Source organism: Brevibacterium sp. Z349TD_9 (genome assembly GCF_056173565.1).
In genome coordinates this window covers 2,911,582-2,968,545 of the sequence record NZ_CM149680.1, presented here as the reverse complement: position 1 = coordinate 2,968,545, position 56,964 = coordinate 2,911,582, and the positions used below count along the sequence as shown (strand labels likewise).

At 70.0% G+C, this 56,964-nt stretch carries 51 protein-coding genes (2 of these 51 cut by a window edge); 32 read left to right on the top strand and 19 right to left on the bottom strand.

The genetic code is table 11. The features are described 5' to 3' along the window. From truA to AC0VYB_RS13835, 3 genes are all read left to right on the top strand, one after another. Positions 1-235, top strand: partial view of a tRNA pseudouridine(38-40) synthase TruA gene (gene truA, locus AC0VYB_RS13845; RefSeq protein WP_190247016.1) — the end only. 620 nt of this gene lie to the left of the window's left edge; the window shows 235 of its 855 coding nt (coding positions 621-855); its start codon lies off the left edge, out of view; the stop codon is at positions 233-235. Between the two features lie 186 nt (positions 236-421). Beyond that, positions 422-1,015, top strand: coding sequence for a DUF1269 domain-containing protein (locus AC0VYB_RS13840; protein WP_009376141.1), 594 nt, complete (start codon positions 422-424; stop codon positions 1,013-1,015). A 265-nt stretch (positions 1,016-1,280) separates the two neighbouring features. Further along, positions 1,281-3,842: a bifunctional metallophosphatase/5'-nucleotidase gene (locus AC0VYB_RS13835; RefSeq protein WP_415711686.1), complete on the top strand. Its 2,562-nt coding sequence runs from the start codon at positions 1,281-1,283 to the stop codon at positions 3,840-3,842. 92 nt (positions 3,843-3,934) lie between these two features. Here the strand turns inward: AC0VYB_RS13835 and AC0VYB_RS13830 are convergent, their stop codons facing one another. Together AC0VYB_RS13830 and AC0VYB_RS13825 are read right to left on the bottom strand one after the other, a co-directional pair. Further along, complete coding sequence (locus tag AC0VYB_RS13830; protein WP_063249354.1) at positions 3,935-6,355, bottom strand: hypothetical protein; 2,421 nt, start codon at positions 6,353-6,355, stop codon at positions 3,935-3,937. Beyond that, a complete protein-coding gene (locus AC0VYB_RS13825; RefSeq protein ID WP_223289932.1) occupies positions 6,352-8,931 on the bottom strand; it encodes an alkaline phosphatase family protein in 2,580 nt (859 codons plus the stop codon). Before AC0VYB_RS13825 ends, AC0VYB_RS13830 begins: the two co-directional genes overlap by 4 nt. Positions 8,932-9,202: 271 nt before the next feature. Between AC0VYB_RS13825 and rplM the strand changes: the two genes are divergently transcribed. From rplM to glmM, 3 genes are all read left to right on the top strand, one after another. Continuing rightward, positions 9,203-9,646, top strand: coding sequence for a 50S ribosomal protein L13 (rplM, locus tag AC0VYB_RS13820; protein ID WP_009376130.1), 444 nt, complete (start codon positions 9,203-9,205; stop codon positions 9,644-9,646). A 33-nt stretch (positions 9,647-9,679) separates the two neighbouring features. Beyond that, entirely contained in the window at positions 9,680-10,183 is a 504-nt protein-coding gene (gene rpsI / locus AC0VYB_RS13815) for a 30S ribosomal protein S9 (RefSeq protein WP_009376128.1), read from the top strand. Positions 10,184-10,375: 192 nt separating this feature from the next. Then, complete coding sequence (gene glmM, locus AC0VYB_RS13810) at positions 10,376-11,728, top strand: phosphoglucosamine mutase (RefSeq protein WP_009376126.1); 1,353 nt, start codon at positions 10,376-10,378, stop codon at positions 11,726-11,728. A gap of 132 nt (positions 11,729-11,860) precedes the next feature. Here glmM and phnE read toward each other — a convergent pair whose 3' ends face one another. From phnE to AC0VYB_RS13790, 4 genes are all read right to left on the bottom strand, one after another. Beyond that, on the bottom strand, positions 11,861-12,718 hold the full coding sequence (phnE, locus tag AC0VYB_RS13805) for a phosphonate ABC transporter, permease protein PhnE (RefSeq protein ID WP_009376124.1): 858 nt from the start codon (positions 12,716-12,718) through the stop codon (positions 11,861-11,863). Then, positions 12,715-13,530: a phosphonate ABC transporter ATP-binding protein gene (locus AC0VYB_RS13800; RefSeq protein WP_009376123.1), complete on the bottom strand. Its 816-nt coding sequence runs from the start codon at positions 13,528-13,530 to the stop codon at positions 12,715-12,717. The genes phnE and AC0VYB_RS13800 overlap by 4 nt, the downstream gene beginning before the upstream one ends. Next, entirely contained in the window at positions 13,530-14,435 is a 906-nt protein-coding gene (locus AC0VYB_RS13795) for a phosphate/phosphite/phosphonate ABC transporter substrate-binding protein (protein WP_259800907.1), read from the bottom strand. Before AC0VYB_RS13795 ends, AC0VYB_RS13800 begins: the two co-directional genes overlap by 1 nt. An 89-nt stretch (positions 14,436-14,524) precedes the next feature. Continuing rightward, on the bottom strand, positions 14,525-15,673 hold the full coding sequence (locus tag AC0VYB_RS13790) for a TIGR03364 family FAD-dependent oxidoreductase (RefSeq protein ID WP_259800906.1): 1,149 nt from the start codon (positions 15,671-15,673) through the stop codon (positions 14,525-14,527). A 189-nt stretch (positions 15,674-15,862) separates the two neighbouring features. Here AC0VYB_RS13790 and AC0VYB_RS13785 point away from each other — a divergent pair, with 189 nt between their 5' ends. Both AC0VYB_RS13785 and AC0VYB_RS13780 read left to right on the top strand, forming a co-directional pair. Further along, positions 15,863-16,615: a GntR family transcriptional regulator gene (locus AC0VYB_RS13785; protein WP_176472490.1), complete on the top strand. Its 753-nt coding sequence runs from the start codon at positions 15,863-15,865 to the stop codon at positions 16,613-16,615. A gap of 87 nt (positions 16,616-16,702) precedes the next feature. Then, positions 16,703-17,395, top strand: coding sequence for a phosphonatase-like hydrolase (locus tag AC0VYB_RS13780; RefSeq protein WP_095376433.1), 693 nt, complete (start codon positions 16,703-16,705; stop codon positions 17,393-17,395). A gap of 10 nt (positions 17,396-17,405) precedes the next feature. Here AC0VYB_RS13780 and AC0VYB_RS13775 read toward each other — a convergent pair whose 3' ends face one another. After that, positions 17,406-19,268: an ABC transporter ATP-binding protein gene (locus AC0VYB_RS13775; protein ID WP_475384749.1), complete on the bottom strand. Its 1,863-nt coding sequence runs from the start codon at positions 19,266-19,268 to the stop codon at positions 17,406-17,408. Between the two features lie 204 nt (positions 19,269-19,472). Then, a complete protein-coding gene (coaA, locus tag AC0VYB_RS13770; protein ID WP_009376109.1) occupies positions 19,473-20,510 on the bottom strand; it encodes a type I pantothenate kinase in 1,038 nt (345 codons plus the stop codon). A 183-nt stretch (positions 20,511-20,693) separates the two neighbouring features. Here coaA and glmS point away from each other — a divergent pair, with 183 nt between their 5' ends. From glmS to AC0VYB_RS13730, 8 genes are all read left to right on the top strand, one after another. Next, a complete protein-coding gene (gene glmS / locus AC0VYB_RS13765; RefSeq protein WP_095376435.1) occupies positions 20,694-22,568 on the top strand; it encodes a glutamine--fructose-6-phosphate transaminase (isomerizing) in 1,875 nt (624 codons plus the stop codon). An 84-nt stretch (positions 22,569-22,652) separates the two neighbouring features. After that, positions 22,653-23,075 carry a holo-ACP synthase gene (locus tag AC0VYB_RS13760; RefSeq protein WP_009376107.1) on the top strand — a complete coding sequence of 141 codons (423 nt, stop codon included), beginning with the start codon at positions 22,653-22,655 and terminating at the stop codon, positions 23,073-23,075. 29 nt (positions 23,076-23,104) lie between these two features. Then, a complete protein-coding gene (locus AC0VYB_RS13755; RefSeq protein ID WP_095376436.1) occupies positions 23,105-24,331 on the top strand; it encodes a M20 metallopeptidase family protein in 1,227 nt (408 codons plus the stop codon). Between the two features lie 69 nt (positions 24,332-24,400). Next, positions 24,401-25,969, top strand: coding sequence for a bifunctional ADP-dependent NAD(P)H-hydrate dehydratase/NAD(P)H-hydrate epimerase (locus AC0VYB_RS13750; protein WP_095376437.1), 1,569 nt, complete (start codon positions 24,401-24,403; stop codon positions 25,967-25,969). After that, on the top strand, positions 25,966-27,186 hold the full coding sequence (gene alr / locus AC0VYB_RS13745; RefSeq protein ID WP_095376438.1) for an alanine racemase: 1,221 nt from the start codon (positions 25,966-25,968) through the stop codon (positions 27,184-27,186). The genes AC0VYB_RS13750 and alr overlap by 4 nt, the downstream gene beginning before the upstream one ends. Continuing rightward, complete coding sequence (gene tsaE / locus AC0VYB_RS13740) at positions 27,183-27,740, top strand: tRNA (adenosine(37)-N6)-threonylcarbamoyltransferase complex ATPase subunit type 1 TsaE (protein WP_095376439.1); 558 nt, start codon at positions 27,183-27,185, stop codon at positions 27,738-27,740. Before alr ends, tsaE begins: the two co-directional genes overlap by 4 nt. Further along, complete coding sequence (gene tsaB / locus AC0VYB_RS13735; RefSeq protein WP_095376440.1) at positions 27,737-28,450, top strand: tRNA (adenosine(37)-N6)-threonylcarbamoyltransferase complex dimerization subunit type 1 TsaB; 714 nt, start codon at positions 27,737-27,739, stop codon at positions 28,448-28,450. Before tsaE ends, tsaB begins: the two co-directional genes overlap by 4 nt. A 10-nt stretch (positions 28,451-28,460) precedes the next feature. Continuing rightward, positions 28,461-28,907, top strand: coding sequence for a GNAT family N-acetyltransferase (locus AC0VYB_RS13730; RefSeq protein WP_095376441.1), 447 nt, complete (start codon positions 28,461-28,463; stop codon positions 28,905-28,907). A 25-nt stretch (positions 28,908-28,932) separates the two neighbouring features. On the opposite strand, the gene AC0VYB_RS13725 is transcribed toward AC0VYB_RS13730, so the two are convergent. Then, entirely contained in the window at positions 28,933-29,565 is a 633-nt protein-coding gene (locus AC0VYB_RS13725) for a biliverdin-producing heme oxygenase (protein WP_063249334.1), read from the bottom strand. Between the two features lie 58 nt (positions 29,566-29,623). Between AC0VYB_RS13725 and AC0VYB_RS13720 the strand changes: the two genes are divergently transcribed. Genes AC0VYB_RS13720 through AC0VYB_RS13705 form a run of 4 tightly spaced genes read left to right on the top strand, consistent with a single transcriptional unit; the run spans position 29,624 to position 32,775 of the window. Continuing rightward, positions 29,624-30,571: an aldo/keto reductase gene (locus AC0VYB_RS13720; RefSeq protein ID WP_227007012.1), complete on the top strand. Its 948-nt coding sequence runs from the start codon at positions 29,624-29,626 to the stop codon at positions 30,569-30,571. Continuing rightward, entirely contained in the window at positions 30,568-31,182 is a 615-nt protein-coding gene (locus AC0VYB_RS13715) for an SRPBCC family protein (protein WP_095376443.1), read from the top strand. Before AC0VYB_RS13720 ends, AC0VYB_RS13715 begins: the two co-directional genes overlap by 4 nt. Then, the gene (tsaD, locus tag AC0VYB_RS13710) at positions 31,179-32,258 is read left to right on the top strand and encodes a tRNA (adenosine(37)-N6)-threonylcarbamoyltransferase complex transferase subunit TsaD (RefSeq protein ID WP_095376444.1); all 1,080 of its coding nucleotides are present in this window, start codon (positions 31,179-31,181) and stop codon (positions 32,256-32,258) included. Before AC0VYB_RS13715 ends, tsaD begins: the two co-directional genes overlap by 4 nt. After that, positions 32,245-32,775 (top strand): NUDIX domain-containing protein, encoded by a 531-nt coding sequence (locus AC0VYB_RS13705; RefSeq protein ID WP_095376445.1) that lies wholly within the window; start codon positions 32,245-32,247, stop codon positions 32,773-32,775. The genes tsaD and AC0VYB_RS13705 overlap by 14 nt, the downstream gene beginning before the upstream one ends. 3 nt (positions 32,776-32,778) lie before the next feature. On the opposite strand, the gene AC0VYB_RS13700 is transcribed toward AC0VYB_RS13705, so the two are convergent. Continuing rightward, positions 32,779-33,906 (bottom strand): glutamate--cysteine ligase, encoded by a 1,128-nt coding sequence (locus tag AC0VYB_RS13700; protein ID WP_101624650.1) that lies wholly within the window; start codon positions 33,904-33,906, stop codon positions 32,779-32,781. 83 nt (positions 33,907-33,989) lie between these two features. On the opposite strand from AC0VYB_RS13700, the gene AC0VYB_RS13695 reads away from it, so the two are divergent. Further along, on the top strand, positions 33,990-35,597 hold the full coding sequence (locus tag AC0VYB_RS13695; RefSeq protein WP_227007011.1) for a glycoside hydrolase family 3 N-terminal domain-containing protein: 1,608 nt from the start codon (positions 33,990-33,992) through the stop codon (positions 35,595-35,597). 83 nt (positions 35,598-35,680) lie between these two features. Here the strand turns inward: AC0VYB_RS13695 and AC0VYB_RS13690 are convergent, their stop codons facing one another. After that, the gene (locus AC0VYB_RS13690; protein WP_063249325.1) at positions 35,681-36,169 is read right to left on the bottom strand and encodes a M15 family metallopeptidase; all 489 of its coding nucleotides are present in this window, start codon (positions 36,167-36,169) and stop codon (positions 35,681-35,683) included. 86 nt (positions 36,170-36,255) lie between these two features. Here AC0VYB_RS13690 and AC0VYB_RS13685 point away from each other — a divergent pair, with 86 nt between their 5' ends. Next, entirely contained in the window at positions 36,256-36,930 is a 675-nt protein-coding gene (locus tag AC0VYB_RS13685; RefSeq protein WP_063249324.1) for a response regulator transcription factor, read from the top strand. Further along, a complete protein-coding gene (locus tag AC0VYB_RS13680; RefSeq protein ID WP_425322158.1) occupies positions 36,923-38,020 on the top strand; it encodes a sensor histidine kinase in 1,098 nt (365 codons plus the stop codon). The genes AC0VYB_RS13685 and AC0VYB_RS13680 overlap by 8 nt, the downstream gene beginning before the upstream one ends. A 31-nt stretch (positions 38,021-38,051) precedes the next feature. Here AC0VYB_RS13680 and AC0VYB_RS13675 read toward each other — a convergent pair whose 3' ends face one another. Together AC0VYB_RS13675 and AC0VYB_RS13670 are read right to left on the bottom strand one after the other, a co-directional pair. Then, entirely contained in the window at positions 38,052-38,885 is an 834-nt protein-coding gene (locus AC0VYB_RS13675) for a sulfurtransferase (protein WP_063249322.1), read from the bottom strand. Between the two features lie 31 nt (positions 38,886-38,916). Continuing rightward, positions 38,917-40,137 carry a class I SAM-dependent methyltransferase gene (locus AC0VYB_RS13670; protein WP_063249320.1) on the bottom strand — a complete coding sequence of 407 codons (1,221 nt, stop codon included), beginning with the start codon at positions 40,135-40,137 and terminating at the stop codon, positions 38,917-38,919. A gap of 123 nt (positions 40,138-40,260) precedes the next feature. Here AC0VYB_RS13670 and rsmA point away from each other — a divergent pair, with 123 nt between their 5' ends. From rsmA to AC0VYB_RS13655, 3 genes are read left to right on the top strand one after another with little or no spacing between them, the layout of a single operon-like run. Next, positions 40,261-41,106: a 16S rRNA (adenine(1518)-N(6)/adenine(1519)-N(6))-dimethyltransferase RsmA gene (gene rsmA / locus AC0VYB_RS13665; RefSeq protein ID WP_095376454.1), complete on the top strand. Its 846-nt coding sequence runs from the start codon at positions 40,261-40,263 to the stop codon at positions 41,104-41,106. Beyond that, the gene (locus AC0VYB_RS13660; protein ID WP_475384748.1) at positions 41,103-42,053 is read left to right on the top strand and encodes a 4-(cytidine 5'-diphospho)-2-C-methyl-D-erythritol kinase; all 951 of its coding nucleotides are present in this window, start codon (positions 41,103-41,105) and stop codon (positions 42,051-42,053) included. Before rsmA ends, AC0VYB_RS13660 begins: the two co-directional genes overlap by 4 nt. Continuing rightward, complete coding sequence (locus AC0VYB_RS13655; protein WP_009376072.1) at positions 42,046-42,777, top strand: FadR/GntR family transcriptional regulator; 732 nt, start codon at positions 42,046-42,048, stop codon at positions 42,775-42,777. Before AC0VYB_RS13660 ends, AC0VYB_RS13655 begins: the two co-directional genes overlap by 8 nt. Before the next feature lie 15 nt (positions 42,778-42,792). Here AC0VYB_RS13655 and AC0VYB_RS13650 read toward each other — a convergent pair whose 3' ends face one another. Together AC0VYB_RS13650 and AC0VYB_RS13645 are read right to left on the bottom strand one after the other, a co-directional pair. After that, on the bottom strand, positions 42,793-44,193 hold the full coding sequence (locus AC0VYB_RS13650) for a GntP family permease (RefSeq protein ID WP_009376070.1): 1,401 nt from the start codon (positions 44,191-44,193) through the stop codon (positions 42,793-42,795). Beyond that, the gene (locus AC0VYB_RS13645; protein WP_040341214.1) at positions 44,190-44,744 is read right to left on the bottom strand and encodes a gluconokinase; all 555 of its coding nucleotides are present in this window, start codon (positions 44,742-44,744) and stop codon (positions 44,190-44,192) included. The genes AC0VYB_RS13650 and AC0VYB_RS13645 overlap by 4 nt, the downstream gene beginning before the upstream one ends. Before the next feature lie 135 nt (positions 44,745-44,879). Between AC0VYB_RS13645 and gndA the strand changes: the two genes are divergently transcribed. Continuing rightward, on the top strand, positions 44,880-46,406 hold the full coding sequence (gene gndA, locus AC0VYB_RS13640) for an NADP-dependent phosphogluconate dehydrogenase (protein WP_100227382.1): 1,527 nt from the start codon (positions 44,880-44,882) through the stop codon (positions 46,404-46,406). 52 nt (positions 46,407-46,458) lie between these two features. Then, positions 46,459-47,601: an aminotransferase class V-fold PLP-dependent enzyme gene (locus AC0VYB_RS13635; protein ID WP_119296713.1), complete on the top strand. Its 1,143-nt coding sequence runs from the start codon at positions 46,459-46,461 to the stop codon at positions 47,599-47,601. Positions 47,602-47,745: 144 nt separating this feature from the next. Here AC0VYB_RS13635 and AC0VYB_RS13630 read toward each other — a convergent pair whose 3' ends face one another. From AC0VYB_RS13630 to AC0VYB_RS13615, 4 genes are all read right to left on the bottom strand, one after another. Continuing rightward, on the bottom strand, positions 47,746-48,795 hold the full coding sequence (locus AC0VYB_RS13630) for a homocysteine S-methyltransferase family protein (RefSeq protein ID WP_063249315.1): 1,050 nt from the start codon (positions 48,793-48,795) through the stop codon (positions 47,746-47,748). 186 nt (positions 48,796-48,981) lie between these two features. Then, positions 48,982-49,278 carry a hypothetical protein gene (locus tag AC0VYB_RS13625; RefSeq protein ID WP_119296712.1) on the bottom strand — a complete coding sequence of 99 codons (297 nt, stop codon included), beginning with the start codon at positions 49,276-49,278 and terminating at the stop codon, positions 48,982-48,984. Continuing rightward, a complete protein-coding gene (locus AC0VYB_RS13620; RefSeq protein ID WP_119296711.1) occupies positions 49,275-49,637 on the bottom strand; it encodes a TraR/DksA family transcriptional regulator in 363 nt (120 codons plus the stop codon). Before AC0VYB_RS13620 ends, AC0VYB_RS13625 begins: the two co-directional genes overlap by 4 nt. Before the next feature lie 49 nt (positions 49,638-49,686). Then, complete coding sequence (locus AC0VYB_RS13615; protein WP_259800900.1) at positions 49,687-51,510, bottom strand: ABC-F family ATP-binding cassette domain-containing protein; 1,824 nt, start codon at positions 51,508-51,510, stop codon at positions 49,687-49,689. A 222-nt stretch (positions 51,511-51,732) separates the two neighbouring features. Between AC0VYB_RS13615 and AC0VYB_RS13610 the strand changes: the two genes are divergently transcribed. The 4 genes from AC0VYB_RS13610 to AC0VYB_RS13595 form a co-directional block, all read left to right on the top strand. After that, positions 51,733-52,800, top strand: coding sequence for a BMP family lipoprotein (locus tag AC0VYB_RS13610; protein WP_223289936.1), 1,068 nt, complete (start codon positions 51,733-51,735; stop codon positions 52,798-52,800). A 73-nt stretch (positions 52,801-52,873) separates the two neighbouring features. Further along, positions 52,874-54,469, top strand: coding sequence for an ABC transporter ATP-binding protein (locus tag AC0VYB_RS13605; protein WP_119297041.1), 1,596 nt, complete (start codon positions 52,874-52,876; stop codon positions 54,467-54,469). After that, positions 54,466-55,698 carry an ABC transporter permease gene (locus tag AC0VYB_RS13600; protein ID WP_009376054.1) on the top strand — a complete coding sequence of 411 codons (1,233 nt, stop codon included), beginning with the start codon at positions 54,466-54,468 and terminating at the stop codon, positions 55,696-55,698. Before AC0VYB_RS13605 ends, AC0VYB_RS13600 begins: the two co-directional genes overlap by 4 nt. A 1-nt stretch (position 55,699) precedes the next feature. Beyond that, a protein-coding gene (locus tag AC0VYB_RS13595; protein ID WP_009376052.1) for an ABC transporter permease crosses the window boundary here: on the top strand, positions 55,700-56,964 show its 5' portion. The gene runs 22 nt beyond the window's last position; only the first 1,265 of its 1,287 coding nucleotides appear in the window; the start codon lies at positions 55,700-55,702; the stop codon falls past the right edge of the window.

Sequence of the window (56,964 nt, the reverse complement as noted above, 5' to 3'; positions counted from 1 at the left end):
CTGCCATCACATGGTCAGGGCGCTCGTCGGCGGGCTCATCCGGGTCGGGTCGGGAGCGTGGCCGGTCACCGGTCCCGCCGAACTCCTCGCCGAGGCGGATGCCGGGATCGCCCCCGAGGGGCCGATGTTCGTCACCCCCGCCCACGGACTCGTCCTCACCGGGGTCGGCTACCCGGCACCTGAGGACTACGCGGCACGCGCGGCCCAGACGATGGCCCGCCGCGACCTCGACTGACCGCCGCCCTCGACCTCCCACGCGGCCTCGGTCGATCGTCCGCTCGGATCTGAGGGAGTCCTGTGAAAACGATCGTGCTCTTGACCCCTCATCGCAGGGGTGGTTGTCTGGGTGACCCGGCACCGGCGAGCCGAGCCTTCCCCGACCGCCATCCCCACCCATCCGCCATCTGCGAAGGGAAGCGCCATGTCAGAAACCAACATCGTCCTCCTCACCTGGGACAACTCGAGCACCGCCTATGAGGCCTTCAGCAAGTTCCGCGACCTCGACTCCGCAGCGATCACGATCGTCGCCTCCGCCGTCGTCGAACGCAACGATCGCGGTCAGTTGCGTGTCACCGACGGGCAGGACAACGACCTCGGACTCTCCACTCTCGGGGGAGGCGGCATCGGGGCGCTCATCGGCATCCTCGGCGGCCCCCTCGGCGTCCTCCTCGGATTCGCCACCGGTGCCCTCATCGGCTCGACCGTCGACGCCGAGCGCACGTTCGACGCTGACGACGCCCTCACCGTGTTCAGCAGCGCCCTGCCCGCCGGCAGGACCGGCGTCATCGCCGAAGTCGAGGAGACCGATCCCGCCGTTCTCGACGACTTCGCGAAGTCGACGGGTGCCGAGCTCCTGCGTCGGCCCGAGGACGAGGTCCTCGACGAGGTCGCCGCCGCCGAGGACGCGGCGATCGCCGCCGCCGACGCCGCCCGCGAGAAGGCGAAGGAGGCGAAGAAGGCCGAACGCAAGGAGAAGCGCGAGGAGCGCATCGCCAAGATCAAGGCGAAGCTCTGAGCGCACCGCCTCACCGCGATATCAGCACGTCGACGGCGGCGCACGACCCGATCCCCGGGACGTGCGCCGCCGACGCATTCCGGACGCCTGCCTTGTCGTCATTCTCTGGGAGTTTGAGAGGGAACCTCTTCCCAGGTGTGAGATTCCTGTGTAGATTCACGTGTACGTCACTCGTCGTTCGCTTCCCTGCGACACGATGAGTTCGCTCGATCCTCTTCTCAGCCCGCCGTCCGCGGCGGACGTCATGACCAAAGGATGCGAATCTATGTCGACACTCGTCACCAAGGCGCTCGCCGCCGGCGCAGCCGTCACGCTGCTCACCCTGCCCGGCATCGCGCCGACCCATGCGGCACCGCTGGGCAACCCGTCCGAGGAGTCCTCGGCGTCGCAGGGGAACCCGGACCGGGAGTCCTCGATCGGCGCGCCGACGAGCCCCGCCGAGGCGGCCCCGGAGTCGCCGGCCCCCGCTGAGTCCGCCGCCCCCACCGATGCTCCGAGCGCTGACCCCAACGCCGCTCCTGCCGGGACCAAGGTCCAGCTGCTCGGCATCACCGACTTCCACGGACGCATCGTCGAGGCCGGATCTCAGGTCGCCTCGGTCGTCGAGGAGGAGAGGGCGAAGTTCGCCGACGTTCCCGGTGCCGCCGGAACGGCCTTCCTCTCCGCCGGCGACAGCATCGGCGCCTCGACCTACGTCTCCTCCTCACAGAACGACTCGCCGACGATCGACGTGCTCAACGCCATCGGACTCCAGGGCTCGGCGACCGGCAACCACGAATACGACAAGGGCATCGACGACCTCACCGGACGGGTGTCCGCCGAAGCCGACTTCCCCTACCTCGCCGCGAACGTCTACGACAAGGGCACGACGAACGTCGTCGACGGGCTCGACGCCTACACGACGCTCGACGTCGGAGGCGTCAAGGTCGCCGTCATCGGCGTCGTCACGCAGGACACGACCTCGCTCGTCTCACCTGACGGCATCGCCGACGTCGACTTCGGTGACCCCACCGACGCGGTCAACCGGGTCGCCGACGAACTCGAGGCGCTGCCGGAGGAGGAGAAGCCGGACATGACGGTCGTCGAGGCCCACCTCGGCGCCTCGTCGACGGAGAGCCTCGAGGCGGCAGAGGCCTCGAACGCCGAGTTCAAGAAGCTCGTCACCGAGGCCGACCCCTCGGTCGACGCGATGCTCACCGGCCACACCCATCTGCCGTCGTCCTTCGACGCCCCGGTGCCGGGTGATCCCGAGCGCACGCGCCCGGTCATCCAGGCCGGCAACTACGGATCGGTCGTCGGTCAGCTCCAGCTCGAATCCCTGGGCAACGGCGACTGGACGACCGCGACCTCGGAGCTCCTCTCCACCGAGGACAAGGACTACGCGTCCCCGGTCGTCGACGAGGTCAAGCAGATCATCGCCGACGCCGACGAGAAGGCCAAGGGACCGGGATCCGTCGTCGCGGGCACGATCACCGAGGACATCACGCGCGCCTTCAAGGACGATTCGGAGGACCGCGGTGCCGAGAGCACGCTCGGCAACCTCGTCGCCGATGCGCTCAAGGACGGCGTCGGGGACTCCCAGCTCGCGCCCGCGGACTTCGGCATCACGAACCCCGGGGGTCTGCGCACGGACCTCAAGTGCGATGACATCTACAACACGGAGAAGCGCTGCGAGGTCACCGCTGCCGAACTCAACGCGGTCCTCCCGTTCGCCAACGACCACGGCGTCGTGACGATGAAGGGCGCGGATGTCATCGGTCTCTTCGAGGAGCAGTGGCAGCCCGCAGGCGCCTCGCGGCCGTTCCTCCACCTCGGCATCTCGAAGGAGCTCGACGTCGTCTACGATTCGAGCGCCGAGGCCGGGAAGCGCGTGAAGTCGGTCAAGGTCAACGGCGAGGAGATCGACCCGAACCGGGACTACCGGGTCGCGACCCTGAGCTTCCTCGCCGCAGGCGGCGACAACTTCTCCTCGTTCGCGAAGGGGACGTTCGAACAGTCCGGACTCACCGACTTCGAGACGTGGACGAAGTACTTCAACGACAACTCGCCGGTCGCCCCCGACAAGACCGAGCGGCAGGCCGACGCCGCGAAGGACGTCATCGCGAACGGCGAACTCAATGTCGACTTCACGGCTCCTGCCGACGGCATCGCTGCGGGAGGCTCGGGTGAATTCCTCCTCACCACCGACGCGAAGGCCGAGGTGCCCGGTCCAGTCGACGTCACCGTCGACGTGCCCGAGGGCTTCACCGTCGAGGCGGGGAAGGCGCAGTCGGCAACGGCGCCCGCGGCGACCGTGAAGCAGGAGGCCGGTCAGGCGACGATCACCCTCGAGTCGATCCCGGCCGGCCAGTCAGAGGTGCCCATCACGGTCAGCGCCCCCGAAGACGCCTCCGGGGAGGTCACGGCCACCGCGACGCTCCTCGCCGGTGAGGCCGAATGGTGGGATGACAACCCGCTGCCGCTGCCGCACGCGTTCGAGGCGACCGCGGACGTCACCGCCGGTGCCGGCGCCGATGCGGGTGCCGACGGAGGTGGCGCTGATGCGGGTGCCGACGGGGGTGCGGGCGCCGACGGCGGCTCGGGCGATGCCTCGGGTGGCGCGAAGGGCTCTGACGGCGGCTCGAACGCCGGCGGATCGTCGTCGGCGGGCGGATCGGCCTCGTCGGCCGGCGGCGGCTCGGAGGCCTCCGCGGGCAAGGACGGGGGAGACCTACCGCGCACCGGCTTCGAAGCGATGAACCTCGTTGCCGCGGCGCTCGCCCTCATCATCGCCGGCGGCGCCGTCGTCACCGCGATCCGCAGGAAGAAGGCCGACGCCGAGGTGTGACCTGGCGTTGTGTGAGAGTTCGGACGGGCCGGGGAGGCGACTCCCCGGCCCGTCCGCGTGTCCGGTCCCGGGACCGGAGTGTCCTCGGGTCCTCAGGAGGGTGCGCCGCCTCGGCGCTCGTGTGACCGGTCGCTGAGCCGGCGCGGGTCGGTCGGGGACACACCGTCACGGGCGGTCCGGTCTGCGGTGGTCGATCGTGAGGCCGCGGGCCCGGAATCCGGGGCACTCTCGGCACCGGACGGATTCTCGGCATCGGCCGCAGCCGTGGCACCGGCCGCATCCTCGGCATCGGCCGGGGGCGGACCCGCGGGGGAGGTGAGACGGGTGGCGGCGGTCGCCTCGGCGGGGGAGGACGGGGTGCGGAACGTCTCGAGATGGGCGAGGACGGGCACGAGGAAGAGGATGCCGACGGCGGGGACGACGATGCCGGAGTCGTTGATGATCGTGCCCACGCCGAGGAGGATCGCGAGGCTGATCATCCCGGCCCGCAGCAGCGGGATCCGGGCGTAGGCGTCGACGAGCCCGCGCAGGCCGAACCGCTGCGGCATGAGCGCGGCCCAGAAGACGGCGATGATGACGAGCGGAAGGATGACCGTCATCCACGACTGGGTGAGGATGTCGATGTTCATGTCGATCTTGCGCGCGAGCACGCCGAGCGCCTCACCGCTGATGAGGGAGTCGAAGAAGCGGCCGAAGTGGGTGCGCTGGTTCGCCGGTCGCAGCCAGTCGAGGAAGAGGACGAGGAGCATGACGAACCCGGCGATGCCGACGGTGAGGCCGAGCCGTTTGAGCGAGAAGCGGATCCCCGCCGAGGCGAGGGCGAGGTAGGCGACGCCGATGATGAGCGTGGGCACGGACCCGAACTTCGTCCCGAGGCCGGGGGCGGCGAGCAGTGCGCACGAGACGAGCACGGGGATGAGGACGATCGACAGGCGCGCCATCGGCCGTTTCGTCATTGAGGCGAAGCCCGCGACGGCGAGCAGCAGGGCGCAGCAGTAGAGTGCGAGCGCGGAGTTGCCGATCCCGTAGAAGCGGGAGGCGATGAGCAGCGGTTCGCCGAGCAGCGTCGACATCTGCAGCTGCGAACCGGTGACGACGTCGTAGCCGAGGACGGTCACGGTGACGACGCAGACGAAGAGGACCGGACCGAGACGGTGTCTGCTCCACGGTCCGAGGAGGGCGAGGGCCCCGAGGACGAGTGCCCATCCGACGAGGGCGCCGAGCATCGCGATGTCGGGGTTCGTCGCCCGTTCCCACGGCACCGTGTTGACGAGGTACGTCGAGACGGGCATCGCCGCGAAGACGATGCCGAGCCGATACGCCCCGGAGCGGACGAGTTCCGCGTGCCGCCGGCGGAGGAACCACGCGAGGACGAGGAGGACGACCATGAGGGTGGCGACGACGGGGAAGAACCACGTCGAGATCTCGTTCTGCGTCTTCACCGCGACCTGCCGGTCGAGCACCGACTGGTAGCGCGACTCCCACGACCCGCCGGGGGTCGAGCTCATCGGAGCACCGGCGACGTTGCCCATCGGCTCCCCGCCGGAGAGCTGGACGAGCGTCGGCGCGATGTCGGGAACCTGGACGAGACCCGGCTGCCTGGTCGAGGACGAGGTGAGCAGTCCCGGCTTCTCACCGGGCTGGAGCATCATCGTCGCCTGCATCGACGAACCGTCGTGGGTGCCGTCGGCGATCGAGGCGAAGATGACCGGGGAGGTGCCTTCGCCGATGCCGTCGGCGGCGTCGGCCGTCATCCACCCGGTCGCTGAGAGGACCGCTCCGACCCGACGGTCGAGGTCACGCAGCGAATAGCCGTCGGCGGCGGAGTTGCCGAGGTCGACGATCGTCAGCTCCCCGGCCTCGGAGGCGGCGGCGGCCCGCGGACCGATGTCGTCGCCGATCGGGGACCACGCCTCGATGCGGCCGGTGGGGTCGGCGGCGGCGATCGCGGCACCGGGACCGAACGCAGAGATCGACGGCACCGCCTCGGCGAGCCCGCCGAGCGCGGCATCGTAGTTGTCGCCCCGAGCGACCTGCGCGTAGACGTCCCAGTCGGCGACCCAACCGTCGAGCGGCGGCTGCGGCACCCGGCACTGGGGACGAGGTTCGTCGGCGGCGCGCCTGCCCGAGCCGACCGCGAGCCAGCCGTCGACGGGGCAGCTGACCGAGCGGACGCTGCGCGGGGTCATCGTCCCGATCTGCGCGGACTGCATCATCGCCCAGAGGTTCGGCGTCGTCTGCGGGTCGAGGTCCTCGAACTCGAAGCCGGAGGTGCCGATGAGGATCGCTCCACGGTCGCCGGTGCTCGTCGAGGTCGCTCCGGAGTCGGTCGGCGGCGAGGAGTCGACCGGCGGCGAGGAGCCCGCAGGCGGGGTCGCGGATGCCGACCGGCCCGCGGATGGTGTCGGGGCGTCGGCCGCCTGACCGGCCTGGGGGAGGCCGACGACGAGCACGGCGGCGGCGAGGAGGCCGAAGAGGACCCGGACGAACCAGGAGCGCGGCAGCACGGTCATCGCACCGACCCGTTCGTGTCAGTGCCGGGGGTCACACTGGTGCCACGGTCCGCAGTTCGGCCAGCGGATCCGACCCGGCCGGCGGAGGCGCGGCGGTCCGGACCGTTCTCGGCGAGGTCCGGGCCGGCACCGCTGAGGCCACGGTCGGCGCAGAGAGCGAGGAGATAGGGAAGGAGGACCATCGCCCCGGTCGAGGGCACGGCGATGCCGGAGTCGGTGAGGACGAGCCCGACGGCGAGACCGGTGACCGCGGCGAGGAATCCCGAGTGGACGTCCTCGTCGGTGAAGAGGGCGGGAAGGCGCCCCTGCCAGTGGTCGAGCACCGCAGCGGTGCGGGTCCGCCCGCGGAAGCGGGGGAAGTGGAGGAGGTAGCGGAGGAAGAACAGGATCGCGATGATCGCGAGCGGGGTGACGATCGCGAGCGCGGGGTTGATCTGGATGATGTGGAGGTTGGCGCCGAGCTTGCGGCCGACGACCTGGAGGGCTTCGCCGGTGACGAGCTGATCGAAGAAGTTCCCGAAGTGCGAACGGCTGCCTGCCGGTCGCAGCCAGTCGAGGAACGCGATGCCGAGGAGGACGCCGAGCGAGGCGAGGCCGATGAGTCCGAGGCGGAAGAGCGAGAGGCGGATCCGGCTGACGAGCGCGAGGAGGACGAGCAGTCCGGCCAGGGTGGCGATGGTGCCGCCGAACTTCGCCCCCCAGGACGGGTTCCCGGAGACGAAGACCGCGAGGAGTCCCACGACGGCGGGGACGAGGACGACTGCGCGCGTCCGGCCGGCAGCGCGCAGGCGCGAGACGACGAGACCGAGGAGGATGAAGAGGCTGACGATGAAGATCGCCGCGCCCTGGTTGCCGAGGCCGTAGAACCGGCCGCCGACGATCGGGTTGTAGCCGAGCAGCGAGTTCGCCTGCAGTCGGGAGCCTGTCGCGAGGTCGACGGCGATGACGAGGAGGGTCACGGACGTCAGCGCCCCGACCCGACCGCGCCAGGTCCGTCCCCACGGCGGAAGGAGGGCGATGACGAGCATCGCTGCGGAGCCGATGACCACCGAGACCCCGAGTCCGAGGTCGGGCTCGGGGAAGCGGGCCCACGGGAGGAGCCCGGCGAGGAAGGCGCCCATCGGCACGGTCGCGAGGACGAAGCCGATCCATCCGAGCAGCCGGTGGACCGACAGGCTCTCGGCACCGGCCTGCACGCGCTCGAAGCCGCTGGCCCCTGGCGACTGGCGCAGGCCAGGCACCCGCCGCAGCCCCGGCACCCGCGCCAGACCCGGCACCCAGGCCCGGGCGACGGCCGTGGAGAGGAGGAGACCGCAGAGGACGACGAGGACGTAGAACGCGATGTCGAGGGTGAGGGAGAACGTCGAGAGGTTCTCGTAGACGGTCTCGGCCTTCGTCGCCTCGGTCTCGAGGTCGAGGAGCCTGTCCTCCGTCGACGCCGAGGACGCTGAGACGTCGAAGGTGATCCCGCTTGGCGAATCGATGCCGAGGTGTTCGAGGATGCCCGGCGCGAGATCGGTGAGCTGGAGGAGTGCCGGGCTGCGCGTCGAGGCCGAGGACACGGTCCCGGCGGCGAACCCCGGTCCCGAGCCGATGAATGCCCGCAGCCTCGGCGATCCCGAACTGTCGCCGAGGCCTGCGACGATGACGGTCGGCTCTCCCTCGGACTGCTCCCGGAGTTCGCCGAGGGCGGCGCCGAGGCGACGGTCGGCCTCGGCGACGGCGGTGCGCCGGTCGTAGTCGACGGGCACGGTGTAGGAGTAGTTGGGGATCGGGTCGTAGAGCCAGGACCGTGAGCCGATCGACCCGAGGTCGATGAGCGAGAGACGGCATCCCGCGCCGATCGCATCGTCGGTGTAGTTCCGCACCGCTCCGCCCTCGTCGGCGACGGCGTACGCGGCACCCGGACCCTGGGCGGCCGCGCACGCGTCGAGGCCGCTCGGCGCTGCCGGGGCCTCGCGCACGAGGCGGGCGAGCATGCCGTAGTCGACGGTGTACCCGGTGCCCTCGTTCGGCTCCCGGACGGAGGCGAAGTCGGGGATGCGGGCCGCCTCGGCGAGATCTTCGTCACCACCGGCCGCGGACGGGTCGGCTCCCTCGGCCTCGGCGGTGGCACCTGCGGCCGACGTCGGCGCGATGAGGGAGGGGCAGCGCGCGGGGTTGTCGAGGTCGGGTTCGTGCTCCGGCCCCGCCACGGCGCGGGCACCGGCACCGAGCGACAGCCATCCGGAGGCCGGGCATGTGGCCGAGCCGATCGTGCGGACGTTGAGGTTGGCGATCGCCCCGCCTGAGGCGAGCTCGAAGAGGTTGGGGGTGCGCTCCGGGTCGATGTCGCCGATGGTCAGACCCGGTATTCCGAAGACGACCGTCGGATTCCCGGCGGTCGCGGCATCGTCGGCCCCGGCCGCCGGAGGGCTCGGCTGCGACGACTCCTCGGTGCCCTGCTCCGGCGTCGTCGACGACCAGGCAGGGGTCGCCGGAAGAGCTCCGACGAGTGCCAGGAGCCCGACGACCATTCCCAGCACGAGGATTCGGGCGGCGGGAAGGCGAATGGGCAGGAAGGAGTCAGGCGGCACAGGTCAATGGTATCGGGTAGCGCATCTCACCCCGCTGGCATCGGGCTGGACGTTTGCTCAGCGGGCGCGCGGGCATGTATATTTGATTGTCGTTGTGTGCGCTCGTCGTGCTCCCTTGCATAGCCTCTTGCGTTGCAGGCCCGTAGGTGGGGAAGCAGCTGACGGACGTACCCGATCGAAGACAATCAGCGCGCGGACGAATCAGCCTCACGACCCGATGAGTCCGCAGGCCGCTGGCCCCAGCAACACAGATACGAAAAGAAGGCTACTTTTGCGTACGTACACCCCCAAGCCCGGCGAAGTCGAGCGCCAGTGGCACGTCATCGACGCCACTGACGTCGTGCTCGGTCGTCTTGCCACCCAGGTTGCCCGCCTGCTGCGCGGCAAGCACAAGACCACCTTTGCACCGCACATCGACTCCGGTGACTTCGTCATCATCATCAACGCCGACAAGGTCGCGCTGACCGGCGCGAAGCTCGAGCAGAAGCGCGCTTACCACCACTCGGGCTACCCGGGCGGCCTCAAGAGCGTCAACTACGCCGAGCTGCTCGCCTCCAACCCCGAGCGCGCAGTCGAGAAGGCTGTCGCCGGTATGGTCCCGAAGACTCGTCTCGGACGTGCCCAGATGCGGAAACTCAAGGTCTACGCCGGTGCCGAGCACCCGCACGCCTCGCAGAACCCGCAGCCGTACGAACTCAGCCAGGTCGCGCAGTAAGCGCCGCCGGCCCCAGACCAACCGAGGAGAACCGTGGCTGACACCGCCAACGCGACCGAAGTCGAAGAACTGACCGAATACACCTCCGAGACCCCCGCAGACGCCGGCCTGGGCGACCAGACCGCCGGTGGACGCGGACAGTCCCTCACCGCCCCCGGCAACGGAGTGGGCCGCCGCAAGCAGGCGATCGCCCGCGTCCGCCTCATCCCCGGCTCGGGCGAGTGGACGATCAACGGACGCACTCTCGAAGAGTACTTCCCGAACAAGCTCCACCAGCAGCTCGTCAACGAGCCCTTCCGCCTGCTCGACCTCGAAGGCCGCTTCGACGTCGTCGTGCGGATCTCGGGCGGCGGACCCTCCGGACAGGCCGGTGCCGTCCGTCTGGGCATCGCCCGTTCGCTCAACCAGATCGACGCCGAGTCGAACCGCCCCGAACTCAAGAAGGCAGGCTTCCTGCGCCGCGACGCCCGCGTCAAGGAACGCAAGAAGGCCGGTCTCAAGAAGGCCCGCAAGGCGCCGCAGTTCTCGAAGCGCTGATCCGGCTCGACCGACCGCGCATGGTCTGCCACTGATGCGCGACCGGTTGTCGCAAGTGCGGCCCCGAACCCGTTCGGGGCCGCACTTCGTGCATTCACGGCCCGCGGGCCCGCCCAGCCGGATCACCGACCTCCGCGGTGCGCCGATGACCATGCACTACGATCGAACAGAACTGTGAGAAAGGACCTGCCCATGGCACGACTCTTCGGAACCGACGGGGTGCGCGGCCTCGCCAATCGGGACATCACGGCGAAGCTGGCGCTCCAGCTCTCCGTCGCCGCCTCCCGTGTGCTCACCCGGACGTGGAGCGGCGAGAAGCGTCCGTTCGCCGTCGTCGGTCGCGACACCCGCGTCTCCGGTGAGTTCCTCTCCGCCTCGACGAGCGCGGGAATCGCCTCTGCCGGAGTCGACGTCCTCGACGCCGGAATGCTCCCGACGCCCGGCATCGCCAGCGTCGTCCGGGACACCGGCGCCGCGTTCGGCGTCGTCATCTCCGCCTCCCACAACCCGATGCCCGACAACGGCATCAAGTTCTTCGCCGCCGGCGGCACGAAGCTCGACGACGCCGTCGAGGACGAGATCCTCGCGATCCTCGACGAGGACTGGGAGCGTCCCACCGGCGCCGAGGTGGGACGGATCTCCCGCTACCCGGCCGCCGCCGACGAGTACACGGAGAAGCTCGTGCGTTCGATCGCCCCCGACGGGGTGCGCCCGCTCTCGGGTCTCAAGGTCGTCGTCGACTGCGCCCACGGTGCCGCCTCGATCGTCGGTCCCGCGGCTCTGCGCCAGGCCGGTGCCGAGGTCATCGTCTCCGCCGCCGAACCCGACGGACTCAACATCAACGACGGCGTCGGCTCGACGCACCTCGAACCGCTCCAGCGCCTCGTCGTCGAGACCCAGTCCGACCTCGGCGTCGCCTTCGACGGAGACGCCGACCGGTGCCTGGCCGTGGACTCGCTCGGACGCGTCGTCAACGGCGACCAGCTCATGGGCATCCTCGCGATCGGGCTCAAGGAGCTCGGCGAGCTCAAGGGGAACACGCTCGTGACCACGGTGATGTCGAACCTCGGTCTGCGCCTGGCGATGGACCGCTACGACATCCGGACCGTGCAGACGGCCGTCGGCGACCGGTACGTGCTCGAGAAGATGCTCGCCGACGGCTACTCCCTCGGCGGAGAGCAGTCCGGGCATCTCCTCATGCTCGACCACGGCACGACCGGCGACGGCGTGCAGACGGCTCTGCACCTCATGAAGCGGATGGCCGATGCCAAACGCACGCTCGCGGACCTCGCAGCGGAGATCCCGCAGCTGCCGCAGTCGCTCGTCAACGTCAAGGGCGTCGACAAGCACCGGGTCGACATCCCGGAGGTCGCCGCGGAGGTCGCCGCCGTCGAATCCGAACTCGACGGCACCGGCCGCGTGCTCCTGCGCGCCTCGGGCACGGAACCGCTCATCCGCGTCATGGTCGAAGCCGAGACCGAGGAGATCTCCCGCCGCCAGGCCGAGCGCCTCGCCGCCGTCGTCAAGGAGCACCTCGCGCTCTGACCCTCCCGAGCACCGCCTCGGCGGGGGAGCGGAATCCCGCCTCGGCGGGGACGCACGGCACCACGAAGGCCCGGGACGAGGAATCGTCCCGGGCCTTCGGCATCTCGTTGCCGGCCTCAGCGGTCGCTCAGCTCAGAGCGCGAGCTTCTTGCGCACTCCCGCCGAGAAGAGGTCGACGGCGATGATGAGCACGAGCACGATGAGGATGTAGGTGAGCATCGAGTCGAACTGGAAGGACTTGATCGACTGGTTGATGAGCAGTCCGATGCCGCCGGCCCCGACGAGGCCGAGGACGAGCGAGGACCGCACATTGACGTCGAAGCGGTAGAGGAGCAGGCCGAAGAGCTGGGGGACGACCTGCGGGAACGTCGCGTTGGCGACGATCTGCGAGCGCTTCGCCCCGGCAGTCGCCAGCGCCTCGGAGGGACCCGGATCGATCTCCTCGATCGCCTCCGACCACAGCTTGCCCATGACCCCCGTGTTGTGGAAGATGAGCGCGAGCACACCGGGGAAGGGCCCGAGGCCGACCGCGGTGACGAAGACGAGGGCGAAGACGATGTCGGGAACCGCGCGGAGGAAGGACATGATCGCGCGGGCGACCTGGTAGACGACCGGGTGCGGTGAGGTCGTGCGCGAACCGAGCACGGCGAGCAGCGCCGAGGTGGGGATCGACAGGGTCGTGCCGAGCAGGCCGATCCACAGCGTGATCCCGGTCGCCTGGATGCCCGGCCACACCGTGTCCGTCCAGTCGAGGTTCGGCGGGAACGCCTCGGAGAGGAAGTTCGCCATCCCCTGCCGTCCGTCGACGAGGGTGACGAGCGAGAAGTCCGTCTCCCGCAGGGCGACGACGTGGAGGACGACGATGACGACGATCGCCGTCGCCAGCTGCCAGCCGCCGAAGCGGCGGATCGGCGGCTGCAGGGCGGTCGGGGTCTGGCCCAGCGGTACGGTGCGCAGGGTGGTGCCGCGCGTGTCGGGAATCGTCTTCACTTGCTCTCCGAATTCGTCACGGGGGTGTAGAGGCCGGTGATCTCCTCGGCCGGCACCTCGTCGGCGCGCCCGCGCAGGACGATCCCGCCGGAGCGCAGACCGATGATCGTGTCGGCGAACTCACGGGCGAGGTCCGGCTGGTGAAGGACTGCTGCGACCGCGAGTCCCTCGTCGTGGGCGAGGTCGCGCAGCAGTCCCATGACCGTGCGGGCCGCCTCGGGGTCGAGCGCGGCGACGGGTTCGTCGGCGAGGAGGACCTCCGCGCCCTGGCACAGGGCGCGGGCGATCGCCACGCGCTGCTGCTGACCGCCCGAGAGCGTGCCGGCCCGCAGCGGGGCCTTGTCGGCGAGTCCCACCCGGTCGAGGGCGACCATCGCCTCCCGGCGGATCTCCGCCGGGTAGAACCACGGGTGGAGCGAGGCGGCGACGGGCATCCGGGCGAGGGCGCCCGCGCAGACGTTGTCGAGCACGGAGCGGCGGGCGACGAGGTGGATCTTCTGGAACACCATCGCCGGGCGTCCGTGCTCGCCGCCGATCTCGATCTCACCACCCTGGTGCGGGGTGAGGCCGGCGACGGCGCGCAGGGTCGTCGACTTGCCGGATCCGTTGGCTCCGAGGAACGCGAGCAGCTCACCGGGGGCGACGTCGAAGCTGACGTCGTCGAGCACGGTGGTCGGACCGTAGGCGACGGCGAGGCCGGAGACCCGCAGGAGCGGGGAGGCACCGGCACCGCCGGTGCCTCCGGTCGCCGCCGACCCCGGCGTCGCCGGGGACCCGGCGGCCGCCTCGGCGGGAGTGGTCCGCAGCGTCATCAGACGTCCTCTTCGGTCAGGTTCATCGTCTTCGCGAGGTCGAAGAGCGGCTGGTACGTCGACTTGTCGACCTCGATGAGCTGACCGGCCGGTTCGACGCCGAGGTAGCCGGCGACCTCTTCGATGTCCTTGGCCGGGAGGTTGAGGAGGGCGTCCTTGACGGCCTTCTTGAACTCGGGGTCAGCGGACTCGGCGACGGTGATCGGGTCGTTCGGGATGGGGTCGGACTCCCAGATCTGGCGGAAGTCCTCCTTCTTGAAGGTGCCCTCCTTGATCGCGGTGCCCATCGTCTGGGAGTTGATCTGGGCGGCGTCGACGGTCTTGTTCGTCAGCGCGAGCAGGGCCTCGGGGTGGCCGCCGGCGTAGTTGAGGTTGAGCTCGGATTCGGCGATGCCGGCCTGGGCGAGGGCGTAGCGGGGCAGCGCGTCACCCGAGGTCGAACCGACGCTGCCAAGCGCAAGGTCCTTCCCGCGCAGGTCCTCGAGGGTTGTGATGTCGGACTCCTTGGGCACCCAGATGCCACCGGTGTACGAGCTCAGCTCGCCCTCGGCGGTGCCGAAGGAGGCGAGCGGTTCGGCACCGGCGCGCTCGGAGGCGAAGACGTAGCCGAGGGGGCCGAACTGGCCGATGTCGAGCTTGCCGTTCTGCATCGCGAGCACCTCGGCGGAGTAGTCCTCGAGGACCTGGACCTCGACGGGGCACTCGAGGGTCTTCGACAGCGACTCGGCGACCGTCTTGTAGGCGGGTTCGAGCTTCTTCGGGTCCTCGAACGGTTCGATGCCGAAGGTGATCTGCCCGTTCGGACAGGTCGCCGACTCGGCACTGGCTGCCGGCGAGCAGCCGGCGAGGACGACGGGGGCGAGGAGGACGGCGGCGGAGGCGAGGGCGATGTGGACGCGCTTCATGATGATCCTTCTGTGATGGAGTGATGGTGATCGTGCGATAGGACGGGGTGGAACGGTTCTGGTGGGGCCCGGGCGATCGCCCGGACGGCTCAGGCGGCGGGGCGGAGTGAGGGTCGCAGGGCGGCGAGCGTGCGCTCGGCGAGGCCGAAGGCGATCGTCATCCCGATCCCGGTGGCCACGGTGGCCACGGTCGTGCGCTCGTCGACGGTCTCGACGAGGAGCGGTCGGGTCGGGCTCGAGGCGTAGACGCCCTGCCACCGCTGGCGGATGGCGAACCCGGTGGGCTGGTCGAGGACGCAGGCCGCCTCGGCGAGGAGGACGTCGGTCGTCGACTCCGGGATGAACGGGTCGACGCTGCGACCGTACTCGTGGGAGTCGCCGATGATGATCGTCCCGTCGGGGCGGGGACCGAACATGACGTTGGCGCCGACGGCGATGAGCTCGGGGGCGCTGCGGGCGACCTCGTCGCGGACCGCCTCGGCGGCGGGCATCGAGGCGAACGCGTCGTAGCGCAGCAGCGAGGTGCGCGTGAGGATCGCAGCATCCGTGCGGATGTGCTCCGGGGTCGCGGCCAAGGTCATCGACAGCGCGCACTCGACGAGTTCGGCCTCGGCGGCGAGCTCGGGGAAGAGCGCGGGAAGCTGGTGGCCGGTGCACACGATGACGTGGTCGGCGGTGAACGTGCCCACCGAGGTCTCGACCCGTCCGTCGGCGGCCCGGCCCACCCGGACGCCGGTGCGCAGGTCGATCGCCGAGGCGGAGCTCAGTGACTGCGCAAGCCGGGGGGCCGCGGTGCGGGGGTCGACACGGAGGTCGGCGGTCAGGTGCGCCCCGCCCACAGCGCCGCGCAGGCGGGCGTGGGGGTCGCCGGTGACCGCGGCCCCGAGGCGTTCGGGCGTGAGGAGGTCGATCGCGGCCGCACCCTTCTCAGCACGGGCCTGTTCGAGGATCGCCATCTGCGCCTGTGAGGTGGCGACGACAAAGGCGCCGGTCGGTGCGGCCCAGAAGTCGGCCTCCTTCGCCGCTTCGATCCACTGGTGGCGGCCGGCGGCGGCGAGTTCGGCGAACTCACCGGTCTGCCCGGTGATGCAGGCGTGGCCGAAGTTGCGCACGGACGCACCGCGCGGCACCGTGTCGGCCTCGAGGATCGTCACGCTCAGGCCCCGGCGAGCGGCGGCCCGGGCATGGGCGAGGCCGATGATGCCGGCCCCGACGACGATGATGTCAGAATGGTTCATGCCTCGAGACTGCCGTGTCCGGGACGCCTGAGACAAGCGGATTCGGGGCATGTATATATAAGCTGGCGATCCGTTCATCTGCGAGCGTTCGCGCGGGGTGTCTGTTCATCCCGCGTTCAATCACGGAGGCCCGAAAGCCGGGGCCGGTAGGTTATCGTCGAACCTATGATGACAAGTTCACGTTCACCTATGGAGCCGCGGGCGGCCCTGCACAGGGTCATCGGTGACGAGCTGCGGGCGCGGATCACCGATGGCAGGCTTCCCATCGGGGCGCCGCTGCCGAGCGAGGCCGAACTCTGCCGTGAGTTCTCCGTCTCCCGCGGTCCGGTGCGCCAGGCGCTCGCGGCACTGCGGGCCGAGGGCATCATCGCCGGCAGTCAGGGAGCGGTCGCCCACGTCGTCGGCTCCGTGCCGACGCAGTCGATGACGAGCTTCCTCTCCTTCTCCGAGTGGGCGCAGTCGACGCATCGGCGTCCGGGACAGCGCACCGTCGAACTCGCCCGCCGCGCCGCGAACGAAGAGGTGGCCGCGGCACTGTCCGTGCCGGTCGGGGAGACCGTCGTCGAGATCATCCGCCTGCGCCTCCTCGACGACGTGCCGGTGATGGTCGAGCGCACGGCCTTCACCCTCGAGGCCGGACGTCACCTCTTCGACTTCGACACCGACAGCGGATCGATCTTCGCCCACCTCAAGGGCAACGGCGTCGAACTCGTCGCCGCCCGCCACACCTTCGACGCCGTGACCGCTGCGGGCCTCGACGCCGAACTGCTCGAGGTACCCGACTGCACGCCGCTGCTGCGCGAACTCCGGATCACCTCGACCGGTGCCGGCGTCCCTGTCGAGTACTCCGATGACCGGTACCTGCCCGGCAAGGTGACGTTCACGATCAACAACACCGCCGCCTCGGGCGGCAACGTCATCCGTCTCATCCCCGAGGACTGACCTCGGTCCCAGCCGACCCATGACACGCGCGCCACGCCGGGCGGCGACACTGCCGCCCGCATCCACCTCTGCGAAGGAGAACCCCCAATGACCACGACCATCGACCTCGCCGTCTTCGACATGGCAGGCACCACGCTCGACGAGCACGGAGACGTCTACCGGGCGCTGCGCCAAAGCGTCGAGGAGACCGGCACCGAGGTGACCGAGGAGAACCTCCAGACCTGGATGGGCACCGACAAGGTCGAGGCGATCCGCAATCTCCTCCGCCTCGGCGGGCATGCCGCGGACGAGGGCACGGTCGCTCAGTGCTTCGACCGCTTCCGCGCGCTGCTGCACGAGTTCTACGCCGCCACCCCGCCCGAACCGCTGCCCGGCGTCACCGAGGCGCTCGCCGAACTCCGCCGGAACGGGGTCAAGGTGGCGCTGACGACCGGGTTCTCGACCGACGTCGCCGGCCCCCTCCTCGAGGGCCTCGGGTGGGCGACGGGGGAGGACGGGAACCTCGACGCCGTCGTCTGCTCCGACGAGGTGGCCGCCGGCCGTCCCTACCCGTACATGATCCAGCGGGCGATGGAGCGGACCGGGACGAAGGACGTCCGCACCGTGCTCGTCGCCGGTGACACCGCCGTCGACGTCGAAGCCGGCGCCGCCTCGGGGGCCGGGATCGTCCTCGGCGTCGAGACCGGAGCGCTCACCGCCGCGGACTTCTCCGCCTTCGACGGCGCGCAGTCGCTGCCCTCGGTGGCCGAGATCCCGGCCTTCCTCGGCCTCCGCGCCTGAGCTCCGCTCCTCAGCTGTCGGAGAACTGCGTCGCGTAGAGCTCGGCGTAGCGGCCGCCGCGGGCGATGAGCTCGGCATGCGAGCCGGACTCGACGATGCGCCCGGCCTCGACGACGAGGATCGTGTCGGCCTGCCGGATCGTCGAGAGCCGGTGCGCGATGACGAGCGCGGTGCGCCCCGACATCGCGTGCGCGAGCGCCTGCTGCACGGCCGCCTCGTTCGTCGAGTCGAGCGCCGAGGTGGCCTCGTCGAGGACGACGATCTCCGGGGCCGCGAGGAGCATCCGGGCGATCGTCAGCCGCTGGCGCTCACCGCCGGAGAGCCGGTAGCCGCGCTCGCCGACGACGGTGTCGAGCCCGTCGGGCAGGGCCGCGATGACGTCGTGGAGCTGCGCCCGGTCGAGGGCGTCGTCGAGTTCGGTCTCCGTCGCATCGGGCTTCGCGAGCAGGAGGTTCGACCGGATCGACTCGTGGAAGACGTGCCCGTCCTGGGTGACGACGCCGACCGTCTTGCGCAGCGTCTCCGCGGAGAGTTCGCGGACATCGACACCGCCGATCGTGATGCTGCCCTCGGTGACATCGTAGAGGCGCGGCAGCAGTGAGGCGATCGTCGACTTGCCGGCCCCCGAGGAGCCGACGAGGGCGACCGTGTGACCGGCGGGGATCGTGAAGCGGAGATCGTGGAGGACCTCCTGACCGCCGCGGGCGTCGAGCACCGAGACGTCCTCGAGGCTCGCGAGACTGACCTGTTCGGCACTCGGGTAGGCGAAGCTGACATGGTCGAATGCGACGTCGAGGCCGCCCTCAGGCAGCTCCTTGGGGTCCTTCGGCGCCTTGATGAACGGAACGAGGTCGAGGATCTCGAAGACCCGCTGGAAGCTGACGACGGCGCTCATGATGTCGAGGCGGGCGTTCGCGAGCATCGTCAGCGGCGTGTACAGGCGGGTGAGGAGGAGGGCGAGGGTGACGACCTGACCGGCATTGAGATGACCGAGGACCGCCTGGGCGCCGCCGATGCCGTAGACGAGTGCCAGCGCGAGGGCTGAGACGAGGGTGAGGGAGGCGACGAACGTCGACTGGAGCATCGCGACCTTGACCCCGATGTCGCGGACCTGACCGGCGCGGTCGGCGAACTCGCGGTTCTCCGCGGCGGGGTTGCCGAAGAGCTTGATGAGCGTGGCGCCGCCGGCGGAGAAGCGCTCGGTCATCCGCGTCGACATGTCGGCGCTGTTCTCCGCTGCCTGGAACTGGAGGGCGGCGAGCTTCCCGCTGAGCATCCTCGTGGGGATGATGAAGAGCGGCAGGAGGAGGATCGACAGGGCCGTGACCTGCCAGGAGATCGTCACCATGACGGCGACGGTGAGGATGAGCGAGACGAGGTTGGACACGATGCCCGAGAGCGTGTTCGAGAACGCCCGCTGCGCGCCGATGACGTCGGTGTTGAGCCGCGAGACGAGCGCACCGGTGCGGGTGCGGCTGAAGAAGGCGATCGGCATCGACTGGACGTGGTCGAACACGGCGGTGCGCAGATCGAAGATGAGGCCTTCGCCGATCTGCGCGGACAGGTACCGGTTCGTGATCGAGAGCGCGGCGTCGGCGATCGCGAGGGCGCCGATGGCCACGGCGAGACACACGACAGTGGCGACGGGACCGCCGCCGGTGATCGCGTTGACGACGTCACCGGCGAGGACGGGGTTGAGTACACCGATCACGGCGGAGCCGACGGAGAGGGTGAGGAAGACGGCGAGCTTCCTCTTGTGCCGCTTCGCGAATCCGGCGATCCGCGGGTAGGTGCCCTTCTGGATCGTCGTCTGCGGGGTGCGCTGACTCTTCACCGAGGTGTACATCACCCTGTGTGCCGACTGCAGACTCATCGTCGCCTCTCTCCTGCTTCTCGCCCGAGTGGGAGTGCACACACCCGGACGAAGGCGCATCGCCTCCTTGGGGATGACAAACTGTGCACTCAGTGCAACTGTGCGTGGGCCGATTCTATTTCCGCCCGCCCGGACCGAACTCCGGGAGTGCGCGGCGCCCGACCGACGACAGCGAATCCGCGACGCCCGCCGACCAGCCGCGGATCAGAGCTTGCGCAGCTGGACCTTGCGGATCGTGTGGTCGGCGGATTTGTGGAGGACGAGGTCGGCGCGACCGCGGCTGGGCAGGACGTTCTCCCGCAGGTTGGGGAAGTTGATCGAGTCCCAGATCTCCGTGGCGAGCGTCACCGCCTCGTCGTCGCTGAGCTTCGAGTAGCGGTGGAAGTACGAGTCGGGGTCCTGGAAGGCGCCGTGCTTGAGTTTGAGGAAGCGCGAGACGTACCACTCGCGGATGTCGCGGGAGCGGGCGTCGACGTAGACGGAGAAGTCGAAGTAGTCACTCGTCGACAGCCCCACGGTCCCGTCACTGCGGGGTCGGGCCGGCTGGAGGACGTTGAGCCCTTCGACGATGAGGACGTCGGGGGAGCGGACGACCACCTCGGCGCCGGGGACGATGTCGTACGTGTGGTGGGAGTACACGGGTGCCCGGACCTCCGGGGCCCCGGACTTCACGGCAGAGAGGAAGCGGAGCAGGCGGCGGCGGTCATAGGACTCGGGAAAGCCCTTGCGGCCGTTCAGGTGCCGGCGTTCGAGTTCGGCGTTGGGGTAGAGGAACCCATCGGTGGTGATGAGCTCGACGCGAGGGGTGTCGGGCCAGCGGGCGAGGAGTTCGCGCAGGACACGGGCCGTCGTCGACTTGCCCACCGCGACGGAGCCGGCGACGCCGATGACGAAGGGCGTGCGCTTGGCGTCCTGCGGTTCGAGGCCGAGCTCGTGAAGGGGGGAGAAGAACTCCCGCGTCATCTGGTGCTTGCCCTGCCGGGCGGAGACGTAGAGGTTGAGCAGGCGGGACAGCGGCAGGTAGACCTGCGCCACCTCGTCGAGATCGATGCGATCGCCGAGGCCGCGCAGCCGCTCGATGTCGCGCTGGGTCAGCGGCAGCGGAGTCGACTGCGCAAGCGTGCCCCACACCTCGCGGTCGAACTCCCAGAACGGGGAGCTCGGCTGGTCGTCGAGCTTCCTCGCGGTGTTGAGTCCGGCAAGGCGGCGCGCACGGTCAAGCTGCGGATCGACATGAGGCATGGGGACAATTGTGTCATGCGTCATGGGCGCCTCCCGCACCGCCGTGGCACCCCGGCGATGCGGCCGGCGTCACCCCGGCGATGCGGCCGCCGTCACAGGCCGGCAGTGCCCCCGGTCACCTCGGCGGACGGCCTGGGTACCCGGTGGGAGGCGGGGTTGACTCGGCCCAGTAAAATTCCTCTCATGTGTGGAATCGTAGGATATGTCTCCAGTGCGCCGGTCACCGATGTCGACCATACTGCGCTCGACGTTGTGCTCGCCGGCCTCAAGCGGCTCGAATACCGCGGGTACGACTCCGCTGGAGTCGCTCTCGTCACCCCTGACGGCGAACTCGCCACCGCCAAGAAGGCGGGCAAGCTCTCCAATCTCACCGATGACCTCGAGGCGAATGCGCTTCCGCTCGCGCAGACGGGCATCGGTCACACCCGGTGGGCGACCCACGGCGGTCCCACCGATGTCAACGCCCACCCCCACGTCGCCGACGGCGGACGCCTCGCGCTCATCCACAACGGCATCATCGAGAACTTCGCGCAGCTCAAGGCACCGCTGGTCGCCGACGGCTTCGAGTTCACCTCGGAGACCGACACCGAGGTGGCGGCCGCGCAGCTGGCGAAGAACTACCGCGAATGCGGCGACCTCACCGATGCGATGCGCGTGACCGCCCAGCAGCTCGAAGGCGCGTTCACCCTGCTCGCCGTCCACGCGGACCTGCCCGGCACCGTCGTCGCCGCGCGCCGCAACTCGCCGCTGGTCATCGGCCTCGGCGAGGGGGAGAACTTCCTCGGCTCCGACGTCGCCGCGTTCATCGACTACACGCGCACCGCCGTCGAGATCGGCCAGGACGAAGTCGTCACCATCACCCCGGACTCGGTCGTCATCACCGACCTCGCCGGCAAGGTCGTCCCCGGTGAGCAGTTCGAAGTCGACTGGGACACCGCCTCGGCTGAGAAGGGCGGCTTCTCCTCGTTCATGGACAAGGAGATCCACGATCAGCCGCAGGCCGTCGGCGACACCCTGCTCGGCCGCTTCGACACCGAGGGCAAGCTCTCGCTCGACGAGATGAACATCGACGAGTCGGTGCTCAAGACCATCGACAAGATCGTCGTCATCGCGTGCGGCACCGCCGCCTACGCCGGTCAGGTCGCGAAGTATGCGATCGAACACTGGTGCCGCATCCCCGTCGAGGTCGAACTCGCCCACGAGTTCCGGTACCGGGACCCCGTCGTCAACGAGAAGACCCTCATCGTCGCGATCTCCCAGTCGGGGGAGACGATGGACACGATCATGGCCGTGCGCCACGCCCGCCAGCAGGGCGCGAAGGTCATCGCGATCTGCAACACCTTCGGCTCGACGATCCCGCGCGAATCCGATGCCGTGCTCTACACGCACGCGGGACCGGAGATCGCCGTGGCCTCGACGAAGGCGTTCCTCTCCCAGGTCGTCGCCTGCTACCTGCTCGGCCTCTATCTCGCGCAGCTGCGCGGGAACAAGTTCCGCGACGAGATCGCGCTCATCCTCAAGGACCTCCAGACGATCCCGGAGAAGATCCAGCGGATCCTCGACGAGGGCAAGGACCAGGTGCTCGAGCTCGCCCGTCGCAACGAGGACGTCGGCTCGGTGCTCTTCCTCGGCCGTCACGTCGGCTACCCGGTCGCGATGGAGGGTGCACTCAAGCTCAAGGAGCTCGCCTACATCCACGCCGAGGGCTTCGCCGCGGGCGAGCTCAAGCACGGTCCGATCGCGCTCATCGACGACGGCCAGCTCGTCATCATCGTCGTGCCCTCGAAGCGCGGACGCGATTCGCTCCACGCCAAGGTGATCTCGAACATCCAGGAGGTCCGGGCGCGCGGTGCGAACACCGTCGTCATCGCCGAGGAGGGAGACGAGGACGTGCGCGAGTTCGCCTCCGAGGTCATCTACGTCCCCGAGACCTCGACGCTGCTCGCGCCGCTGCTCACCACGGTCCCGCTGCAGATCTTCGCGATGGAGCTCGCGACGGCCAAGGGCCTCGACGTCGACCAGCCCCGCAACCTCGCGAAGTCCGTCACCGTCGAGTGAACCCTCCGGTCCGCGGTTCCGGCACCCCGCCGGGACCGCGGACCGCAACGCATCCGCGGCACAGCAGCCTGAAGAGGAGGCCCCATGGCCATTCTCGGCATCGGCACCGACATCGCCGACGTCCCGCGCTTCGCCGAGCACATCGAGCGCGTGCCCGAACTCCTCGACCGGCTGCTCACCCCCGCTGAACAGCTCAAACGCAACGGCAAGCGCCGCACGGACGCGTCCCTGGCCGCCCGGTTCTCCGCGAAGGAGGCCCTGAAGAAGGCGATCGGGTTCCCCGGGTGGCTGCCCTGGCAGTCCGCCGAGGTGGTCCCCGCCCGCTCGGGCGCCCCGTCGTTCCGTCTCCGCGGGCTCGTCCTCGAGCACTTCCGCGCGATCGGCGGCACCAACCTCCACCTCTCCATCACCCATGATGCGAATGTGACGATGACCTTCGTCATCGCCGAGGGCGACGGGCCCTCGCTCAGCCCCGACGTCGAATGGGAGTCCCGCCACTTCGGCTGACCGCCTGCATGCGGGCATAGACTCTCCCCATGGCTTCCCTCCCCACTCCCGCCGAGGCGGCCGCTCTCGCCCCCGACCTCGTCACCCTGCGTCGCGCCCTCCATGCCGCCCCGGAGGTCGGCCTCGACCTGCCCGAGAGCCAGGCCCTCGTCCGCGAGGCGATCGCCGACCTCGACGTCGAGATCACCGACGGTTCCGCGCTCTCCTCGCTCACCGTCGTCCTCCGCGGCGGCAGGCGGACCGAGGATTCGACGGGCGTCGTGCCCGCCGTGCTCCTGCGCGGGGACATGGACGCCCTGCCTGTGCCCGAGGCGACGGGCTTCGACTTCGCCGCAGTGAACGGGAACATGCACGCGTGCGGCCACGACCTCCACACCGCGGGCCTCGTCGGGGCGCTGCGTCTCCTCCACGACCGACGCGCAGAGCTGCCCGGCGACGTCGTGTTCATGTTCCAGCCCGGTGAGGAGGGCTTCGACGGGGCCGGCCGGATGCTCGACGAGGGCGTCCTCGACGCCGCGGGTCCCCGGGTCAAGGCCGCCTATGGGATCCATGTCTCCGCGGATCAGGACCTCGGCCTCGGGTCGAGCAGACGCGGATCGTACATGGCGGCGTTTGCGAAGATGACGATCACCGTCCACGGGAAGGGGACCCACGCGTCCCGGCCGGCGACCGGCCGCGACCCGATCTCCGTGGGGGCGATGCTCGTCGGTCAGCTCCAGGAGTACGTCACCCGCCGCTTCGACATCTTCGATCCCCTCGTCGTCACCGTCGGCCAGTTCAACGGCGGCACCGCCCCCAACGTCATCCCCGACTTCGCGACCCTCGTCGTCAGCGTCCGCTCGTTCTCCGAGACCGTCACCACCCGCGCCGAGGCGGAGCTTCCCCACCTCGTCAGCGGGCTCGTCGCCGCCCACGGACTCGAGGCCGAGGTCGCCTACGAGCGGATCCTGCCGCCGACGATCAACGACGACGCCGAGGCGGACTTCTTCCTCGAGACCTTCGCCGATCTCTTCGGCGCCGACCGGACCTGGTCGCGGCCCGATCCTCTGCCCGGCTCCGAGGACTTCTCCCGGGTGCTCGCCGAGGTGCCCGGCGCCTACGGCCACTTCGGGGCGGCGCTGCCCACCCTGCCCGTCGAGGAGCGGGAGGCCAACCATTCGCCTCGGGCCAGGCACAGCGACGAGGGCCTCGCCGATCAGGCGCTCTTCCTCGCCCACCTCGCCGCCCGGCGACTCGACCGGCTCGCCCGGGAGTGAGCCCCGACCATCAGCACTGACCACGCAGCACTGACCAGGCAGCACTGACCAGGCAGGAAGGAGCATCCGATGCCGACCTACGCGTACCCCAGCCGGACCGTGCGCGACGCCGAGGTGCCTCTGCTCGAGGCGGGCGCACCCCTCATGGCCCGTGCCGCCGCGGCGCTGGCCCGCTTCTGCAGTGAGGTCCTCCGTGCTCGGCGCGGACTCGTCACGGGGTCCCGGGTCTGCGTGCTCGCCGGCCCCGGCAACAACGCCGGTGACGCCCTCTTCGCCGCTGCGGCGCTGGCCCGCCTGGGGGCCCGTGTCGGCGTCATCGTCCTCTTCGGCACCACCCACGGCGACGGGCTCGCCGCGGCGGTGCGCGCCGGCGCCGACGTCATCGACCTCGACAGCGGGCAGGACGCGGCCCAACGGACCGCCGCGCTCACCGAACTCACCCGCTCAGACCTCGTGCTCGACGGCATCCTCGGCACAGGCGGTCGACGTGGGCTGCCCCCGCACGTCGCCCGCCTCATCCGCGACTGGCGGGAGTCCGAGTACGGGGGCACCGTCATCGCCGTCGACATGCCCTCGGACCTCGATCCCGCCTCGGCGGGCCCCGAGTCCCGGATCCACGCTGATGCGACGCTCACCTTCGGTGGGCTCAAGGCCGAGCTCATCGACCCCCGCTCAGCCAGGTTCACCGGGCCGGTCCACGTCGTCGACATCGGTCTCGGGCTCTCCGCCGAGGCCGCCGTCGCCGAACTCCTCGACTCCGCCGACCTCGACACCGAGTTCCCGCGCCCCGGCCCGGAGTCCCACAAGTACTCCCGCGGGGTGATCGGGGTCGTCGCCGGCTCGCGCGAGTACCCGGGTGCCGGCGTCCTCACCACCGGCGCCGCCGTGGGCACAGCCCCGGGCATGGTCCGCTTCCTCGGCGCCCACGATGTCGGAGAGCGGGTGCTCGACCGCCACGCCGAGGTGGTCCTCGGTCCCGGCCGCCTCGATGCCCTCGTCGTCGGCTCCGGCGACCCCGAGACCGGGGCGATCGAGGCCGGGCTCGCAGCGATCGGCGGCACCGCGGTCCCCGTCGTCCTCGACGCGGGAGCGATCGAGATGGTCGGCCATGCCGAGGCGGCCCCGGTGCCGGGAGCGGCGGGGCGGCTCCACGGGCGACCCGTCGTCCTCACCCCGCACGCCGGTGAGCTCTCCCGCCTCCTCAGCCGCCTCCTCGGCGAGATCATCACCGCAGGCCGGGTCGCGGCCGACCCGCTGCTCTGGGCCAGGCGCGCAGCCGCGGACACCGGGCACATCGTCCTCCTCAAGGGGTCTCAGACGGTCATCGCGTGCCCCGACGGCTTCGCGGTCCTGCCCGCTCCGGGCCCGGCGAGCCTCGCGACCGCCGGTTCCGGCGACGTGCTCACCGGGATCATCGGCACCCTGCTCGCCGCCGCGCAGGCGAAACGGCGGACCGGAGGCGAGGACGGCCCGATGCCCGATCGCGTGGTCGCGCACACCGCGGGGCTCGGCGTGCTCCTCCACAACGCCGCCGGGTCCCTGTCGATCAACGCCGAACAGCTCGTCACCGCCGTCGGGCAGGTGACGTCCGCCCTCGTCCACTCGGGCCGGGCCGCGGACGGTATCCTTGTCCAGTGACCTCACGCGACATGTCCCTCGTCAGGGCTGAGATCGACGCGTCCGCGCTGCGGGCCAACGCCGCCGCCCTCACCGAGGCGGTCAGCCCCGCCCGACTCAAGTGCGTCGTCAAGGCCGACGCCTACGGGCACGGCGTCGACCTCGTCGCCCCGACCCTCCACGCCGCAGGTCTCCGCGAGTTCTGCGTCGCCACCGTGCCCGAGGCCCTCGCCCTGCGCGACCTCCTCGGCGCCGACGCCGAGATCATGGCCTGGCTCTACGGTCCCGGCAGCGACCTCGAGGCGGCCCTGCGTGCGGACATCGCCCTCGGCGTCTCGACCCCCGGTGCCCTCGATCGGGTCGCCGCGGCCGCGCGAGCCACGGGCATCCGGGCGCGCGTCCACTTCAAGATCGACAGCGGGCTCGGGCGCAACGGGCTCGCACCCGAGGACATTCCCGCCGTCCTCACCACGCTTCGGGCATGCGCCGAGGAGGACGCGCCCCCGTTCGTCGTCTCCGGGATCATGAGCCACTTCGCCGTCGCCGACGAACCCGAGCGCCCCGAGACCGCGCAGCAGCAGGAGGTCTTCGACTCAGCCCGTCGGGAGCTCACCGCGCTCCTCGAGTCAGCCGGCGGCCGCCTCGGTGAGGCCTCCGACCTCGACGTCCACATCGCGAACTCCCCGGCCGCACTCACGCTCAGGCCCGTGCCGGGCACCTCGGCCAGGGTCGGACTCGCCCTCTACGGCCTCTCCCCGCTCGCCGACGCCGAACCGGGCGACCTCGGTCTCACCCCCGTCATGCGGCTCGTCTCCGAGGTCGTCAACCTCAAGCACATCCCCGCCGGGCACGGCGCCTCGTACGGACTGACGTACACCGCCGAGGCGGACACCCGGTTCGCGCTCGTACCCGGCGGATACGGCGACGGGGTGCCCCGGTCGGCGTCGAACCGCGCCGAGGTGAGCATCCGCGGACAGCGGTTTCCCATCGTCGGACGCATCGCGATGGACCAGTTCATCGTCGACGTCGGCGACGCGGAGGTCGCCATCGGCGACGAGGTCGTCCTCTTCGGTCCCGGCGGCCCGTCCGCCGCCGAATGGGGGGACTGGGCGGAGACGATCAACTACGAGATCGTCACCCGCTTGAGCGCCCGCGTCGACCGGGTCCTCATCGACGCCGACCCTGCCGACCCCGGCGACAGGGCGCCCGCCGACCCGACGAGCACGGAGGCCCGATGAGGATCCGGATCCGCAGCCTCGATGAGATGCGCACCCTCGCCGAGGTGGTCGCCGCCCACCTGAGCGCCGGTGACCTTCTCATCCTCACCGGCAACCTCGGTGCGGGGAAGACGACGTTCACACAGGCACTGGGCCGGGGGCTCGGGGTGCGCGGCCGCATCACCTCACCGACCTTCGTCATCGCCCGCGAACACCCCTCACGCCACGGCGGTCCGACTCTCGTCCACGTCGACGCCTACCGTCTCGGCGCCGCCGAGGAGCTTTCCGACCTCGACCTCGACTCCGAACTCGAGGACTCGATCACCGTCGTCGAATGGGGCGAGGGACTCGCCGAACAGCTGAGCCAGGACTACCTGTCGGTGACGATCACCCACGGCGGAGGAGACGACGTCTCCGACCTCGACGACGAGGACCCCGCCGACGACGAGTATCTCGTCGACGAGGAGCGCGTCGTCGAGATCACCGGACACGGACAGGACTGGGAGGGCCGCCTCGGCGCGCTCACGGCGGCGGTGAGGACGGGCCTCGGACCCGATGCGGAGGTCGACGGATGATCATTCTCGGAATCGACACCTCGCAGGCGGCCTCGGTCGCCCTCGTCGACACGACCACCGGAGCGGTCCTCGCCGCCGAACAGGCGGCTGACCAGCGCCACCACGTCGAGTTCATCGGTCCCGCACTCGCCCGCGTCCTCGAGCGGCCGGAGGTCCCCGAGCTCGTCGTCACCGGCACCGGCCCGGGACCGTTCACGGGACTGCGGGTGGGCATCGCGGCGGGCATCGCCGTCGGCCTGGCCCGCGACATCCCCGTGCGCGGGATCCTCTCCCAGACGGCCATCGCCGAGGAGGTCCGCCGCTCCCGTGCCGCCCGCGGGGACGCTCGTCCCGGTGCTGACACCGGGCTCGTCCTCATCGCCGGCGACGCCCGCCGCAAGGAGGTCTACGCGAGTGTGTGGGACGCAGCGGCGGAGACGATGCTCTCAGGCCCGCTCGTCGCGAAGCCCGCGGAGCTCGCGACCGAACTCGCCGCCCACGACATCGACCCCGAGGCCGTGGGGCAGCGGTTCGGGCGCGGGTTCGCCCTCTACCCTGAGGCGATCGGCGAGTCCACGGACAGCGACATCGTCGACCCGAAGGCCGAGCACCTCGCGTTCGCCGCGGCCCGGGTGCTCGGTTCGGGCGGCGAACTCGGCGACCCGGTCCCCGAGTACCTGCGCGAACCCGACGCCGCCGCGACCCCCGTCCGACAGACCCTGCTCAAGTAGGGGCACTGCGATGACCGTGAGCGTGCGCGAACTGCCGTGGTGGGAGCTGAGCGAGGTCGCCGCGGCCGATGCGCGCATCTTCGGGGCCACCGCATGGACCCTCCCGTACTACTGGGCCGTCGCCGCCCAGCCGGGCACGGCGATGTTCGTCGCCCGGGACGAGGGTACGGGTGACCTCGCCGGATGGGTCGTCATGTCCGCCGTCGGCTCGGAGGCCGATGTCATGACGATCGCGACCACCGAGGCGGCCCGCGGCCGGGGAGTGGGGCGCACACTGCTGCTCGCGGGCATCGACTGGGCGGACGAGGCAGGAGCGGGCCTCATCCACCTCGAGGTCGCCGACGGCAATGCGCCTGCGCTCGGCCTCTACCGGTCCCTCGGCTTCGAGGAGTGGGGGAGACGGCCGGACTACTATCCCGGCGCCGATGCCGTCCTCATGCGCCGCAAAGTGCGCTGACCAGGCTCAGCCCGGGTGAGGCACCTCAGGCGACGGACTGCTCGCGGGCGGCCGTGAGTTCGGCGAGCAGCGTCCCGTTGAGCGCGAAGGCATCGAGCGTCTCGGCGGTCACCGCCTGTTCGTCACCGCCGGTGGCGGCGACCTCGTCGAGTCGGGCCCGGTAGGCGTCCTTGTACGGCTTCGTCTTCCCGAGGTCCGAGAAGTCCCACATCGTCAGGGCGTCATCGCCGATCCCGTAGTGCCTGCCCATGAGCGTGCCGATCGCCTGCCCGCCGGAGAGATCGCCCAGGTAGCGCGTGTAATGGTGGGCGATCATCGCCTCCGGGGTCTCGATCGCCGCGAGCCGGCTCGCATAGTCGAGGGCCGCCTCGGTGACGGCGATGTCGCCCGACCCCAGCGCCGTGAGATCGGAGACGATGCGTTCGTGCCTCTCCAGCCGGGGATCGTGGAAGGGCGCGAAGACGGGATCGTCGGCGAACATGCGGGCCCGATCCTCGAGGGCTGCGTAGATGACCTCGTACTGCGTGAGCAGGGTCGCATACGCCTCGGCGTCGAGCCTGCCCTCCATGAGATCGACCATGAAGTCGGTGTGCTCGACATCGTCGTGGATGACGGCGGTGGCCTCCCGCAGCTGCGCGGAGAACTGCGTCTCGGACATGGCGGCTCCTCACTGTGGCCCGGTGCACCGATTCTATCGCCGCGAGTAGGCTGGAGACATGACACGAGTGCAACTGGCTGACACGAATCTCATGGTCCACCCCCTCCAACTCGGAGGGAACCCGTTCGGGTGGGGTGCCGACCGCGACGAGAGCTTCGCCGTCCTCGATGCCTACGCCGAGGCGGGCGGGAACTTCATCGACACCGCCGACGCCTACTCGGTGTGGGTCGACGGCAACACCGGGGGAGAGTCCGAGACGATCATCGGCGAATGGATGGCCGCCCGCGGCAACCGCGACGAGATGGTCATCGCGACGAAGGTCGGGATGCACCCGAAGCACAAGGGCCTCGACCCGGTGAACATCCGCGAAGCGCTCGACGCCTCTCTGCGGCGCCTCGGCACCGACCATGTCGACCTCTACTACGCGCACACCGACGACGAGAAGGTCGACCAGGTCGCCGTGGCCGAGACCTTCGACGCCCTCGTGCGTTCGGGCAAGGTGAGCTACGTCGGTGCCTCGAACTTCAGCCTGGCGCGGCTGAAGTCGGCGATGAAGATCAGCGAGAAGTACTCGCTGGCCCACTACCGGGTCGTCCAGGACAGATTCAACCTCGTCTCCCGGGCGGCCGTCGACGCGGAGAAGCAGGAGTACCTGCGCTCGCGCGGCATCGCCGAACTGCCCTACCACTCGCTCGCCTCGGGCTTCCTCACCGGCAAGCACACGGGCGGAGACGCCACCGGCAGCGTCCGCGGGGACCGGGTCACCGACCTCCTCGACGACCAGGCGGCGCTGCGGGCCCTCGAGGTCCTCCACGACATCGCGAGCAGCCACGACACCTCGATGACGGCGACGGCCATCGCATGGCAGCTCAGCCACGACTTCATCCCCGCCACGATCGCCTCGGCGCGGGTGCCCGACCAGCTCACCGAGCTCCTCGCCGGCACCGAGCTCGTCCTCACCGATGCCGAGGTGGAAGAGCTGAACACCGCATGGACCGAAGCATGAGCACTCCCGCACCCCGCCTGGTGACCTGGGAGAACGGCACCGACCTCGTCATCGAGATGCCGCTGTCCGTGGCCCCGGATGCGACCTGGGCGGTACTGACCGACGGGACCCGCGCCGGTGAGTGGTTCGCGCCTTTCACCGTCGACGGTGACACCGTCACCCTCGAACTCGAGGGGACCGAGTCCGCGGACTCCGCCCTCGTCGGGGAGATCCTCAGCTGTGAGGCAGACGAGCACGTCCTCGTCGAGTTCCCCGACTTCGGGGTGCTCGGGATCCAGCTCCTGCCCGTCGAGGTCGACCCCGACCTGCCCGTCGAGGCGGGCCCGGAGGCGGCCGCCGTCTCCGCGATGGGGGTCGTGCCGGCGGGGACCGTGCTCGTCTTCACCCAGTCGGCCGCCGACGAGGAGAGGGCAAGGCGCGCGGCCGCGCAGTTCGGTCCGATGTGGGACACGCACCTGCGGATGTTCGCCCGCACCCTCGGCCTCGACGTCCCCGAGGCGAGTGAGGACGACCTCGAGGCGGTCTACGCCGATCTCGACCTCGAGGTCGACGATGAGGCCGAGGATGCGCTCGGCGACGACGACCTCGGCGACGACGGGGGACCGCGGTGAGCGGCCCGCTCGTCCTCGGCATCGAATCCTCGTGCGATGAGACGGGGGTGGGGATCGTCCGGGGCCGGACGCTTCTGACGAACACCGTGTCCTCGTCGATGGACGAGCACGTGCGCTTCGGAGGAGTCGTGCCCGAGGTCGCCTCGCGTGCCCACGTCCAGGCGATCGGCCCGGCGATCGTCGCCGCGTGCGACGAGGCCGGGGTCGAGCTCTCCGAGCTCGACGCGGTCGCCGTCACCGCCGGCCCCGGACTCTCCGGGGCGCTCATGGTCGGCGTCGGCGCGGCGAAGGGACTCGCGGCGGCCCTCGGACTTCCGCTCTACGGGGTCAACCATCTCGCCGCGCACGTCGCCGTCGACCTCGTCGCCGATGACATCGACGGACTGACCACTCCGACGATCGCCCTCCTCGTCTCCGGCGGGCACACCGAGATCCTGCGCATCGGCGACATCGTCGACGACATCGAGCTCCTCGGCGCGACGATCGACGATGCCGCCGGTGAGGCCTTCGACAAGACCGCGCGTCTGCTGGGCCTGAGCTACCCGGGCGGACCGAACGTCTCGAAGGCCGCGCTCGGCCTCCTCGACGGCACCGGGGTGCCCGGGGACCGGAGCGCCGTGCGGTTCCCCCGGGGGCTGGCGAAGAAGAGCGACCTGCGCGACCCCGAGCGTCGGTACAGCTTCTCCTTCTCCGGGCTCAAGACCGCCGCCCTGCGCGAAGTGACGAAGGCGGAGACGCTCGGCACCGACCTGCGGGTCGCCGACATCGCCGCCGGGTTCGAGGACGCCGTCGTCGACGTCCTCGTCACCAAGACCCTGCTCGCCGCGGCCGACACCGGCATCGACCATGTCGTCCTCGGGGGAGGGGTGGCCGCGAACGCCCATCTGCGCGAGGTGCTCGCGACCCGCTGCGCCGAGGCGGGGGTGACCCTGCGGGTGCCGCCGCTGAGCCTGTGCACGGACAACGGTGCGATGGTCGCAGCCCTCGGCGCCGAACTCGTCACCCGCGGTGCCGGACCGAGCGACCTCGGACTCGCCGCCGTCTCGTCCCTGGACGTCGATGATGTCCTCGTCTGAGGAGGAACCTGCTCGCTCGCGGCACCTGCCGGACTCCCTGCCGCCTCGGCGCTCCGGGGACGGCTGGACGCTCGGATCGGACGGGGAGAGGCATTGGGGGCTCAACGGAGCTGCCGGGCTCATGCTCGTCGACCCCGAGCGCGGGGTGCTCATGCAGCACCGGGCCCTGTGGTCGGTCGCCGGCGGGACGTGGGGCTTCCCCGGCGGCGCGCGGGATATGGGCGAGGCGGCGATCGACGCCGCGATCCGAGAGTCCTTCGAAGAGGCCGGGGTGCCCGACCCGGACGGGGACGACGTCGAGATCCTCGACTGCCACGTCCTCGACCTCGACACCTGGACGTACACGACGGTCATCGCACGCACCCGGCGTCCCCTCGAGCCGGTCATCAGCGACCCCGAGAGCATCGAGCTGCGCTGGGTGCCGCTGGGTGAGCTGCGCGATCTCGACCTCCATCCCGGAGTCGCCGCGAGCCTGCCCGAACTCGAGGAGCTGCTGGTCCCGCACCTGCGGGACTGAGCGCTACACGTACGAGGTGCGCAGGTCCCGGATGAGGGACCGGGTGACCTCGGTGAGCGAGCCCGTTGTGTGGAAGACGTCCTCGAGACGCTGATAGGGCACACCACGGGCCATGAGGTCGGTGACCCCGGCGAGCTCCCGGGAGCAGCCGAGACGCTCGGCCACGGGGGCGAGACGTTCGATCTCGTCGGCGATGCATTCGGTGACGAGACGCTCGTCGGCGGCGGCGTTCTCGATGATGATCGCCTCCATCCCGTAGCGGGCGGCGCGCCATTTGTTCTCGTCATGGAACCAGTCGGGCATCGTCGGCAGGGTCTCCCCGGCGTCGAGGCGGGCGGAGAAGTCGTCGACGAGGCACTGGATGAACGCCGTGACCGCGGTGATCTCCTCCATCGTCGGCAGCCCGTCGCAGACGCGGACCTCGACGGTGCCCCAGTTCGGCGCCGGCCGGATGTCCCAGCGGATCTCGTTGAGGTGGTCGATGATGCCGGTCTTGAGCATGTCGGCGACGTACTTCTCGTACGCCTCCCACGAGTCGAACTGGAAGGGCAGGCCCGCGGTCGGCAGCTGCTGGAACATCATCGCGCGGTTCGAGGCGTAGCCGGTGTCCGTCCCACCCCAGAACGGGGAGGAGGCGCTGAGCGCCTGGAGGTGCGGAACGTAGGCGAGCAGCGCATTGAGGATCGGGAGCACTTTGTCCCGGGAGTCGATGCCGACGTGGACGTGGACGCCGAAGATGAGCATGTTCCGGCCCCACCACTGGGTGCGATCGACGAGTTCGAGGTAACGGTCCTTCGCTCTGACCTCCTGCATCTGCCACTGTGCGAAGGGGTGGGTGCCTGCCGACATGAGCTCGATCCCGCGGGCCTCGGTGAGCGTGCGCAGCGCTCCCATCGAGGTCGCGAGGTCATCGGCGACGTCGGCGACTGTGGTGTGGACACCGGAGACGAGTTCGATCGTGTTCGTGAGCATCTCGCCGACGATCCGCTTCTCGAACTCGGGAGCGCGTTCGGCAACGTCGGCGAGGAGGGACTCCGCTGCGGGCGTGAGATCCAGGCTCTCACCGTCGAGCAGAGCGAGTTCCCATTCGACACCGATGGTGGAACGGGCGGAGTGAGCGAAATCGACCATGGACCGATTCTAGTGGGGCAGGGCGACTGGTCCGTGCGGGGTCTTCGCAGACGGACGTGTTTCGCCCCGACTAGCATGGGAGCATGCCAACTCGCATGCGCCTGACGGCTCTGACCACGGCACTCGCCCTCACCCTCACCGGCTGCTCGGCCGGCGGGGGAGGGGCCGGGGACGAAGGGACGCAGCCTTCGGCGGGCTCGGGGACGTCCGCGCCTGCGTCGAGCGAGGCCGTCCCGAGCCCCACTCCTGCCGACTTCGCCGACGAGGCCGCCGATATCGTCGACTCCTTCTCCGATGACGAGCTCGCAGGCTCCCTCATCATCGGGACCTGGTCGGGTACGGGGCCGCAGACCGCAGTGGACATGGTGGAGAAGGACAGCCTCGGCGGGGTCATCGTCATGGCGGACAACCTCTCCGAGACTCCGACCGCCGAGGAGGTCACGCAGCTGACGACGGCCATCGCCGGGGCGAGGACGAAGGGTCAGCCGGTGTCGATCGCCGTCGACCAGGAGGGTGGGCCCGTCTCCCGGCTGAGCACCGCGGCCCTGCCGTTCCCGCCGCTCATGGCCTTCGGCGCCGCGGACGATGAGAAGCTGACGACGACGGCGACGACGGTGCAGGCGGAGAACCTCTCAGACCTCGGGTTCACGATCGACTTCGCCCCGGACTCCGATGTCACGGTGGGACCGAAGGACGTCGCCATCAACGTCCGCTCCGCCGGCGGTGATGCCGAGGACGTCGCCGAGGTGGTCGCCCGTGCCGTCGAGGGCTACGACGCCGGTGGGGTGGCGAGCTCGGCGAAGCACTTCCCCGGGCACGGCCGTCTCACCGTCGACTCGCATGAGGGTCTGCCGGTGTCGGAGAAGTCGATCGACGAACTCGAGGACTCCGACCTCCTCCCCTTCCAGTCGGCCGTCGATGCGGGGGTGCCCATGGTGATGATGGGCCACATCGGCCTGCCCGATGCGAAGACGACACCCGCGAGCCTCAACCCGAAGGCGTACACGGCGCTGCGGGAGAACCTCGGCTTCGACGGCGTCGTCGTCACCGACGCGCTCAACATGGAGGCCGTGACACAGAGCGCGAACGGCGATGCGGCAGTGAACGCGCTCGCCGCCGGCGCCGACCTCGCGCTCATGCCCCCTGACGCGGCAGCCGCGCAGGACGCGGTCGCCGCGGCGCTCGGCGATGGGACGCTCAAGCGCGACGACCTCGTCGAGAAGTCGCGACGGGTCGTCGCGATGCAGCTCGCGACCGCGGCAGCGCAGCAGCAGGACGACCCCGCCGCCAGCCCCGCCGATCCCGAGGCCGTCCTCACCGAGGTCGCCGAGAAGTCGCTCACCGTGCTCAAGGGCGAGTGCGAGTTCGCAGGCACGGATGCGATCTCCATCGTCGGCGGCAGCGAGAAGGAGAAGGCGGCCTTGCGCAGGGCCGCGGAGACTGCGGGCCTGAGCGTGGGCAGCGGGGGGACGACGGTGAGCCTGAGCCCGGGCACCTCCGCCGAGGTGGCCGTCGGCACCGCCGCTCCCTGGACGATGCGCGGCACCCCTGCGAAGTCCGCCGTCACGGCCTATGATTCGAACCCGTATGCGCTCGGGGCCGTCGCGAAATGGCTCAAGGGCGACCTCAGCGCCACAGGACAGCTGCCCGTCGAGTACGAGGGCAGCGACGAGGCCCCGGACTGCGGGTGAGCTCACCGTCGCATGCGCGGGTCCTCGGTCGGGTCGGCGTACTGCTGTGGGCAGCCGGAGGTCGCGGCGTCCGGGCGGAGTTCTTAGTGCCAGATCTCGTTGCCGTAGATCTGGCACAGTCCGAAGTCCGCGCCGTGCTGGGAGAGCCAGCTCGAGGCGTCGACGGGACCGATGTCGACCGCGTCGCCGGTGACGTGCGGTGAGGATTCGGGGGTGGCCACCCACCGGGCGGCTTCGGTCCGCGAGCCGTACGTGCTCACCGCGTCGTCGAGGAGACCCTGCTGGTAGGAGGCTGAGCGCCATCCGCTGTTGACGGTGAAGACGACACCGTCCTCGCGGGCCTCGGCGGCGGCGTCCCTGACCGCAGCGCGCAGGTCCGCATCGAGGTTCGCGATGCCCGGCAGGTCGACGTCGTCGATCCTCGCAGCCGCGGGAAGGGCCCCGCCGTCGGTCTCCGAACCTGCGGCATGGACGGTCACGGCGGCCTCCTCGGCGGGTGCGGTCGAGGCGCAGCCGGTGAGGCCGAGGACGAGGGCCGAGGCAAGGGTGAGGGTGATGATCTGTGCGTTCATGCCCCCAGTCAACGCGGGCCCGGGTTGCCGCAGCGTATGCGGAAATCGATACACGGACGATAGGGGCGGGCCGATACGCTGGGCAGATGCGTGTGCTGATCGTCGAGGACGAACCCGATATGGCCGAGGCCGTGCGCAGCGGACTGCGCCTCGAGGCGATCGCCGCCGACATCGCCCATGACGGGGACACGGCCCTCGAACTCCTCGCGGTCAACGCCTACGACCTGGCCGTCCTCGACCGGGACATCCCCGGACCCTCGGGCGATGAGATCGCCGAGCACATCGTCGCCTCGGGCACCGGCATGCCCATCCTCATGCTCACCGCCGCGGATCGGATCGACGACCTCGCCACCGGGTTCGCACTCGGGGCCGACGACTACCTGACGAAGCCGTTCGAGCTGCGCGAACTCGTCCTCCGGCTCCGCTCCCTCGACCGTCGCCGGGACCGCCACCGCGCCCCGACCCTCGAGATCGCCGGCCTCACCCTCGACCCGTTCCGGCGCGAGGTCTACCGCGACGGCCGCTACATCGCGCTCACCCGCAAGCAGTTCGCCGTCCTCGAGGTCCTCATGAGCGCCGGCGGCGGGGTCGTCAGCGCCGAAGAGCTCCTCGAGAAGGCGTGGGACGAGAACGCCGACCCGTTCACCAACGCCGTGCGCATCACGGTCTCCGCCCTGCGCAAACGCCTCGGACAGCCCGGCCTCATCGTCACCGTCCCCGGGGTCGGCTACCGGGTCGGGCAGGAGCCGACCGGTGAGTGAGCAGCCCCCGCCGAGGCGGCCGGGAATGAGCGTGCGATGGAAGCTCACCCTCAGCTACGCGGGGTTCCTCATCGTCGCCGGCATCCTCCTCCTCGCCGTCGTGTGGATCTTCCTCCTGCGCTACGTCCCGAACATCCCCATCAGCGCCCCCGACGGCTTCGTGCCCAACCGCTCCGACCTGCAGCGGGCGTTCTTCCCCGCCGCCGCGGCCACCCTTGGCTTCCTCCTCGTTGTCGGCCTCCTCGGCGGCTGGATCCTCGCCGGACGCATGCTCACCCCGCTCGCGAAGATCACCCGCGCCGCCCGGCGCGTGGCCGGCGGTGAGCTCGCGCATCGGATCCGGATGGGCGGGCGCAGCGACGAGATCCGCGAACTCGCCGACGTCTTCGATGCGATGCTCGACCGCGTCGAGGCCCACGTCGGTGAGCAGCAGCGCTTCGCCGCGAACGCCTCCCACGAACTGCGGACCCCGCTGGCGATCTCGCAGGCGATCCTCGACGTCGCCGCACAGGACCCCGACCGGGACGTGCGCGGCGACCTCGACCGGCTCCGGGCCGTCAACGCCCGCTCGATCGCACTCACCGAGGCGCTGCTCCTGCTCAGCCGTGCCGGCAGCCAGCCCGCCCGCACCGAACCGAGCGACCTCTCCCTCCTCGCCGAGGACGCCGTCGAGACCCTCGTGCCCTTCGCCGATGAGCGGGGCGTGAGCATCGCCGTCGACACCGAGAGCGCACCGGTGAGCGGTGACCCCGTGCTGCTCACCCAGATGGCGAGCAACCTCGTCCACAATGCGATCGTCCACAACACGGCCGAACACGGCGTCATCGAGGTGCGGACGGGAACGAGCGATGGGCACTCGACGCTGATCGTCGAGAACACGGGACCCGTGGTCTCGGACGCGCAGGCGGCCACGCTCACCGAACCGTTCCAACGCGGCAGCGACCGCGTCCGCGACGACGGGCATGCCGGAGTCGGACTCGGTCTCGCGATCGTCACGACGATCGTGGGCACCCATGGCGGCACACTCACGCTCACGCCGAGGCGCGTCGGGGGACTGCGCGTCGACGTCGTCCTGCCCGCGGCAGGCTGAGACCGCCCCCTACCGCCGGGTCACTGCAGGGTCACGCCCCGGTCGCGACGCTGCGACTGGGATCGGACGACCATCCCGACCAGCTCGCGGGGTAGAGGCTTGAGCCGACTCCGAGGCTCGCGAGCACCATCGCGTTATGGCAGGCCGTGACCCCGGACCCGCAGTAGACGGCGACGGGATCGTCGAGCGCCCCGAGCTCGGAGAAGCGCTCCCGCAGCGCCTCCTCACTGAGGATGCGACCGCCCTCGGCGTTCTCCGTCACGGGAGCGTTCTTCGCCCCCGGGATGTGCCCGGCCTGGGAGTCGAACGGCTCGGTCTCTCCACGGAAGCGCTCGGGCGCGCGGGCGTCGAGGAGCACCCCGTCCCACTGGGCGGCGGTGTCGGCGTCGATGACGGGCATCGACCCCGGAGTGATGACGACGGAGGAGGGTTCGACGGGGGAACCGGCACCGAACTCGAGGTCACCGCCGGCGGCCACCCATGCGTCGATGCCGCCGTCGAGGACACGGGCGCTCAGCCCCGCCCACCGGAGCAGCCACCACGCGCGGGCGGCCCCGAGGCCTGCGTTGTCGTCGTAGACGATGACCTCGGTGCCCGTGTCGATGCCCCAACCTCGTACGGTCTCCTCGAACCGGGCGGGACTCGGCAGCGGGTGGCGTCCCGCGCGGGGATCGCTGCGGTCGGGGTCGGCCAGCTCAGAATCGAGGTCGACGTAGAGCGCGTGCGGCAGGTGGCCACGGGCGAAGTCGTCCCGCCCGTCGGGTCGGAGCTGCGTCCAGCGGACGTCGAGCAGCCTCGGCGGAATCCGGCGGGCAGTGAGCCCGGAGAGCTCCTCGGCGGTGATGAGGACATCGGAGCGGGACATGGGATCTCCTTCGCGTCTGTGCGTCTCGACTCTACCGCTCGAGCGGCCGGGTGAGGAGGACGATGTGCTTGTCGCCGAGGCGGGTGAAGACGAGCGTCGCCTTGTCCCCCTTGGGGAGCTTGAGCTGACGGCGCGCCTGGTCGGGGACGATGTCCGCACCGCGCTTCTTGATGACGACGGACCCGATGCCGCGGGACACGAGCTCCTTGCGCAGGCTCGGGATCTTCGCGGGCAGGACATCGACGATCTCAAACGCGCTCACCCCGGCAGCGGCCGGTCCCGTGGGGGCGGTGTCCGTCGTGAGGTAGGCGATCGACGGGTGGAGGCGACGGGCCTGCAGGGGACCGGTGAGCGCAGTGACGAGACCCGCGCGCACGATCGCACCGTCGGGTTCGAGGAGGTAGGAGCCGAGCTCGCCGATGCCCTCCTCGTCGGTCGCGGGCACGTCGTCCTCGTGGACGAGGAGGGTGCGCTCGCCCATGACGAGCGCGCTGCGTCCGGCACGCTGCCTCGCGGTGCCGAAGTAGAGGCAGACCTCGACGACGTCGCCGTCGTGGGAGACCCACTGGGCCTCCGCCTCGGCGGGGATGAGGTCGTGGTCGAGGGCGGGACCGAGCTTGACACCGGCCGCCGGGGCCGCGCTCGCGGTCTCAAGCACCCAGGACAGGGACGGGGAGAATTCGTCGGGGTCGGAGATCCGCGAAGTCGCCCCGCGGGCGTTCGCCCGCCCGATCCGGCGCCGGGCGGGATCGAACCACAGGGCATCGAAGCCGGCGGTGTCGACGTCCTCGGCCCGGGCGTGGGAGACCTCGGCACTGGGCAGGTGGCGGAGGTTGAAGCTCGCGAGCGCGGCAGTGACCTCGTCGGCGTCGACGGCTGCCACCTCGGCGCCGAGACCGGCGAACGCGAACGCATCGGCCCCGATCCCGCACCCAAGGTCGGCGATGCGCACGTCTTCAGAGTCGTGACCGGCCAACAGGCGCCTGGCATGGTGGGCTGCCACGGGCAGGCGGGTGGCCTGGGCGAGGCCGTCGCGGGTGAAGAGCATCTCGGCGGCGTAGGGACCGAATTTGCCCACCGCCTCCTTCCGCAGCTGCGCCTGGGTGAGCAGGGCCGCGGTCACCTCGGCGGAGAAGCCCTCTTTGCGCATGGCCGCGGACCGGGCGAGATCGTCCGCGGGAAGGTCGTCGATCGTCTCGAGGCGCTCGAGGACGGTGACGTCGAGGAGTTCGGTGAGGGTCTGCGGATCCATGCGTGCCAGCCTATCGTCCCGTTCGCCCCGGCCGACGTCCGGTTGCCCTGTCGGATTCCCGTCCCGACCCACCCGGTGTGTTCGACGGATGCGGCGGAGAATCCGTGCGGTAGGTTGTGGGGTGTGACGTTACTGACCGCTCGCGACATCCGCGACATCGCCGCTGACATCGGTCTGCGCCCGACGAAGCAGAAGGGCCAGAACTTCGTCATCGACCCCAACACCGTCCGCTCGATCGTCGCCGCGGCAGGTCTTGAGGGGGCGCAGAACGTCGTCGAGATCGGGCCCGGCCTCGGCTCGCTCACGGTGGGCCTCCTCGAGGCCGGCCACGCCGTCACCGCCGTCGAGATCGACGAGGTCCTCGCCGATCGCCTGCCGACGACGATCGCGGCCTTCGCCCCGGAGGCCGCCGAGCGCTTCGATCTCGTGGGCGCCGATGCCCTGCGGGTCACCGAGCTGCCGAACCCGCCCGAGGCGCTCGTGGCGAACCTGCCCTACAACGTCGCCGTCCCCGTCCTCCTCCACTTCCTCGAGACCTTCCCGAGCCTGCGGACCGTCCTCGTCATGGTCCAGCTCGAGGTCGCCGAACGCCTCGCCGCGGCCCCGGGCTCCCGTACCTACGGGGTCCCCAGCGTCAAGGCCCAGTGGTACGGCGAGGTGGCCCTGGCCGGGCGGATCGGGAAGAACGTCTTCTGGCCGGCCCCGAACATCGACTCCGGGCTCGTGCGCATCGACGTGACCCGCACCGACCGGGACCCCGAGTCCCGCACCCGCCTCTTCACCCTCGTCGACGCCGCCTTCGCCCAGCGACGCAAGACCCTGCGCGCGGCGCTGGCCGGGTGGGCCGGCAGCCCCCAACGGGCCGAGGAGATCCTCGTCGCCGCGGGGATCGACCCCCGCACGCGCGGTGAGGCCCTGAGCGTGTCCGACTTCGAACGCCTCGCCGAGGCGGCGGGGGAGACCGCGTGAGTGCGCCGACCCCGCTCCGCCCGGGAACCCCGGCCCCGGTCACGGTCCGGGCACCGGGGAAGATCAACGTCCACCTCGGCGTCGGGGGCGTCGACGAGCACGGATACCACACACTCGCCACGGTCTTCCAGGCCCTCGGCATGGTCGAGACGCTCACCCTCATCCCCGGTGGGACGGGCACGATCCTCGTCCAGGGGCGGTACGCCGACGAGACCGTGCCGGTCGGGGAGTCCAACCTCGCCAGACGCGCGATCACCCTCCTCATCACCGCGTTCGAAGCCGAGCGTGACGTCGAGGTGCTGCGCGACCTCGACATCGTCATCGACAAGCAGGTGCCCGTGGCCGGCGGGATGGGCGGGGGATCCGCCGACGCCGCGGCGGCCCTGACCGGGGCCGCCCACCTCATCGGCGGCGTCGCCGCCGAGGTCCTCGCCGACCTCGCCCTCGAGATCGGCGCCGACGTGCCCTTCCTCCTGCGCGGGGGCACGGCGATCGGCCGGGGCCGCGGGGAGGAGCTCAGCCCCGTGCTCACCCGCGGGCAGTTCCACTGGGTCATGGCCACCTCGGCGGGACAGCTGTCGACCCCGGAGGTCTATGGCCGCTTCGACGAGCTCACCCCCGATCCCGCCCCCGCCGAGGTGCCCGCAGAGGTGCTCACGGCGCTCGCCGCCGGCGATGTCGATACGCTGGCCGCCGCCGCAGGCAACGACCTCACCGAGGCGGCCCTGTCCCTGCGCCCCGAACTCGCCGAGGTCATCGAGGCCGGTCGTGAGGCCGGTGCGTTGCTGCCTCTGCTCAGCGGGTCGGGTCCCACCGTCGGGTTCCTCGCCCGCGACGCCCGCCACGCCCTTGACTTGGCCGTCCTCCTCCAGGCCACCCGCGGGGTCAAGGAAGCCCTGCGGACGACGGGACCGGCACCCGGCGCGCACGTGGTCACCGATGGCTGAGACCCCGACCGGCCGGGCGGGGGAGAACCTCCACGGTCGGGTCCTCGACGCGATCGGACGCGACATCGTCTCCGGGCAGCTGCCGCCCGGTGTCGTCGTCAAGGCCGAGGAGCTGCGCGCCCGCTACGACGTCTCCCTCTCCGTCGTCCGCGAAGCCGTGCGTGTCCTCGAGTCCCTCGGGATGGTCAGGCCGGTGCGCCGCCTCGGGCTCATCATCCTCGCGATGAGCGAGTGGACGATCCTCGACCCGCTCGTCGTGCGCTGGCGGATGGCCGAGACCCCGGCCAGGCAGCTGCGCTCGCTCACCGAGCTGCGGGTGGCGATCGAACCCGAGGCCGCGGGCCTCGCCGCGACCTTCGCCGACGCCGCCGAAGCCGAGGAGATCATGCGGCTTGCCGCCCGGATGCGCTCGTCGGGGCGCACCGGTGAGGTCGAGGCCTTCCTCGAGGCCGATGCGGCGTTCCACCGGGCGGTGCTGCGCGCTGGGGGCAATGAGCTCTTCGCGTCCTTCGACACGGTCGTCGCCGAGATCCTCGCCGGGCGCACCGAGGAGGGCCTGCAGCCGCAGTACCCGCACCCCGATGCGCTGCAGTGGCACTTCGACGTCGCTGACGCGATCGGCTCCCAGCAGCCAGAGCGGGCACGGGAGGCGATGGCGAAGATCGTCGCCAAGGCCTACGACGAGATGTCGTCGGTGTGGGAGGGCGAACCCCGCCGCCCGTGACGGGGTGCCCGCCGCTCAGAACGCGCTGACGATTCCGAAGAGCGCGAGGCTGAAGGCGAAGCCGACGAGGCCGAGGATCGTCTGCCCGACCGTCCACGTCTTCAGGGTCGTCTTCGTATCCATCCCGAAGAAGCGGGAGACGAGCCAGAAGCCCGAGTCGTTGACGTGGCTGGCGACGACGGAGCCTGCGGCGAGCGAGAGGACGATCGCGACGACCTGGAGCTCCGAGAAGTCCGGGCTGCCGACGACGATCGGCTGGAGGAGTGCGGCCGCGGTCGTCAGCGCCACGGTCGCCGACCCCTGGGCGACGCGGACGATCGCGGCGATGACGAAGCCGGCGACGATGACCGGCAGGCCGAGGGCGGCAAGCGTGTCGGCGATCGAGTCGCCGATCCCGCTCGCGCGCAGCACCCCGCCGAACATGCCGCCGGCACCGGTGATGAGGACGATCGAGCACACGGGTCCGAGCGCGGAGTCGACGACGGTGTCGACGAGCGAACGGCTCTTGTGCTGGCGCCACCCGAGCAGCCACATCGCCGTGAGCACGGTGATGAGCAGGGCGATCGGCGTCTCACCGAGCATCCGCAGCACCGTGACCGGCGTCGATTCCGGATCGACCCAGCCGGCTTCGGCGGCGAAGCCGAGCCCAGTGTTGAAGGAGATGAGGACGAGCGGAAGGGCGAGGAGGACGATGACGGTGCCCAGCCTCGGCGTGGAGCGGAAGTCGGAGAACTCATCTGAGCGTCCGGAGAGGATCGTCGGGACGGGCACGTCGATGCGCCTGCCGATGACGAGGCCGAAGAGGTAGCCGCACAGATACCAGGAGGGCACGGCGATGAGGAGCCCGCAGAGGAGGACGAGGCCGACGTTGGCCCCGAGCAGGCCGGAGGCGGCGACCGGTCCGGGATGGGGTGGGACGAAGATGTGCATCGCCGAGAACGCGATCGCCGCAGGGAAGGCATAGAGGAGCAGGGAGCCGCCGAGGCGGCGGGCGACGGTGAAGATGATCGGGAGCATGACGACGAGGCCGGCGTCGAAGAAGATCGGGAACCCGAAGAGCAGGGACGTCACCCCGAGCGCGAGCGGTGCCCGCTTCTCACCGAAGACCCTGATGAGACGGTCGGTGAGCACTTCGGCTCCGCCGGAGAGCTCGAGGAGGCGACCGAGCATGGCGCCGAGGCCCACGAGGAGGGCGACGCTGGCCAGGGTCGAGCCGAAGCCGTCGTAGAGGACGTCGACGAGGTCGGCCGGGCGGATGCCCGCCGCAAGCGCGGTGAGGACGCTGACGACGACGAGGGCGATGAAGGCGTGGAGGCGCAGACGGATGATGAGGACGAGGAGGAGCCCGATCGCTGCGGCGGCGATGCCGAGGAGGGCGGGTGCGGGAAGGGTCCAGGCCAGGTCGATCTCGGTCATGCGTCCTCGTCGTCGAGGGTCGGACTCGGGCGTGTCAGCGCCGCGAAATGGTGGGGGAGGCGGTCGACGATGGTCCGGCACACCTCGGTGAGCGGCTGCTCGATCGAAACGATCATGTGCGCCTCATCCGGCTCGAGGGGTTCGAGAGTGGCGAGCTGGGACTGAAGCAGCGTCGGCGACATGAATTCGTGGGACCGCTTGGCCAGGTGCTCGGTGATGACCGAGGCCGGACCGTCGAGGTGGATGAAGAACGTCGACGGAGCCGTGGCTCGCAGGAGGTCCCGGTACGAGCGCTTGAGCGCCGAACAGGCGACGAGCGGGGGCGGGGTGCGGGCGAGTTCGACGGCGATCGACCGCAGCCAGGGGATCCGGTCGGCATCGTTCAGCGGGATGCCCGCGTGCATCTTCGCCTTGTTCGCCGGAGAATGGAGATCATCGCCGTCGATGAAGGCCACCTTGAGCAGGGCGGCCACCTGGCGGCCCGCCGCCGTCTTGCCGGTCCCGGACACTCCCATGATGACCAACGGTGGGAGGGAATGGGGCAGGTCCATGAGAACCTCTCGAAAACATATGATGATATTGATATGCTCTGCAGAATAAAACAGAGTTATTGAACCGTATGGGACACTCGAGCGAGTGTCAACAGCTCGGGACGATGACGCCCTGTCCGGATGGAGGGACTGCTGATGAACGCCGATGTCGCTGTGATCGGGACCGGAGTGATGGGCTCGAACCTCGCCCGCAACCTCGCCCGGCAGCCTGAGACCCGCGTGGCGATCTACGACCTCGACGTCGACCGCGCCCGCGCGGTGGCCGCAGCCCACCCCGAGGCCGGATTCCTCGTCGCCGAGACCCCGGCCGCGCTCGCACAGATGCTCTCAACCCCGCGGGTGGCGATCCTCATGGTCAATGCCGGACCCGCCACGGACGCGGCGATCGCCGACATCGCAGCGGTGTTCGAACCCGGAGACATCATCGTCGACGGCGGCAACTCCCTCTTCACCGACACCATCGTCCGAGGTGAGCAGCTCGAAGGCACCGGAATCGAGTTCGTCGGGGTCGGCATCTCCGGCGGCGAGGTGGGCGCGCTGCTCGGGCCGTCGATGATGGTCGGCGGCTCCGAGGCGGCGTGGCAGCGCCTCCGTCCCCTGCTCACTCCGATCGCCGCCCGTGCCGAGGTCGCCGGCCTCGAGGCGCCCGTGCCGTGCGTCGCCCACATCGGCACCGACGGTGCCGGGCACTTTGCGAAGATGGTCCACAACGGCATCGAGTACGCGGACATGCAGCTCATCGCCGAGGCGTGCCGGATCCTGCGCGACGACCTCGGGCTCAGCCCCGCCGCGATCTCCGCGGTGCTCACGGAATGGAACGCCGGCGAACTCGAGTCCTACCTCATCGAGGTCACCGCCGAGGTCCTCGCCCACACCGATGCGGCCACCGGACTGCCCTTCGTCGACATCGTCGCCGACGCCGCCGGGGCGAAGGGGACGGGGGCATGGACGGCGAAGGTCGGCCTCGACCTCGGGGTGCCCGTGCCGACGATCGCCGAGGCGGTCTTCGCCCGGTCCCTGTCCCAGGCCGGTGCCCTGCGCGCCCTCGGCGCAGACATCCCCGGTCCCGTCGGGAACACCGAGCCCCTGTCCACGGGGGACCGGAACGCTGCCGGCGGGCCGACGGGGGAGCGGGCCGCTGCCGACGGGGACGACCCCGTCGCTCCCGACCGCCTCGGCGAGCGGATCGAAACGGTTCGGCAGGCGCTCTTCGCGGGCAAGATCCTCGCCTACGTCCAGGGCTTCGACGAGATCGCGGCCGGGGCACAGGCGTACGGGTGGGACGTCGACCTCGGCGAGCTCGCCTCGATCTGGAGGGCCGGGTGCATCATCCGGGCCCGCGTCCTCGACCGGATCGTCGCCGCCTACGATCGGCAGGAGGGGCTCGGCTCGCTTCTGGCCGACGATGAGCTGCGCGCCGAAGTCGGTCAGGCTCAGGGGGCGCTGCGCTCGGCCGTCGGGGCAGCGATCGGGCAGGGGATCCCGGTGCCCGCGCTCTCTTCGGCGCTTGCCTACCTCGACGGGATCCGCGCTCCGCGGGCGACGGCGGCGATCATCCAGGCGCAGCGGGACTTCTTCGGCTCCCACACCTACGGCCGCGTCGACCGACCGGGGATCTTCCACACGCTGTGGTCGGGCGACCGGAGCGAAGTCGAACTCTGAGCGCCGCAACGGTTCGGTGGCCCCGGGCCTGCGAACATGGCACTGTGGGACTATGACTGAGACCACGCTGCCCCACGACGACATCGACCCCGACGGCCTCCTCGAGTACTCGGTGGTCTTCACCGACCGCTCCCTCAACCACATGTCCGCACGGTTCGTCTCCGTCATGCAGGAGATCAACCGGATTCTGCGCACCGCCTACGACGCCGATGCAGCGGCCATCGTCCCCGGCGGCGGCACCTATGCGATGGAGTCCGTGGCGCGACAGATCGCGACGGGGAAGAAGTGCCTCATCCTCCGCAACGGGCTCTTCTCGTACCGCTGGTCGCAGATCCTCGATGCCGGATCGATCGCAGACGAGACCGTCGTCCTCCCCGCCGTCCCCGACTCCGACGACGCGCAGGCGGCATGGTCGCCCGCCCCCATCGCCGAGGTCGTCTCAGCGATCGAACGCGAACGCCCCGCCGTCGTCTTCGCCCCCCACGTCGAGACGGCCTCGGGCATGCTCCTGCCCGATGAGTACTTCCGGGCGGTCGCCGAGGCGGTCCATGCGGTGGGCGGCGTCTTCGTCCTCGACTGCATCGCCTCGGGCGCGGTGTGGGTGTCGATGCGCGACCTCGGCGTCGACGTCCTCATCAGCGCCCCGCAGAAGGGGTGGAGCGGCTCACCGTGCGCCGGCTACGTCATGCTCAGCAAGGGCGGTCGTGCCGCGGTCGACGTGGGCACCTCGACGAGCTTCGCACTCGATCTCAAGAAGTGGCTGTTCATCGCCGACGAGTACGAGGCCGGTCGCGCGCCCTACCATGCGACGATGCCCACCGATGCGCTCGCCCACAACGCCGCGCTCATGCGCGAGACCGAGGAGCGCGGCTTCGACAAGCTCGAGGCCGCGCAGTTCGAACTCGGCGAGCGGGTCCGCGCGGTCCTCGCCGCCCGGGAGCTTCCCTCGGTCGCCGCTGCCGGGTACCAGGCGCCGAGCGTCGTCGTCGTCCATACGAGGAACCCACAGCTGGCCAACGGGGCGGCTTTCAAGGAGGTCGGTGTCCAGGTCGCGGCGGGAGTGCCGCTGCACACCGGTGAGCAGGAGGGCTTCACGACGTTCCGGATCGGGCTCTTCGGCCTCGACAAGCTCGGTGACATCGATGGCACCGTCGCCCGCCTCGAGAAGGCCCTCGACGAGGTCGACGTCGTCTGACACTCGTCGGGCCGCGGCCCTTGCGCGCGGTGGACGCGACACCGAAACGAGTCGGCATCGCAACTGATCAGTGTCCGCCCGATCGCTCTGTTCGCGAACCGACCGATCGGGCGGAAACCGACTCAAACCCGTGCGGGCCGCCGACTATGCGCGGTCGCCGAGGGCGACGACGTTCTCGGCGAGGCGCTCGTTGTCTCCGTACATGAAGTGGTTGCTCATGTTCTCCGAGAACCGGCTCGCTTCCGTGGTGAGGCCGACCGCCTCGGCGACCTCGCGGATGTGCATCGGGGTGGCACCGCAGCACACGCCGAGGTAGTTGACCCCGAGGTCGTACGCCTCCTTCGCGAACGCGCCGATCTCGTACCGGTTGGTCTGGAGCGGGTCGAGCGCGGTGGGGAACGTGCGACCGTGCGGGGAGGGCACGGCGGCGTTCGGATCCGAGAGATTGAAGAAGGTCGGCTCCTCCTCGGTGGTCCGGTAGGGGATCGGCAGGGCGCCGACGTGACAGGACACGGCCTGCCGGATCTGCTTCAGCCACGGCAGCATCGTCGCAGGACCCCGGAAGCAGTTGAGGCCGACGACGTCGACGCCTGACTGCTCGAGGCGCTGGGCGGTCTCGACGATGCCGACGCCGTCGGCCATCTCCTGGAACGCCATCGGAGCGAGCGTGAGGACGACGGGCAGGCCCGAGGCCTTCGCGATCTCCGCGGCGGCCAGCGCCTCACCGGCGAAGTAGAAGGTCTCGCCGATGATGAGGTCGGCGCCCTCGTCGACGGCCCAGTCGACCATCTCGGAGAACATTCCGCGGACCTCGTTCTGCTTCTCCTCGCTGGCCGGGTCCCAGATGTTCGAGTTCGAGATGTTGCCGGCCACGAGGTTGCCGGGCTTCTGGTCCGCGACGCTGCGGGCGATCTGCAGGGCTGCGCGGTTGAGCGGCTCGAGGAGGTCCTCCTTGCCGATGACGCGCATCTTCTCGCGGTGGCCGTTGTAGGTGAAGGCTTCGACGATGTCGGAGCCGGCCCGCTGGAAGTCGACGTGGAGGCTGCGCAGGGCCTCGGGGTATTCGAGCGCGACCTCGGGCACGAATTCTCCCGCGGAGAGGTATCCGCGCTTCTCGAGTTCGAAGAGGAATCCTTCTGCGCAGATCACCGGCCCGGCGTCGAGGCGCTGGGTGAGTGCGTTGGACTGTGACATGTGTTCTCCCGATAGTGCCGAGGTGGGCCGGCGGGCCCCGCGACAGTGGATCCCGATAACAGGGCATCGTCGCGTTGAGGACCCCGCCAGCTCATCACAGTGCCCGTCGCTGTCTGCCGCGGGCCGTCACAGAAGGTCACGACGCTGTCACATGTCGTCACGTTGGTCGCTGCTCGCCGAGGCGTCTCAGCGCTTCGCCGCCCACTCGACGAGGAGTGCGGTGCCGAGGAGGCCGACGACCCAGACGAACCCGAACACGAGGGCGAGCAGCGGAATGACGACGATGCCGTAGGGGATCGGCAGCCACGGTCCGACTCCGGCGACAACCGCGGCCCCGAGGAGCCCGAGGGCCGCAAGGGTTCGGAGCACGAAGCCGGCGACGGGGGCCGAGGCCGGGCGGCGGAGCGTGGAGACGAGGAGCATGACGCCGATGGCCGCGAGCACGAGGGCGGGAAGGAAGAGGGTGACGATCGCGGCGCTCATGTGGGGCTCCGAGTGCTCCGTCCCGCGCAGGTCACGCACAGCGCGGCATAGGGTCTGGCGTCGAGACGCGCCTCGGCGATCTCTCCACCGCACTCGGTGCAGATTCCGAATGTGCCCGCGTCGAGGCGGTTGAAGGCTGCGGCGATCTCGTCGAGCCGCTGAGCGGCCTGATCGCGCATCGCAGCGGCCTGGGACCGTTCGAAGGCGATCGTCGTTCCTTCGGGATCGTGCTCGTCGTCGCTGTTGTCACCCTCCCGGGCGGCCGAGATCCCGTCGATCGAGGCGCTCAAGGCGACGATGAGCGCACGGGTCTCCACGTCCTCCTCGCGGAGCCGCTCGCGCCATCGGTCACCGGTCATGCACGTGACCCTAGTCCCGCCAGGGCGATGGCACCACCCCTGTCGGCGGCTACGCCTCGAGGGCCTCGGTCATCTCGAGCCAGCGCTCCTCGAGGGCTGCGGTCTCGTCTTCGAGCTCGCGCACCTGGGCGGTGAGCGACGCGAGCCCTTCGAAGTCGGACTGGTCGTGGGCGGCCATCTCCGCGTGGAGGGCGTCGACCCGGGTGCTCAGCTTCTCCATCTTCCGCTCGATCGCCGAGACCTCCTTCGTCGCGGCCCGCCGTTCGGCCCCGCTGAGCGTGGGTGCCGTGGAGTCGGATCCCCCCGCCGAGGCGGCCCCCGCCTCACCGGTGCCGCCGGCTGGTCCGCCGGCCGACCCACCCGTGCCGGCCCCGGCCGCGCGCAGCCGCAGGTACTCGTCGACCCCGCCGGGCACGTGCCGCAGCCGGTGGTCGAGGATCGCGTACTGCTGATCGGTGACGCGCTCGAGCAGGTACCGGTCGTGGGAGACGACGATGAGGGTGCCCGGCCACGAGTCGAGGAGGTCCTCCATCGCGGCGAGCATGTCGGAGTCGACGTCGTTCGTCGGCTCGTCGAGGATGATGACATTGGGTTCGGACATGAGCAGAAGGAGGAGCTGCAGCCGCCGCTTCTGCCCACCGGAGAGGTCGTTGACCCGTGCCGAGAGGTGCTCGCGCGCGAAGCCGAGGCGTTCGAGCAGCTGAGCCGGCGTGAAGTCCCTGCCTTCGATCGTGAAGGTCGTCTTCGCCTCGGCGAGGACGTCGCGCACCCGACGACCCCCGATCTCGGCGAGGTCCTTGAACTGCTGGTCGAGGACGCCGACCTCGACGGTCTTGCCCCGCTTGACCCGACCGGTACTCGGCTCGAGGGTTCCGGCGATGAGGCCGAGCAGGGTCGATTTTCCGGCGCCGTTGGGTCCGAGGATGCCGGTGCGCTCGCCGGGACCGATGCGCCATGTGACGTCGTCGAGGATCTTCCTGTCCCCGAAGCTCACGGACACGTCGAGGAGGTCGACGACGTCCTTGCCGAGGCGGGCGGTGGCCATCTTCTTCAGTTCGATGGGGTTGCGCACCTCGGGGACGTCGGCGATGAGCTGGTTGGCCGCCTCGATGCGGAACTTCGGCTTCGACGTCCGGGCCGGGGCACCGCGGCGCAGCCACGCGAGCTCCTTGCGCATGAGGTTCTGACGCTTCGCCTCGGTGGCGGCGGCGATCCGGTCGCGTTCGACGCGCTGGAGGACGTAGGCGGCGTACCCGCCCTCGAAGGGCTCGACGATGCGGTCGTGGACCTCCCACGTCTTCGTGCACACCTCGTCGAGGAACCAGCGGTCGTGGGTGACCAGCAGGAGGGCACCGGAGTTCTTCGGCCAGCGGTTCTGCAGATGCCGGGCCAGCCACGCGATGCCGTCGACGTCGAGGTGGTTGGTCGGCTCGTCGAGGATGATGAGGTCCCAGTCCTCGACGAGGAGCGCGGCGAGCGCGACGCGGCGGCGCTGCCCGCCGGAGAGGCTGCCGATCGGCGCCTGCCAGTCGAGGTCGGAGATGAGGCCCGCGATGATGTCGCGGACCCTCGCATCGCCTGCCCACTCGTAGTCGGGCCGGTCCCCGACGACGGAGTGGCCCACGGTCGCCGTGTCCTCGAGGTCGTCGCGCTGCGTGAGCATCCCCAGGCGCAGGCCTCCGCGGTAGGTCACGCGTCCCGCGTCAGGGGTGATGGTGCCGGCGAGCATCCCGAGCAGGCTCGACTTTCCGTCGCCGTTGCGGCCGACGATGCCGATCATGTCCCCGGTGTCGACGCCGAGGGTCACGGAGTCGAAGACGATGCGGGTCGGGTATTCGAGGTGCAGGGCTTCGGCCCCGAGAAGATGTGCCATAACAGAGTCAAGGGTAGAGCACGGCGGACGCCACATTGCGTTTTCATATCGGTGTCGGACATCCGGATGGTAGACGCGCGTGAGACAAGGCTCACGTGCATTAGACTGGCCGAAAACTCACCGAAGTGTGACCGATCACCCAGTGGTTTCACATCTTCGTGACGAGTCGGCCGGTGGTCCTCCACCGTCGCCGGTGTCGGTTCTTCGAGAAAAGAGTAAACCTTGAAAAAGCTCGCATCTGCGGTCTCCATGGTCGCCGTATCCGCCCTTGCCCTCTCCGCCTGCGGTTCCGGCGACAGCGGCACGAACGCCGAGGACTACCTCGCCTGCATGGTCTCCGACTCCGGCGGCTGGGACGACCAGTCGTTCAACCAGTCGGGACGTGCGGGTCTGACGAAGGCCGTGGAGACCCTCGGCATCCAGGAGAAGCTCGCGGAGTCGCAGGGCGACGCGGACTTCACCCCAAATGTCGACAACATGGTCCAGCAGGGCTGCAACCTCACCTTCGGCGTCGGCTTCCTCCTCGAGGATGCGATCCAGTCCGCCGCCGAGGCCAACCCCGACCTCAACTTCGCGCTCATCGACTCGACGTTCTCCGACGCCGACGGCAACCCCGTCACCCTGGAGAACGCCAAGCCGCTTGTCTTCAACACCGCCGAGGCGGCCTACCTCGCCGGCTATGTCGCGGCGGCCACGTCGAAGTCCGGCAAGGTCGGCACCTTCGGCGGCATCCAGATCCCCTCGGTCACCGTCTTCATGGACGGCTTCGCCGACGGGGTGAAGAAGTTCAACGACGACAACGGCAAGAACGTCGAACTCCTCGGCTGGGACAAGGCCAAGCAGGAGGGCTCGTTCTCCGGCGACTTCGAGAACCAGGGCCAGGGCCAGGAGCTGACGAAGCAGCTCATCTCCCAGGGCGCCGACATCGTCATGCCCGTCGCCGGCCCCGTCGGCCTCGGTGCCGCGGCAGCCGCGAAGGAAGCCGGCGACGTCAAGCTCATCTGGGTCGACACCGACGGCTACGAGTCGACGGAGTACGGCGACATCATCCTCACCTCGGTGGTAAAGGAGATCGCCAACGCCGTCGAGGACACCGTCAAGGAGGGCACCGAGGACAAGTTCACCTCCGAGCCCTACGTCGGCACCCTCGAGAACGAAGGCGTGGGACTCGCTCCGTACCACGACTTCGACAAGGAGGTCCCCGAGGACGTGAAGACGAAGGTCGACGAGCTCAAGCAGCAGATCATCGACGGCACCATCAAGGTCGAGTCGGAGAACTCGCCTAAGTGATCAGCGGGGTAAACTGCAGGGTCGAAGTCTTTCGGCCCTGCAGTTTTCAAGTGTGTGAGGAGAGCGTCGAGCAGTGAAACTCGAGCTTCGCGGGATGACGAAGGTGTTCGGATCGTTCGTCGCCAACGACCACATCGACCTCACGGTCGAACCGGGCGAGATCCACGCCATTCTCGGTGAGAACGGCGCCGGCAAGTCGACGATGATGAACGTCCTCTACGGTCTCTACGACCCCGATGGGGGAGAGATCCTCATCGACGACAAGCCGGTGACCTTCGCCGGACCCGGTGACGCCGTGGCCGCGGGCATCGGCATGGTCCACCAGCACTTCATGCTCGTGCCCGTGTTCACCGTCGCCGAATCCGTGGCGCTCGGCTACGAACCGACGAAGAGCCTCGGCATCATCGACCTCGCCGAGGCGCGGGCGAAGGTCAGGGAGATCTCCTCCCGGTTCGGGTTCGACATCGACCCCGACTCCCTCATCGAGGACCTCCCCGTCGGTGCGCAGCAGCGAGTCGAGATCATCAAGGCTCTCTCCCGGGACGCGGAGATCCTCATCCTCGACGAGCCCACCGCCGTGCTCACCCCGCAGGAGACCGACGAGCTCATCTCGATCATGCGCCAGCTCAAGGAGCAGGGCACCTCGATCGTCTTCATCACCCACAAGCTGCGCGAGGTCCGCGCGATCGCCGATTCGATCACGGTCATCCGGCGCGGGAAGATCGTCGGCGAGGCGTCGCCGGAGTCCACCGAGGCGGAGCTCGCCAGCCAGATGGTCGGCCGCGAGGTGTCCCTGACGACGCAGAAGACCCCTGCCGCACCCGGGGACGCGACGTTCCAGGTGCGCGGGCTCACCGTCGTCGACAAGGCCGAGAACGTCGTCGTCGACGACGTCAGCTTCGACGTCCGCCGCGGCGAGATCCTCGCGATCGCCGGCGTCCAGGGCAACGGGCAGACCGAGCTCGCCGAGACGATCATCGGGCTCACCGAACCGCGCCTGGGCACGATCACCCTTGACGGGAAGGACCTCGTCGGCGCCAGCGTCAAGGACCGGCTGGGCACCGGCATCGGCTTCGTCCCCGAAGACCGCTCGACCGACGGCATCATCGCCGAGTTCGCGATCCGCGAGAACATGATCCTCGACGTCTACGACCGTCCCCCGTACGCGAAGGGCCTCAACCTCCGGCCCTCCGTCATCACCGCCGAGGCGAAGAAGAAGGTCGACGAGTTCGACATCCGCCTCGGCAGCGTCGCCGACCCCATCGCCACGCTCTCGGGCGGCAACCAGCAGAAGGTCGTCCTCTCCCGCGAACTCGGACGCGAGCTGCGCCTCTTCATCGCCAGCCAGCCCACCCGCGGCCTCGACGTCGGATCGATCGAGTTCGTCCACAAGCGCGTCATCGCCGAACGCGACACCGGCACCCCGTGCATCATCGTCTCGACCGAACTCGACGAGGTCTACGGACTCGCCGACCGGATCGCCGTGATGTACTCCGGGCGCATCGTCGGCATCGTCGGACCCGAGACCTCCCGGGAGGCGCTGGGCCTGATGATGGCCGGTGTCCCCGCCGAGGAGGCCATGTCGTCAGCGGGCACGGGCACTGCCGACCCTGCCGCCTCGACGACGACCCCAGACTCAGCCACCACCTCGGCGGAGGAGACCGAATGACGACTGACATTTCCCCGGCCGCGCCCTCCCCGGCCCCGCCGCCGACCGCCGAGGCGAAGCCGGGCAGGCAGCAGACGCTCCTCCAGGAGATCCTCTCGGGATCGTGGCTCGTCTCCCTGCTCGCGATCGTCCTCGCCCTCCTCGTCGGCGGCGTCCTCATCGCCGTCGCCAACGCCGAGGTCGTCGCCGCCGCGAAGAACATCCTCTCCGCCCCCGGAGCCTTCTTCTCCACGGTCTTCTCCACCGTCGGCGACGCGTACTCCGCGCTCTTCCGCGGGGCCGTCTTCGACTGGAACGCCCGCACCCCTGAGCGCGCGATCCGCCCGCTCACCGAATCCCTCGTCAGCGCCACCCCGCTCATCCTCACCGGCCTCGGCATCGCGCTCGCGTTCCGCTCGGGACTGTTCAACATCGGCGGCCAGGGCCAGGTCATCCTCGGTGCCACGGTCGCCGGCTTCCTCGGCTACGCACTGCCGCTGCCGCCCGTCGTCCACATGCTCGTCGCCGCTCTCGGCGGCATCATCGGCGGTGCGATCTGGGCGGGCATCGCCGGCGTCCTCAAGGCGAAGACCGGGGCGAATGAGGTGATCGTGACGATCATGCTCAACTCGATCGCCGGCTACCTGCTCGGCTACCTGCTCAAGCAGTCGTGGTTCACGCACACCCAGTCGGCGAACCCGCAGTCGCGCGCGATCGACGAATCCGCGCAGATGTTCCTCCTTCTGCCCCCGCCCTTCCGCCTCCACTTCGGGTTCATCCTCGCGATCCTCGCGACGATCTTCGTGTGGTGGCTGCTCGAGCGCTCGACCATCGGATTCGAGTTCAAGGCCGTGGGTGCGAACCCCCACGCCGCGCGCACAGCGGGCATCTCCGTGGCGAAGGTGACGGTCCTCGTCATGGTCATCGCCGGTGGCCTCGCCGGCCTCGGCGGTGCCGCACAGGTGCTCGGGACCGAGGACAAGCTCACCGGCGGCATCGCCGGGTCGATCGGCTTCGATGCGATCACCGTGGCCCTGCTCGGCCGGTCGAAGCCCTTGGGCACGTTCTTCGCCGGACTCCTCTTCGGCGCGTTCAAGGCCGGCGGATACCTCATGCAGTCGCAGACGGGCACGCCGATCGACATCGTCCTCGTCGTCCAGTCCGTCATCGTCCTGCTCATCGCGGCCCCGCCGCTCGTGAGGTCGATCTTCCACCTGCCTGCGCCGGTGCTCAAGCGGAAGGAGTCCTGAGATGAGCGCACAGACTCTTGACACCCCGACCGGGGCCCCGACGAAGGTGCTCGCGCCGATCGCATGGAAGTACCCGATCGTCTACTCCGTCCTCGCGCTCATCGCGCTCATCTTCTTCGGCATCATCGGCCGGGCCGGTGAGACGACGTTCCGGATCGCCTCGAGCGGTGACTTCTTCGCGATCCCCGACCTCGTCATCCCCTCGAAGGTCGCAGGTCTCGTCCTCTCGCTCGTCCTCGTCGCCATGGCTGCTGTCGCCGTGTGGTTCGCGGTGGGGCGCCGTCACCTCGACTCGTGGTTCCCGATGACCTTCGGCGTCGTCTTCGTCCTCGCGTTCCTGGCGTGGGCCGGAGGCGGCAGCGGCGGCGTCATCCCCATGACCACGCTGCTCGCCGGAGCACTGGCGCTGTCCGTGCCGCTCATCTTCGGCGCGATGTGCGGTCTCATCGGTGAGCGCTCGGGCATCATCAACATCGCCATCGAGGGCCAGCTTCTCGCCGGGGCGTTCCTCGCCGCGGTCGTCGCCTCGGTCGTGAAGAATCCGTATGCGGGACTCATCGCCGCACCCATCGCCGGTGCGCTCGTCGCCGTCGTGCTCACGTTCTTCGCTGTGAAGTACTGGGTCAATCAGATCATCATCGGCGTCGTCCTCAACGTCCTCGTCGTCGGCCTCACGAGCTTCCTCTACTCGACGGTGCTCACGGAGAACCCGGAGCTGTGGAACGCGCGGCAGAAGCTGCCGAACCTGCCGATCCCGCTGCTCTCGGACATCCCGATCCTCGGACGGGTGCTCTTCGACCAGAACATCCTCGTCTACATCATGTACGTCGTCGTCATCGCCCTCCAGATCTTCGTCTTCCGGTCGAAGTGGGGTCTGCGGATGCGTGCGGTCGGCGAACACCCGAAGGCCGCGGACACCGTGGGCATCAAGGTCAACTACACGCGCGTGCGCAACACGATCATGGCCGGAGCCATCGCCGGTCTCGGCGGTGCCTTCTTCACGATCGGCTCGGGCCTGGCCTTCGGCAAGGAGATGTCGGCAGGGCAGGGCTACATCGCCCTGGCCGCGATGATCCTCGGGAAATGGAACCCCAAGGGCGCGCTCTTCGCGGCCCTGCTCTTCGGGTTCTCGAAGAGCCTCGGCAACACACTGCAGTCGATCGGCACGCCCGTGCCCAACGAACTGCTGCTCATGCTGCCCTACATCGTCACGATCCTCGCCGTCGCCGGATTCGTCGGTCGGGTTCGCCCGCCGGCGGCCGAAGG

Coding starts and splice junctions, on each gene's coding strand:
- AC0VYB_RS13780 (WP_095376433.1), top strand. CDS start 16,703: ATGACCACGACCATCGACCTCGCCGTCTTCGACATGGCAGGCACCACG.
- tsaE (WP_095376439.1), top strand. CDS start 27,183: ATGAGGATCCGGATCCGCAGCCTCGATGAGATGCGCACCCTCGCCGAG.
- glmS (WP_095376435.1), top strand. CDS start 20,694: ATGTGTGGAATCGTAGGATATGTCTCCAGTGCGCCGGTCACCGATGTC.
- AC0VYB_RS13615 (WP_259800900.1), bottom strand. CDS start 51,510: ATGGCACATCTTCTCGGGGCCGAAGCCCTGCACCTCGAATACCCGACC.
- AC0VYB_RS13685 (WP_063249324.1), top strand. CDS start 36,256: ATGCGTGTGCTGATCGTCGAGGACGAACCCGATATGGCCGAGGCCGTG.
- AC0VYB_RS13695 (WP_227007011.1), top strand. CDS start 33,990: ATGCCAACTCGCATGCGCCTGACGGCTCTGACCACGGCACTCGCCCTC.
- AC0VYB_RS13715 (WP_095376443.1), top strand. CDS start 30,568: ATGAGCACTCCCGCACCCCGCCTGGTGACCTGGGAGAACGGCACCGAC.
- glmM (WP_009376126.1), top strand. CDS start 10,376: ATGGCACGACTCTTCGGAACCGACGGGGTGCGCGGCCTCGCCAATCGG.
- AC0VYB_RS13675 (WP_063249322.1), bottom strand. CDS start 38,885: ATGTCCCGCTCCGATGTCCTCATCACCGCCGAGGAGCTCTCCGGGCTC.
- gndA (WP_100227382.1), top strand. CDS start 44,880: ATGAACGCCGATGTCGCTGTGATCGGGACCGGAGTGATGGGCTCGAAC.
- AC0VYB_RS13755 (WP_095376436.1), top strand. CDS start 23,105: ATGGCTTCCCTCCCCACTCCCGCCGAGGCGGCCGCTCTCGCCCCCGAC.
- AC0VYB_RS13800 (WP_009376123.1), bottom strand. CDS start 13,530: ATGACGCTGCGGACCACTCCCGCCGAGGCGGCCGCCGGGTCCCCGGCG.
- AC0VYB_RS13725 (WP_063249334.1), bottom strand. CDS start 29,565: ATGTCCGAGACGCAGTTCTCCGCGCAGCTGCGGGAGGCCACCGCCGTC.
- AC0VYB_RS13650 (WP_009376070.1), bottom strand. CDS start 44,193: ATGACCGAGATCGACCTGGCCTGGACCCTTCCCGCACCCGCCCTCCTC.
- AC0VYB_RS13630 (WP_063249315.1), bottom strand. CDS start 48,795: ATGTCACAGTCCAACGCACTCACCCAGCGCCTCGACGCCGGGCCGGTG.
- AC0VYB_RS13670 (WP_063249320.1), bottom strand. CDS start 40,137: ATGGATCCGCAGACCCTCACCGAACTCCTCGACGTCACCGTCCTCGAG.
- AC0VYB_RS13830 (WP_063249354.1), bottom strand. CDS start 6,355: ATGACCGTGCTGCCGCGCTCCTGGTTCGTCCGGGTCCTCTTCGGCCTC.
- AC0VYB_RS13835 (WP_415711686.1), top strand. CDS start 1,281: ATGTCGACACTCGTCACCAAGGCGCTCGCCGCCGGCGCAGCCGTCACG.
- AC0VYB_RS13750 (WP_095376437.1), top strand. CDS start 24,401: ATGCCGACCTACGCGTACCCCAGCCGGACCGTGCGCGACGCCGAGGTG.
- AC0VYB_RS13790 (WP_259800906.1), bottom strand. CDS start 15,673: ATGAACCATTCTGACATCATCGTCGTCGGGGCCGGCATCATCGGCCTC.
- AC0VYB_RS13775 (WP_475384749.1), bottom strand. CDS start 19,268: ATGAGTCTGCAGTCGGCACACAGGGTGATGTACACCTCGGTGAAGAGT.
- AC0VYB_RS13730 (WP_095376441.1), top strand. CDS start 28,461: ATGACCGTGAGCGTGCGCGAACTGCCGTGGTGGGAGCTGAGCGAGGTC.
- tsaB (WP_095376440.1), top strand. CDS start 27,737: ATGATCATTCTCGGAATCGACACCTCGCAGGCGGCCTCGGTCGCCCTC.
- coaA (WP_009376109.1), bottom strand. CDS start 20,510: ATGCCTCATGTCGATCCGCAGCTTGACCGTGCGCGCCGCCTTGCCGGA.
- AC0VYB_RS13625 (WP_119296712.1), bottom strand. CDS start 49,278: ATGAGCGCCGCGATCGTCACCCTCTTCCTTCCCGCCCTCGTGCTCGCG.
- AC0VYB_RS13655 (WP_009376072.1), top strand. CDS start 42,046: ATGGCTGAGACCCCGACCGGCCGGGCGGGGGAGAACCTCCACGGTCGG.
- AC0VYB_RS13840 (WP_009376141.1), top strand. CDS start 422: ATGTCAGAAACCAACATCGTCCTCCTCACCTGGGACAACTCGAGCACC.
- AC0VYB_RS13785 (WP_176472490.1), top strand. CDS start 15,863: ATGGAGCCGCGGGCGGCCCTGCACAGGGTCATCGGTGACGAGCTGCGG.
- AC0VYB_RS13760 (WP_009376107.1), top strand. CDS start 22,653: ATGGCCATTCTCGGCATCGGCACCGACATCGCCGACGTCCCGCGCTTC.
- AC0VYB_RS13690 (WP_063249325.1), bottom strand. CDS start 36,169: ATGAACGCACAGATCATCACCCTCACCCTTGCCTCGGCCCTCGTCCTC.
- AC0VYB_RS13700 (WP_101624650.1), bottom strand. CDS start 33,906: ATGGTCGATTTCGCTCACTCCGCCCGTTCCACCATCGGTGTCGAATGG.
- AC0VYB_RS13600 (WP_009376054.1), top strand. CDS start 54,466: ATGACGACTGACATTTCCCCGGCCGCGCCCTCCCCGGCCCCGCCGCCG.
- AC0VYB_RS13795 (WP_259800907.1), bottom strand. CDS start 14,435: ATGAAGCGCGTCCACATCGCCCTCGCCTCCGCCGCCGTCCTCCTCGCC.
- AC0VYB_RS13645 (WP_040341214.1), bottom strand. CDS start 44,744: ATGGACCTGCCCCATTCCCTCCCACCGTTGGTCATCATGGGAGTGTCC.
- AC0VYB_RS13620 (WP_119296711.1), bottom strand. CDS start 49,637: ATGACCGGTGACCGATGGCGCGAGCGGCTCCGCGAGGAGGACGTGGAG.
- AC0VYB_RS13635 (WP_119296713.1), top strand. CDS start 46,459: ATGACTGAGACCACGCTGCCCCACGACGACATCGACCCCGACGGCCTC.
- AC0VYB_RS13705 (WP_095376445.1), top strand. CDS start 32,245: ATGTCCTCGTCTGAGGAGGAACCTGCTCGCTCGCGGCACCTGCCGGAC.
- AC0VYB_RS13720 (WP_227007012.1), top strand. CDS start 29,624: ATGACACGAGTGCAACTGGCTGACACGAATCTCATGGTCCACCCCCTC.